General features: G+C 59.1%; 51 protein-coding genes and 5 tRNA genes (2 of these 56 only partly in view). 40 read left to right on the top strand and 16 right to left on the bottom strand.

The window, feature by feature from the left end; genetic code table 11:
- The 15 genes from B5F35_RS06055 to B5F35_RS05990 form a co-directional block, all read right to left on the bottom strand.
- A protein-coding gene (locus tag B5F35_RS06055) for a LysM peptidoglycan-binding domain-containing protein (RefSeq protein ID WP_087239040.1) crosses the window boundary here: on the bottom strand, window positions 1-301 show its 5' portion. Its footprint begins 347 nt before the window's first position; the window shows 301 of its 648 coding nt (coding positions 1-301); it begins with the start codon at window positions 299-301; the stop codon falls past the left edge of the window.
- Entirely contained in the window at window positions 302-1,576 is a 1,275-nt protein-coding gene (locus B5F35_RS06050) for a hypothetical protein (protein ID WP_087239038.1), read from the bottom strand.
- Window positions 1,577-1,746: 170 nt separating this feature from the next.
- The gene (locus tag B5F35_RS06045) at window positions 1,747-2,172 is read right to left on the bottom strand and encodes a phage tail assembly chaperone (protein WP_442856432.1); all 426 of its coding nucleotides are present in this window, start codon (window positions 2,170-2,172) and stop codon (window positions 1,747-1,749) included.
- A gap of 12 nt (window positions 2,173-2,184) precedes the next feature.
- Entirely contained in the window at window positions 2,185-2,652 is a 468-nt protein-coding gene (locus B5F35_RS06040; RefSeq protein WP_087239034.1) for a phage tail tube protein, read from the bottom strand.
- Window positions 2,653-2,668: 16 nt separating this feature from the next.
- Window positions 2,669-3,961, bottom strand: coding sequence for a phage tail sheath family protein (locus B5F35_RS06035; RefSeq protein ID WP_087239032.1), 1,293 nt, complete (start codon window positions 3,959-3,961; stop codon window positions 2,669-2,671).
- Between the two features lie 4 nt (window positions 3,962-3,965).
- Window positions 3,966-4,427 carry a phage tail terminator family protein gene (locus B5F35_RS06030; RefSeq protein ID WP_087239030.1) on the bottom strand — a complete coding sequence of 154 codons (462 nt, stop codon included), beginning with the start codon at window positions 4,425-4,427 and terminating at the stop codon, window positions 3,966-3,968.
- Window positions 4,428-4,439: 12 nt separating this feature from the next.
- Entirely contained in the window at window positions 4,440-4,814 is a 375-nt protein-coding gene (locus B5F35_RS06025; protein ID WP_087239029.1) for a hypothetical protein, read from the bottom strand.
- Window positions 4,811-5,176 carry a hypothetical protein gene (locus B5F35_RS06020; protein WP_087239027.1) on the bottom strand — a complete coding sequence of 122 codons (366 nt, stop codon included), beginning with the start codon at window positions 5,174-5,176 and terminating at the stop codon, window positions 4,811-4,813. The genes B5F35_RS06025 and B5F35_RS06020 overlap by 4 nt, the downstream gene beginning before the upstream one ends.
- Complete coding sequence (locus B5F35_RS06015; RefSeq protein ID WP_087239025.1) at window positions 5,173-6,138, bottom strand: major capsid protein; 966 nt, start codon at window positions 6,136-6,138, stop codon at window positions 5,173-5,175. Before B5F35_RS06015 ends, B5F35_RS06020 begins: the two co-directional genes overlap by 4 nt.
- Before the next feature lie 17 nt (window positions 6,139-6,155).
- A complete protein-coding gene (locus tag B5F35_RS06010) occupies window positions 6,156-6,593 on the bottom strand; it encodes a phage scaffolding protein (RefSeq protein WP_087239023.1) in 438 nt (145 codons plus the stop codon).
- Window positions 6,590-8,029: a phage portal protein gene (locus tag B5F35_RS06005; protein ID WP_162611344.1), complete on the bottom strand. Its 1,440-nt coding sequence runs from the start codon at window positions 8,027-8,029 to the stop codon at window positions 6,590-6,592. Before B5F35_RS06005 ends, B5F35_RS06010 begins: the two co-directional genes overlap by 4 nt.
- 150 nt (window positions 8,030-8,179) lie before the next feature.
- Complete coding sequence (locus B5F35_RS06000; RefSeq protein ID WP_087239019.1) at window positions 8,180-9,403, bottom strand: PBSX family phage terminase large subunit; 1,224 nt, start codon at window positions 9,401-9,403, stop codon at window positions 8,180-8,182.
- Window positions 9,393-9,878, bottom strand: a complete 486-nt coding sequence (locus B5F35_RS18670; RefSeq protein WP_087239017.1) for a transposase — start codon at window positions 9,876-9,878, stop codon at window positions 9,393-9,395. The genes B5F35_RS06000 and B5F35_RS18670 overlap by 11 nt, the downstream gene beginning before the upstream one ends.
- Window positions 9,875-10,009: a hypothetical protein gene (locus B5F35_RS19425; RefSeq protein ID WP_275532250.1), complete on the bottom strand. Its 135-nt coding sequence runs from the start codon at window positions 10,007-10,009 to the stop codon at window positions 9,875-9,877. The genes B5F35_RS18670 and B5F35_RS19425 overlap by 4 nt, the downstream gene beginning before the upstream one ends.
- Before the next feature lie 120 nt (window positions 10,010-10,129).
- Window positions 10,130-10,588: a hypothetical protein gene (locus B5F35_RS05990; RefSeq protein WP_087239015.1), complete on the bottom strand. Its 459-nt coding sequence runs from the start codon at window positions 10,586-10,588 to the stop codon at window positions 10,130-10,132.
- Window positions 10,589-10,917: 329 nt separating this feature from the next.
- Here B5F35_RS05990 and B5F35_RS05985 point away from each other — a divergent pair, with 329 nt between their 5' ends.
- The 14 genes from B5F35_RS05985 to B5F35_RS05920 all read left to right on the top strand — a co-directional run bounded on the left by B5F35_RS05985 (window position 10,918) and on the right by B5F35_RS05920 (window position 29,184).
- A complete protein-coding gene (locus B5F35_RS05985; protein WP_087239013.1) occupies window positions 10,918-12,612 on the top strand; it encodes a DEAD/DEAH box helicase in 1,695 nt (564 codons plus the stop codon).
- Window positions 12,613-12,710: 98 nt separating this feature from the next.
- Window positions 12,711-13,793: an A/G-specific adenine glycosylase gene (gene mutY / locus B5F35_RS05980; protein WP_087239011.1), complete on the top strand. Its 1,083-nt coding sequence runs from the start codon at window positions 12,711-12,713 to the stop codon at window positions 13,791-13,793.
- A gap of 81 nt (window positions 13,794-13,874) precedes the next feature.
- Window positions 13,875-15,239 carry an FG-GAP repeat domain-containing protein gene (locus B5F35_RS05975; protein WP_087239009.1) on the top strand — a complete coding sequence of 455 codons (1,365 nt, stop codon included), beginning with the start codon at window positions 13,875-13,877 and terminating at the stop codon, window positions 15,237-15,239.
- Between the two features lie 55 nt (window positions 15,240-15,294).
- Entirely contained in the window at window positions 15,295-15,999 is a 705-nt protein-coding gene (locus B5F35_RS05970; RefSeq protein WP_087239007.1) for a response regulator transcription factor, read from the top strand.
- 38 nt (window positions 16,000-16,037) lie between these two features.
- On the top strand, window positions 16,038-17,498 hold the full coding sequence (locus B5F35_RS05965) for a sensor histidine kinase (protein ID WP_242969417.1): 1,461 nt from the start codon (window positions 16,038-16,040) through the stop codon (window positions 17,496-17,498).
- Window positions 17,491-18,456 (top strand): DUF1385 domain-containing protein, encoded by a 966-nt coding sequence (locus tag B5F35_RS05960; protein WP_087239005.1) that lies wholly within the window; start codon window positions 17,491-17,493, stop codon window positions 18,454-18,456. Before B5F35_RS05965 ends, B5F35_RS05960 begins: the two co-directional genes overlap by 8 nt.
- On the top strand, window positions 18,453-19,319 hold the full coding sequence (gene prmC, locus B5F35_RS05955; RefSeq protein WP_087239003.1) for a peptide chain release factor N(5)-glutamine methyltransferase: 867 nt from the start codon (window positions 18,453-18,455) through the stop codon (window positions 19,317-19,319). Before B5F35_RS05960 ends, prmC begins: the two co-directional genes overlap by 4 nt.
- Before the next feature lie 239 nt (window positions 19,320-19,558).
- Window positions 19,559-20,737, top strand: a complete 1,179-nt coding sequence (recA, locus tag B5F35_RS05950) for a recombinase RecA (protein WP_087239001.1) — start codon at window positions 19,559-19,561, stop codon at window positions 20,735-20,737.
- A complete protein-coding gene (locus tag B5F35_RS05945) occupies window positions 20,737-21,357 on the top strand; it encodes a regulatory protein RecX (RefSeq protein ID WP_087238999.1) in 621 nt (206 codons plus the stop codon). Before recA ends, B5F35_RS05945 begins: the two co-directional genes overlap by 1 nt.
- A gap of 157 nt (window positions 21,358-21,514) precedes the next feature.
- On the top strand, window positions 21,515-22,846 hold the full coding sequence (gene rimO, locus B5F35_RS05940) for a 30S ribosomal protein S12 methylthiotransferase RimO (protein WP_087238997.1): 1,332 nt from the start codon (window positions 21,515-21,517) through the stop codon (window positions 22,844-22,846).
- A 16-nt stretch (window positions 22,847-22,862) separates the two neighbouring features.
- Window positions 22,863-23,465: a CDP-diacylglycerol--glycerol-3-phosphate 3-phosphatidyltransferase gene (gene pgsA, locus B5F35_RS05935; protein WP_087238995.1), complete on the top strand. Its 603-nt coding sequence runs from the start codon at window positions 22,863-22,865 to the stop codon at window positions 23,463-23,465.
- 355 nt (window positions 23,466-23,820) lie between these two features.
- On the top strand, window positions 23,821-24,492 hold the full coding sequence (gene epsC, locus B5F35_RS05930) for a serine O-acetyltransferase EpsC (protein ID WP_087239069.1): 672 nt from the start codon (window positions 23,821-23,823) through the stop codon (window positions 24,490-24,492).
- A 64-nt stretch (window positions 24,493-24,556) separates the two neighbouring features.
- A complete protein-coding gene (gene cysS / locus B5F35_RS05925) occupies window positions 24,557-25,963 on the top strand; it encodes a cysteine--tRNA ligase (RefSeq protein ID WP_087238993.1) in 1,407 nt (468 codons plus the stop codon).
- A gap of 332 nt (window positions 25,964-26,295) precedes the next feature.
- Window positions 26,296-29,184, top strand: a complete 2,889-nt coding sequence (locus B5F35_RS05920; RefSeq protein ID WP_087238991.1) for an autotransporter outer membrane beta-barrel domain-containing protein — start codon at window positions 26,296-26,298, stop codon at window positions 29,182-29,184.
- Window positions 29,185-29,394: 210 nt separating this feature from the next.
- Here B5F35_RS05920 and glpK read toward each other — a convergent pair whose 3' ends face one another.
- Window positions 29,395-30,897 carry a glycerol kinase GlpK gene (glpK, locus tag B5F35_RS05915; protein WP_087239067.1) on the bottom strand — a complete coding sequence of 501 codons (1,503 nt, stop codon included), beginning with the start codon at window positions 30,895-30,897 and terminating at the stop codon, window positions 29,395-29,397.
- A 325-nt stretch (window positions 30,898-31,222) separates the two neighbouring features.
- Here glpK and ybaK point away from each other — a divergent pair, with 325 nt between their 5' ends.
- From ybaK to B5F35_RS05780, 26 genes are all read left to right on the top strand, one after another.
- Window positions 31,223-31,720, top strand: a complete 498-nt coding sequence (gene ybaK / locus B5F35_RS05910) for a Cys-tRNA(Pro) deacylase (protein WP_087238989.1) — start codon at window positions 31,223-31,225, stop codon at window positions 31,718-31,720.
- A 1-nt stretch (window position 31,721) separates the two neighbouring features.
- Window positions 31,722-32,366 carry an HAD family hydrolase gene (locus tag B5F35_RS05905; RefSeq protein ID WP_162611343.1) on the top strand — a complete coding sequence of 215 codons (645 nt, stop codon included), beginning with the start codon at window positions 31,722-31,724 and terminating at the stop codon, window positions 32,364-32,366.
- A gap of 541 nt (window positions 32,367-32,907) precedes the next feature.
- Window positions 32,908-33,441: a crossover junction endodeoxyribonuclease RuvC gene (gene ruvC, locus B5F35_RS05900; protein WP_087238985.1), complete on the top strand. Its 534-nt coding sequence runs from the start codon at window positions 32,908-32,910 to the stop codon at window positions 33,439-33,441.
- A complete protein-coding gene (ruvA, locus tag B5F35_RS05895; RefSeq protein WP_087238983.1) occupies window positions 33,438-34,046 on the top strand; it encodes a Holliday junction branch migration protein RuvA in 609 nt (202 codons plus the stop codon). Before ruvC ends, ruvA begins: the two co-directional genes overlap by 4 nt.
- Window positions 34,047-34,123: 77 nt before the next feature.
- Complete coding sequence (ruvB, locus tag B5F35_RS05890; protein WP_087239066.1) at window positions 34,124-35,146, top strand: Holliday junction branch migration DNA helicase RuvB; 1,023 nt, start codon at window positions 34,124-34,126, stop codon at window positions 35,144-35,146.
- A 53-nt stretch (window positions 35,147-35,199) separates the two neighbouring features.
- Window positions 35,200-36,549 carry a phosphoglucosamine mutase gene (gene glmM, locus B5F35_RS05885; protein ID WP_087238981.1) on the top strand — a complete coding sequence of 450 codons (1,350 nt, stop codon included), beginning with the start codon at window positions 35,200-35,202 and terminating at the stop codon, window positions 36,547-36,549.
- Between the two features lie 106 nt (window positions 36,550-36,655).
- A complete protein-coding gene (locus B5F35_RS05880; protein WP_087238980.1) occupies window positions 36,656-37,516 on the top strand; it encodes a class I SAM-dependent methyltransferase in 861 nt (286 codons plus the stop codon).
- A 17-nt stretch (window positions 37,517-37,533) separates the two neighbouring features.
- Complete coding sequence (locus B5F35_RS05875) at window positions 37,534-38,400, top strand: energy-coupling factor transporter ATPase (protein ID WP_087238978.1); 867 nt, start codon at window positions 37,534-37,536, stop codon at window positions 38,398-38,400.
- Between the two features lie 66 nt (window positions 38,401-38,466).
- Window positions 38,467-39,330 (top strand): energy-coupling factor transporter ATPase, encoded by an 864-nt coding sequence (locus B5F35_RS05870; RefSeq protein WP_087238976.1) that lies wholly within the window; start codon window positions 38,467-38,469, stop codon window positions 39,328-39,330.
- Window positions 39,327-40,142, top strand: a complete 816-nt coding sequence (locus tag B5F35_RS05865; protein WP_087238974.1) for an energy-coupling factor transporter transmembrane component T family protein — start codon at window positions 39,327-39,329, stop codon at window positions 40,140-40,142. The genes B5F35_RS05870 and B5F35_RS05865 overlap by 4 nt, the downstream gene beginning before the upstream one ends.
- Before the next feature lie 109 nt (window positions 40,143-40,251).
- Complete coding sequence (truA, locus tag B5F35_RS05860; protein WP_087238972.1) at window positions 40,252-41,037, top strand: tRNA pseudouridine(38-40) synthase TruA; 786 nt, start codon at window positions 40,252-40,254, stop codon at window positions 41,035-41,037.
- Complete coding sequence (locus tag B5F35_RS05855; RefSeq protein ID WP_087238970.1) at window positions 41,030-42,256, top strand: DUF5711 family protein; 1,227 nt, start codon at window positions 41,030-41,032, stop codon at window positions 42,254-42,256. The genes truA and B5F35_RS05855 overlap by 8 nt, the downstream gene beginning before the upstream one ends.
- A 57-nt stretch (window positions 42,257-42,313) precedes the next feature.
- On the top strand, window positions 42,314-42,826 hold the full coding sequence (locus B5F35_RS05850) for a CvpA family protein (RefSeq protein ID WP_087238969.1): 513 nt from the start codon (window positions 42,314-42,316) through the stop codon (window positions 42,824-42,826).
- 81 nt (window positions 42,827-42,907) lie between these two features.
- Window positions 42,908-43,534 (top strand): CDP-alcohol phosphatidyltransferase family protein, encoded by a 627-nt coding sequence (locus B5F35_RS05845; protein ID WP_087238967.1) that lies wholly within the window; start codon window positions 42,908-42,910, stop codon window positions 43,532-43,534.
- Between the two features lie 31 nt (window positions 43,535-43,565).
- The gene (locus tag B5F35_RS05840; RefSeq protein ID WP_087239064.1) at window positions 43,566-45,863 is read left to right on the top strand and encodes an ATP-dependent Clp protease ATP-binding subunit; all 2,298 of its coding nucleotides are present in this window, start codon (window positions 43,566-43,568) and stop codon (window positions 45,861-45,863) included.
- A 120-nt stretch (window positions 45,864-45,983) separates the two neighbouring features.
- A tRNA-Gly gene (locus tag B5F35_RS05835) sits at window positions 45,984-46,057 on the top strand.
- Window positions 46,058-46,091: 34 nt separating this feature from the next.
- Window positions 46,092-46,168: transfer RNA gene (locus B5F35_RS05830), tRNA-Arg, on the top strand.
- An 89-nt stretch (window positions 46,169-46,257) separates the two neighbouring features.
- A tRNA-His gene (locus B5F35_RS05825) sits at window positions 46,258-46,334 on the top strand.
- A 53-nt stretch (window positions 46,335-46,387) separates the two neighbouring features.
- Window positions 46,388-46,463: transfer RNA gene (locus tag B5F35_RS05820), tRNA-Gln, on the top strand.
- A gap of 79 nt (window positions 46,464-46,542) precedes the next feature.
- Window positions 46,543-46,618 (top strand) — tRNA-Lys (locus B5F35_RS05815).
- Window positions 46,619-46,881: 263 nt separating this feature from the next.
- Window positions 46,882-47,520 (top strand): DJ-1/PfpI family protein, encoded by a 639-nt coding sequence (locus tag B5F35_RS05805; protein ID WP_087238964.1) that lies wholly within the window; start codon window positions 46,882-46,884, stop codon window positions 47,518-47,520.
- 151 nt (window positions 47,521-47,671) lie between these two features.
- Window positions 47,672-48,790 carry an ATP-binding protein gene (locus B5F35_RS05800; protein WP_087238962.1) on the top strand — a complete coding sequence of 373 codons (1,119 nt, stop codon included), beginning with the start codon at window positions 47,672-47,674 and terminating at the stop codon, window positions 48,788-48,790.
- Window positions 48,751-51,171 (top strand): DUF5682 family protein, encoded by a 2,421-nt coding sequence (locus B5F35_RS05795; RefSeq protein ID WP_140401155.1) that lies wholly within the window; start codon window positions 48,751-48,753, stop codon window positions 51,169-51,171. The genes B5F35_RS05800 and B5F35_RS05795 overlap by 40 nt, the downstream gene beginning before the upstream one ends.
- On the top strand, window positions 51,168-52,274 hold the full coding sequence (locus B5F35_RS05790) for a VWA domain-containing protein (RefSeq protein ID WP_087238958.1): 1,107 nt from the start codon (window positions 51,168-51,170) through the stop codon (window positions 52,272-52,274). Before B5F35_RS05795 ends, B5F35_RS05790 begins: the two co-directional genes overlap by 4 nt.
- A gap of 17 nt (window positions 52,275-52,291) precedes the next feature.
- Window positions 52,292-54,451 (top strand): hypothetical protein, encoded by a 2,160-nt coding sequence (locus B5F35_RS05785; protein ID WP_087238956.1) that lies wholly within the window; start codon window positions 52,292-52,294, stop codon window positions 54,449-54,451.
- Window positions 54,448-57,671: the 5' portion of a DUF4132 domain-containing protein gene (locus B5F35_RS05780; RefSeq protein WP_162611342.1), read on the top strand. The gene runs 301 nt beyond the window's last position; only the first 3,224 of its 3,525 coding nucleotides appear in the window; the start codon lies at window positions 54,448-54,450; the stop codon falls past the right edge of the window. The genes B5F35_RS05785 and B5F35_RS05780 overlap by 4 nt, the downstream gene beginning before the upstream one ends.

Raw genomic sequence — 57,671 nt, 5'->3', positions numbered from 1 at the left:
GCAGGGAGTTGTCCATCCCCTTGCGGTACACGATGAACTGGACGTGCTTCTGCTCCGTCTTGAGCCGGTCAAGGAAATTGAGATACCAGGCGGGAGATTTCCAGTCCCGGTTGACGAACGGATAATACCGGTGCGGCAGCAGTACTTCCAGGTCGACCTCGCGGAGCGCCGGGACTTCGGGGAGGTTGATTTCCTCCCCGCTGAGCAGCCGCGCGGTGCCGTTGCGGCTTTTGATGGTCTGCGTCATGCGTCCCGGCGTCACCGGAAGCAGGACACCGTCAAGATAAAACTGATAACCCATTTATCCATGCACCCCCTCGGGGGAGCTGTGGAGCTCCCCAGCAAATCGCCGCGCCCATTGATTCCAGAATTCCTCCGGGGACGGTGCGGTTTCCTTTCGGCGCACGGTGGGGGAGGCGCGCGCCGTTTGTTCCGATGTGCTTGAAGTGCTGGCGTTTTCCCGCACCGGGTGCGGCAGAAAGGACAGGCTTTCCTCCCCCGCGGATTGCAGCGCCGCAGAGAAACGGCTGCCTGATGTTTCCTCTCTGTCCGAAACGGCAGTCGCGAGAGCGGGACTGTTTTCCACAAAGCGGAGCGTGCCGGTGGAAAGTGCGGAAGAAGGTTCCGTGTGTTCCACCATTTGGGTGACTCTTGCCCGGGTTGGCTGCCGCCATGCCGCCGAGTGTTCCGCTGTTGCGATTGCGGTTGTTTGCCGTGCTGTAGCATCTTCCGCCGGTTCCGCCCAGGCGGGCTGCCGCCATGATGCCGTGCGTTCCGCTGTTGCGCTTGCGGTCGTTTGCCGCGCCGCCGCATCTTCCGCCGGTTCTGCCCAGGCGGGCTGGTGCCATGCCGCCGTGCGTTCCGCCGTTAAGCTCCCGGCTGTCTGCCGCGCCGCCGCATTTTCCGCCGTTTCCGCCCGGGCGGGTTGCCGCCATGCCGCCGCGCGCTGCACCGCCTCGCTCGCGGCTGTCTGCCGTGTTGCCGTGTTTTCCACCGGTTCCGCCCGGACGGGCTGATGCCATGCCTGTGTGCGTTCCGCCGCTGCGCTCGCGGCCGTCTGCCGTATTGCCACATGGTCCATTATTCCCGCCAGGGAAAGGACTGAAGGATCCGCTTGCAGCACCGAAAGCACAGGACTGCGCTTCCATACAGGGGCGGCAGTGATATTCTCCTGCCCCATTATCAAGGAGGGGAATGTACGCCCGATCTCTGCGTTGGTATCCCTTGTATTCCCGTTTTCCACCGCACGGGGAATCTTGGTGGAAAACGGGGTGACCTGCACTTCGTCGCGCCCAACAACGGTTTTTGCAGCCATGTGTTCTTCCGTCCCGGCGGTGACAAAGGGCGTCCCCCCACGCGCCGCGCTTTCCGTTGTCCGTTGCCGTGCGCCGGGTAAAAGTGCTGCGGACGTCCGGACGGCGGGGAAGAGGGAGGTACGCTCTTGTGCTGGAGGGAGGACACTATCCAGCTGAAAAAACGCTTCTCCGGAAGAGGGAGCTGCCCGCTCCAGCGCAGGCGCGCGGAACAGGCGGCGTGCGGCGAGCCGCACCGCGTTCAGAACCGTTTTTCTTGCCATGGTTTCCCTCCTTTCTCATCGTTTTGCTTCCTCCCGCTCCGCATGTACCTGCAAAGCCGCGAGCAGAAAGGCGCGCTCCTGGCGGCTGAGCGCGAAATACTGCGACGGCATCAGCGAAAACGAGAACAGGCAGGCGTAGGCGGCGGCAGCCTCCCCGTCGCCGCCGCGGATCAGTTTTTTGCTTCATTCACCTCGTCCTGCATGGTGCGGGCAAAGCCGCATACCTCCTGCACTTTGTCGAGATACACGGCGTATTCGCCCGCTGTCAGCATGGCGCGCAGCAGCTCCTCCGCGCCCATTACGCCATAGCTGTCCTGCAAGGATCGATCGTTCAGATCGGGATAGACGGTGCAGGCGGCGGCGAGACGGCCGAGGTATAGCCCCGCGTCCGTCTCGCTCATATACTGCCCGCGCCGTCCCGGCACCGGAACGCAGCGGGCGCAGGAACGGCGAAGGGATTCGTCCTCCGCCGCCGTCAGGCAGCGGATTTCCCACTGCTCCGCCTCGCCGTCCTCGTCCACAAAACGGGGCGAGACAGCGAACAGGACATGCTCCGTCCGCACGGCGTTCTGTGCAAGAAACGCGCTCAAGCTCATGATCGTTCCTCCTTATTCCATGCCGTCGAGAGCAGTGAAGCTTTCCGGCATCTCGAAGTCCTCAAAGGTAAAGCTCATTTCCTCGTCGAGGTAGTCCGCGTCCGCGTCAAAGCGGGCCAGTACACCGCCGTCAATGTTGCAGTCCTTGAGGATGACGGTCTGCCGCCCTGCCGAGGAGGTCGGGTCGTCGTTCGTCACCTGAATGTCAAAATACACGTCCTCGCCGGTGGATTTGTAGCGGTACATCAGCTCGCGGAAGATGGATGTATTGTAATGAAAAGCCGCTTTTCCGGTGCCCTTCCAGCCTGAGGTCTTGTTGCCGCGCCCCGTCCTGCCGAGGATCGGCACACGGGATTTTTCGCGTTCAAACTTCGCCTCAAGATTGATTGCCTGCATGAAGTTGTAGCGCTTGTCTCCGATGGTTACATAGCATTCCGCCAGCGCGGCGGAGACGGTATCTTTTGCATTCATGGTCAGCATGAAATTTCCCCCTTCCTTACGCCGCGCCCGCGACGGTCACAGTCATGTAAAGCTGTTCCATGGCGCACACCGGCGTTACGCGGCCGCTCACCACAACGCTGCGCTTTGTCTGTCCCGCCGAAACCTGCACGTCCTCCGCGGAGAAGTTCTCGATCGCCCGCTGGCGTTCCAGCTCCTGGTGGTGCTTTACAATGTCGTTCCACAGGCTGATCCGTCCGGCTTCGTCGTTCGGGATCTGCCCGAGATAACGGGTGCAGAAAAGAACGGCCACATCGTTGGCGATCTGGTCGAGCACACGGACGGTCTGGTTCAGGGCGAAATCCTCGCCGCGCTCGTTGGTGAACGTGGTGAGCGTGTTCACGTCGGAGAGCACGCGCACCTGCCCGCCCGCGCGGTGGAACAGAAGCTTTCCGGCTTTCAGCCCTTCCTCCAGCTGGGTCTGCGTGTAATCGGCCAGGACGGTGTATTCGCCGTCGTAGATCTTGTTCGAGCAGCTTGCGTTCACGGCGCAGCCTGCCGCCGCACCCGTCATCCAGTAGACAAGAGCGGGAGCGTCCTCCTCCGCCTCATTTTCCACGCTGATCACGCCCTCATAGTCGGCGGCGGTGTGGTAGAGCACCGTCTGGAATTTCACGCCGGCCTCCTCACGCATGCGCCGTGTGAACGAGACAAAGAGCTTGTTGATTTCCGAATCCTCCGAGGCGCAGCCCAGGGTCTGGAAGGTGTACGGCTCCACTGCCCGCAGGAAGGCTTCGTAGTCGGATTTCTCCGGATCCTTGTCGGTGCCGCCCGTCAGCGGTTCGCCCGCTGTGGCAGAGAGCGCTTCCTCCGTGAAGGTGACAAAGTCGTTTTCCACCAGCTCTTCCGCGGCGGAGACGGTCTGGGTATCCATCTCCACGCCGTCTACCACCGTCACCACGTCAAATTTTTCCGCATTCTCACGGATTACAATCTGAATGTTGTTGCCGCCGGTTCCCGCGTATTTCGCCGAGGCGTGTGTGCTGTGTGCCTTCTCGCCGCCCTCCGGACGGTAAAAGAGCAGCGTTTCCGCCCCGCAGAACAACTCCCGCACGGGAAGCAGCGCGTTGCTGTCTGCGCTGCACCCGAACAGACGCGGCGCCTCCTCTGCGAAATAATCCGCTTTCAGGCTGGTCACCACGCCCTGCGGCCCGAAGGGCAGGGGCAGCAGCATGGCTGCCGTTCCGCGCGCCGACAGCTCGGCTGTCGCCCGTGCCGCGCTCACAAAGTTAATGTAAGCGCCCGGCAGAATCTTGTTCTGGGTGGTAAAGGTTCCTCCGCCGTATGCCATCTGATCATTCCTCCGTTTCTGTGTCGGCCGTCTCCCCGTCCGGCGCATGCAGCGTCATGGAAAGGGAAACGGTGTCCATGGTTTCGTGCGTTTGCTCTTTTTGAGAAAGGACGAGGCGGTAGCGGGCGGACGCTTGTGCCCGCCCGGATTTTACCTCGCCCGCCGTACCGGTTCCCCGCAAGGCCGGGCCGCCCTTCACCCGCACCACGGCAAGCGCCTGCGTCAGCTGCTCCGCCGCCGTGCGCGGTGCGTCGTCGTTTTTGCGGGGAAGATAATCCGCCGTCACCGTGCAGAGGAGTTCTTCCCGCCTGCACGGGAGGGGGCGGCGCTCCCCCTCCTCCGCTTCCAGAAAGATGCAGGGTCGCTTTACGCCCTGCTCCGCACGTCCAAGATAGATTTCCACGTCCTGACCAAAAACTTCGCGCACTGACTGTGCCGCGCCCTCGAGAAGCTCCTGAAGCGCCATCGTCCTCCCTCCTTATGCGTCGTCCTGCCACAGCGCCAGCGCGATTTCCTGATGCGAGTCGTACACAGCGGGCTGGCCGCTGCGCCCGTAGACGCGCTGGATGCCGCGCCCCTCCACCGTGATCCGCGAACCGGCGGGGATGTCCCACTCCGGCGCGAGGAACAGCTTGACGCTCTGTCCGGCCTGCGCCCAGGGCTGAGCTTCCCCGGCGGTTTCCAGGCCGGAGAGTGTCTGGCCGCTTGCGCCGGAAAACGACAGACGGCACGGGGCGCGGGTGATGGTTTCCTCCTCCCGGAAGCGTGTCACAGCTCCGTCGCGGTACGGTACGTTCACCGTCACCGTGGCAAAGCAGTCATACAGGCTTTCCAAAGCCTCCCGCACACTCACCAGATCAGCCTCCTCCACCGCGCGCAGTCCCGCCGCGCCCCGTCGATCAGATCCCGGGCCAGAGCGCGGCGCAGTGTGCCGGGTGAATTTTCCTCGGAAAACTGCACCTGCGTGTCGCCCTCCTTCACGGAGACGGCCTGCCCCGCGCTTTCTCCCTCCGCGCCGGGAAAAAGCAGATACAGTCCGGCGGCCAGCGCGCCCGTTTCCTCCAAGAGGGAGTCGGGCGCCTCTTCGGCATTGCACAGGGCGGCTGCCTCGCACAAGGCACGGCGGGAGGCTGTGAGCAGATCGTCCTCCCGTGCTTCGGTTCCGGCTGCCGTCACATAGGGGCGCGCGCGATCCGCGACCTCCTGCTCCGTCATGCCTTCACCTTGATCTTGCGCATCACGCCCGCGGCCTTGGTGGCCTTGAGCGCCACAGCGGCGACCATCTCGACCTCACCGGTCTTGACGGCTCCCGCCGTGCGGTAGTCCGGCAGCCACTGGCGTACCGGAACGACGCCGGAGGGGCTGACGGCGTGGAAGCCGTCCAGGCCGAAGCGCACCGCGTAAAGCGACGTGCAGCCTGTGTCCCCGGAGTCAAGGATCGGCACGATGGGATCGTTGGTGCCGGGTTTCGCACCGAGATCGACCAGCGGAATCGAGCCGTACTGCTCCACCTGCTGGCCGAAGTCATTGCGCGTGGTCTGGTACATCCCGGCGCGGCGGGCGCAGGCGCGCAGCTTGGCGATCAGCTTGGTGTTGCCGCCGATGAAATCCGGCGCGCCGTCCAGTCCCATGAGAAACTCGTCGAGCGCGTCAAGGAAATACATGTAGTTCGTGTCCACCGCCTGCGAGGTGGAGAGATCGATCGCCGCCTCGGGGATGAACTCCGTCGAGGAGCCGGTGAGAGCCTTTTCCAGACCGTCAAAGGCCTTGCTGTCGTCCTCGCTGTCGCCGTTGATCACCGTGTCGGTGAAGAGGGCGGAGGCCGCTTTGATTTTCTGCGCCATCTGAAAGCTTACTTCATTGGCCGCGCCGCCGAGATCCGCAATCACGCGGTCGATCTGGAAGGAGCCGCCGAAGATCTTGAGATCCACCGAGTGGCGTTCCTTCGCGGCCTCCTGCGGGGTGTATTCCTTGTTGATCTCGCGGAATTCCGCCGTCGGCTGGGTGATGACGCGCGTGTAGCTGTACGTCATGGTCGAGCCGCCGCCGGGGTGGGAAACACAGTCGTCAAACGGGATCCGGTCAAGCAGAAAGCTTGATTTGCGGAATTCATCGATGACCAGGGGAGAGAGCTTGTCCTGTACGCTCAATTTTGCCTGTTCGAGTGTTACTGCCATGTGTCATCCGTCCTTTCTCATTCGTCGTCGTCCGTTGATTGCATGCTCTGCTCGATCGCCTGCGCCAGCGTCAGCGCTTCGTGGGAGCCGTCCTCTCCGGGGGAAAGCCCCTCGGCGGGACGGAAGCCCGTCAGCTGGGGAGCCTGTGTCCCGGCAAAGAGGAAAGCGGTGGATTCCTGGCTTTTGAGCGCTTCGATCTGCTCCGCCAGTCCCGGCAGCGTGCCGTCCGGGGAAAGGGCGGCGTCGGGATCGAGCGTGACGAGCGCGCGGGCGGCTTTCAGATTTTTCGCCCCGGCCTGCGCTAGGGCAATCTGTACGGCCCCCTCCTTTCTCTCGTTTGCCAGCGCCGTTTCCCACTCGCCGCGCGCCTGATCCAGCTCGCGTGCAAACTCCGCCGCGATCTGTCCGGCCGTCTCAGGGGACAGGCCGAGCTCCTGCAAATACTCCTGCTTCATACGGATTCTCCTTCCTGTTTTTTGGAAACCGCCTGCTCCTGCCGCAGCCGTTTCAGTTCACGCTGCACGTCCTCCACCCATGGATGCTGCTCCAGCAGCGTCTCGCGGGAAAGGAGTGAGGCCGAACCGGCCACATCGGCAATCACCTGCGATTCATTCACAATGGTGTCGCGGTTGAAAATCAGCGATGCTTCCGCACCGCCAGCCGCCATGCCCTTCGCCCGCAGGCATGCGTCCGCGAACGGCAGAAGCTCCCGGAATAGTGACTGGAACTCGGCCTCGAGCATGTCCGCGTCGAGATCCGCATCGCTGAACACAGAGCGCAGATTCATCTCGTTCGGTGTTCCGGCGGCGCGCAGATCCTTCGCGTCGTAGCCGCGCGCGTTCTCCACCAGAGCGCGCTTGAGAAGATCGAGCACCGCCTTGTAGTTTTCGCCGTTCACGGAGAGGGAGAGTGTTTTCACGTCGCCGCCCGGCGCGCCCGCGTCGCTGCGCACCTTGACGGCCCCGTAAGCCGCCAGATTGCGCCGGAATTCCCCGAGATTCTGTCCGTCGTAGTTGACGAGGACTAAAATGGTGTTGCGCGGGTCCTCCTGCATCCCGTTGACAAAGTTGGAGAGAATCAGGTTTACCGCGTCCTGTAAGGATTTCACCCGGTCGAGCAGCGAAACCTCCGCCGGGCCGTTCTTCACGGCGAACAGCGGAAGGGCGTCCCAGTTGAAGGGGAACGCGCGCCCTTCGAGAGACGCTGTGACGTACGGCAGATGAAACGGCTTTTCCGGCAGAAGCGCGCGTCCCTCCCGTCGGAAACGGAACACACCGTCGCGGGTGTACAGTTCGGCGTAGCCCGCGCGGGTTCTGCCATGCTCCCCGTGTTCCTCACGCTCCCAGACGCGCAGCGCGCCGTCGAGCTCCGTGTGGTCGGCGTCCGCCCAGAAGGGCAGCACCTCCCAGGGGCGGAAGCGGCGCAGCCGCAGGCCGCCCGCGCCGTCCGGGCAGGCAAACAGCCATGCGCACCCACCGGCGAGCGCGTCATGCGCCGCCCCGCGCAGAGCGCGGAAAAAGCCGGGCCCCAGCATACCGCGAAGGGCTTCGGCGTAGTCCCTGTCCGCGCTGACAATCACCGGCGGCCTGCCCAGCAGGTAATTGACCTTCTGATCCAGCAAGCGGGCGTACTGGTTGTCCGTCAGGCGCGCGTTCGGGAGGTTTGTCACCTCCACGGGCGCACCCTCCGGGCCGATCACCGTACGTTTGTGCCGCAGAATCTGCTGTTCGCCCCGGTAGTACAGCTCTCCGAGAAGCTGCCTGCGCCGCGTGCGGGAAGTCTCCCAGTCCCGCACTTCCCGTGCCAGAAAGCCCGCTTCCCCCAGTCCGCGCGGCAAAGGTGGCGGGGCGGGCAGGGAGGAGAACACTCCCAGCTTCAGAGGCTTTGCCATCCGATTCCCCCCTTTCCGATCGTTTGCTTGTCCTGTGTCATGTTGTATGTCCTCCTGTTTCCCCATGATGCGGCGTTCCCGCCCCATATTGACCCGTTTTTCGGATCCGAAGCGGCCGCGGCGCATCCGTTTTGCTCCGGCCCGCCGTCATCATGCAAAGCTGAACGTGTCGCCGCGCAGGATCGTCCGTACAAAGTAGCGGATTTCATCCATCGCGTGGTCGTGCTCCTTAACGGGCCGGTCCTCACCGCTTGCTTCGTCCCAGCGGTACAGCGAAAACTCCCGCAGAGCGCCCTCGCAGCAGTCGCACACGGCGATTTTTCCCTCGTGCAGCGCGGCGGCGGTGTCGCGGATACCGGCCAGAACGGCATTGTCCGCGGGGCGCACCGGCCATTTGCCGCGCCTGCGCAGTGCTTCCAGGAAGCTGGCGGCGGAGGGATCCACCACGACGGCCTCAAGCGGCCTGCCGCCCGCCAGCTTTTCGAGCCGGTCGCAGTATTCCTCGTCGGTGAGCTGTGTCCGGCTTTCGCGCCCGCTGTGGTAGTATTCGGCAAAGCGGTACCATACGCCGCCGCAGTAGCCCCAGAGTCCCATGGAGCAGGGGTTGAGCGTGCCGTAATCCACGGAGACGGCAAACCGCGTGTAGTTGCGTGGGATGCTTTCCGCGATTCCCTCGCCCTCTGCGGCGCGCGGGTAAATCAGACCCTCTGCCGCCACCCATTTGCCGAGGATATACCGATCGTAAAAGACGCCGGAAAAGCTGGCCTTTGCCCGCTCGATCGCCTTCTGGCTCAGGCCGGGATTGTCCTCCAGAAGAAAGTGCAGCCGTTTGGCGCCACGTTCCTCCGCCCGGCAGACCCATTCGCGGTAGAACCAGTGGGAGGGGGAAACGGGGTTGCAGTTGAACCACAGCTTTGCTCCGTCCACGCTCAGTGTGCGGGTGACGGTCTGCTCCACAAAGGATCGCGGCATCAGCGCTGTCTCGTCGAGCAGCACGCCCGCGAGCGTCATGCCTTGAATGAGCATGTAGCTCGATTCATCGTGTCCGCCAAAGAGATAAAAGCTGTTTTGCTTTCCCCGAAATTCCGCTGTAAGCAGGGAGAGGGAGCGCGAATAGCACAGGTTGTATTTCCTGGCGACGCTTTGCAGGGCGAGCAGCGGTTCGATGATGTTGCGTTCCACGGAGGCTTTCGTTTTTCCGCACAGCGCGAAGCTCATTCCGGAAAAGGCGTGCATGGCCCATTCCAGAAAAGCCGCCGTCATCAGGATGGTTTTGCCCGTTCGCACAGCCCCGTCACAGATCAGGGCGGAATACGGCTCGTGGATGAAGCGGAAGATTTCAAGCTGCTTTTTCGAGATCCGCTCAAACCTCATGCTCCATCGCCTCCGCGAGCGCCGCAAAGAAATTGTCGTCCTCCTCCGGCTGGCTGTCCGGCACGCCGGGCTTGTCGCGCCAGCGATCGGGCCGCCTGTTCTTGAGCCAGAACACCTGTGCCGTGGTGTTGCCCGGCACATGCACCTTTTCCTCGCTTGTTTGCAGCTCCTCCTTTTCCTGCACCTTTTTCCCCGTGGTGGGATCGTATTCGACGCATTTAACCTTATACGTCTTGGTCACAGGCTTGTTGTAGCCGGTTGCCGTGCGAAGAAGGGCGCTCTCCACCTCCCAGGCCGCGCCGCGCCCGCGCCGGATCGCTTCATCCAGCTTTGGAGAAGCGCGCCGCCAGCGCCGCAGGGTGGATTCCGGCACTCCCATGCGGCGGGCAATGGCCGCGTCATCCTCCCCTTCCCGTGCCCACGATTCCGCGAGATGCAGCCCTTCCTCTTTGCTCCAGAATTCCTTTTTCCTCATTTCCCGCGCTTTTCTTCCTCCTTTCGGCGTTTTCCCTTGCCCGCGAAGGGGCATAAGGGCAGCACGCAGAAATTTACCCCGGTCATCCATTTGGGGTTGTACACGCATTTGCCGTTCCGGCAGCAGCTCACAAAGATTCCTCCTTTCTTCTGAAACTCGGGAAACGCGGCGGGGGACCGCCTCCGTTTCCGGCTGCGATCCCCCGCTGTGTTTTCCTGATTGTAACGATATCACAGGTGCGGTGTGACATGCTATGACGCGAGGTGACATTCCCTGTCATCCTGCAAAATTTTCTGCACGCGTTCAAGCGCAAGGCGGTGCAGGCGCATGATCTGACGCTCGGAGTAGCCCATATGATCGGCTGTTTCCGCCCAGGTGAAGCTGCACTGGTAGTAAAGCCGCAGGAGCTCGGAAAGCCGCGCGTCCCCCACGCGCGACAGCACGGATTCCTGTCTGCGGCGCAGCGTATGGATCCTTTCCCGCGTGCGCTCGATCTCCTCCTCCAGTTCGGCGGCTTCACAGGCGCACGATTCCACGCGGTTCCCCTGCGGCTGTCCTTGTACGCGTACTGTCCCCAAAACGGACGTGACACGGTCGGAGAGCTCCCGCCAGCGGCGAAGCTGCTCCATACGGATCGCCAGCTCCCGCACAGCCTCCTGCGGCTCCCGCAGAAAGCGCCTGGCCTCTTCATACATTCCGGTTCCCGCCATAGCTGTCTCCCCTTTCTTTTCTGCAAAGTTGAATTTGGTCAACATCATGAGAATAATTTAGAACATATGTTCTGTTTCTGCGTTGTCCATTATAGCCGCAATGTCAGGAAATGTCAACCATCTTTTTCCGTTTTTACAAACGGAAACCGGTGCGGGGAGTTGAAAAAAGAGGGAAGTTGTGCGATAATAGAGAAAATTCAGCGTCCGGCGGTTTTTTTACTTTTTCCGCCGGTCCACTTTTTTGTGCGTGAATTTTTGATGATAATAAAACAGAAGGCCATTGTGCCTATCGCAATAGAGAAGAAATATGTGAAGTTAGGATGTATAGTATGACGTTTGAAGAGCTTCATCTGATCCCTCCGATCCTGAATGCGCTGCGGCAGGCAGGCTACCAGGAGCCGACGCCGATCCAGCAGGCCGCGATTCCGCCTGTGCTCGAGGGCCGGGATCTGCTTGGCTGCGCCCAGACGGGGACTGGCAAAACAGCAGCGTTTGCCGTGCCGATCCTGCAAATTTTGGCAAAACGCCCCGCGCCAAAGGGAAAGCGCCCGATCCGCTCTCTGGTGCTCACACCGACGCGGGAACTGGCGCTGCAAATTTATGAGAACTTTGAGCTGTACGGAAAGCATCTGGGCCTGCGCTCCGCCGTGGTGTTCGGCGGGGTGGGACAGGCTCCGCAGGTGGAGGCGCTCGAAAAGGGCGTGGATGTGCTGGTCGCGACGCCGGGAAGGCTCAACGATCTCATCGGCCAGGGCCATGTGAGCCTTGCCGATCTGGAGATTTTTGTGCTGGACGAGGCCGATCGCATGCTCGATATGGGCTTTATCCACGACGTCCGCCGCGTGATCGACAAAACGCCGGAGAAGAAGCAGACGCTGCTCTTTTCCGCCACCATGCCGCCGGAAATCCAGGAGATCGCCGATCGGCTGCTGCACGACATGGCGGTGGTACAGGTCGCGCCGCCCGCGACGACGGTGGAAAAGATCCGCCAGTACGTCTATTTTGTCGACCGGGAGAACAAGCGCAAACTGCTGGCTCACCTGCTCGCGAACCCGGAACTGGTTTCCGTGCTGGTCTTTACCCGCACCAAGCACGGAGCGGATCGCGTCGCAAGGGATCTGAGCCGGGCGGGCTTTTCCGCGCGCTCCATCCATGGCGACAAGTCGCAGAATGCCCGTCAGGAAGCGCTGGCCGCATTCAAGGAGGGGCGCTGCCGCGTCCTTGTGGCCACCGATATCGCGGCGCGCGGTATCGATATTTATGAGCTCTCCCATGTCATCAATTTTGATATTCCCGAGGTGCCTGAGACGTATGTGCACCGCATCGGCCGCACGGGCCGCGCGGGCCTTGACGGTACGGCCATTTCGTTCTGCACAGCCGACGAGCATGCGGATTTTGATCAGATCCTGCGCCTGACGAAGGGCAACATTGAGACGGTGGAGGATCACCCGTTCCCGCAGCAGCAAACGGAGCCGACGCCGAAGGAGGAGCTGGCGCGCATCCGTGAGCAGCGGCGCCAGGAAGCGAGGGAACGCCGCGCCCGCCGGAACAGCCAGAAGAATCCCGCGCCCACCGGGCAGGCGGAAAAGAATCCCCCCGCCGCGCAGGAGAAAAGCGCGCAGCAGGGACAAGCTTCGAAGAACCGGGACGCCAAACAGGAGATCGCGCGCAAAGACGCTTCCCAGGGCGGGCGGAACACAGCTTCCCAGCAGGCCGGAGAAAAGAACGCGCAGGACAAAAACGCGCCGAAGAAAAGCAGCCGCAGACGCGGCAGGGGAAAGAAAAACCGGCAGGAGAGTACGGAGCCGCCGCAGCGCCAGTATTCGGAGCAGATGAACGTCAAGCCCTCCAACCGCCACCCCAAAAAGTATGAGTACAAGGATAACACTCGTCTGAAGGACGATATCATCACCTATACCCCGGATTGGGGAAGCCCGCCGTCAGCGCCGCGCTTCCAGCCTTCCTCCTCCGCCAGGAAGAAGCCGCAGGATCAGCCGCTTTCCGACAAGCCGTTCCGGCGCTGAGCGAGCCTACTGGACACAGACAAGCCGGGATCGCCGTGTGAAGCTGCGCGGCGGTCCCCGCTTTTTTCATTTTGCGTTGACTGAAAAAGGAGAAAAGCATGGAGAATCTGGAGCTGTTGGCGCGCGTTCCCGCGCCGCTGCTTGCTTGGTATGACAAAGAAGCCCGCGACCTTCCGTGGCGCCAAAATACGGATCCCTACCGCGTGTGGGTATCGGAGATTATGCTGCAGCAGACGCGCGTGGAGGCGGTGATTCCGTATTATGAGCGGTTCCTCTCCGCCTTTCCGGATCTGAAGGCGCTGGCCGAAGCGCCGGAGGAGCAGCTGCTGAAGCTGTGGGAGGGTCTTGGTTATTACAGCCGCGCCCGCAATCTGCAAAAGGCCGCGCGGGAGGCGCTTTCTCGTTTCGGCGGTCTGCCGGGGGAGGTGCAGGAGCTTTCCTCCCTGCCGGGAATCGGCGCGTATACGGCGGGAGCAATCGCGTCGATCGCCTTTTCCCGCCCTGTTCCCGCTGTGGACGGCAATGTTCTGCGCGTCGTCGCGCGCCTGACCGACAGCCATGACGACGTGCTGGCCCCCGCGGTGAAGCGGGAAGTGGAAAAGGCTGTCACCGCTGTGATCCCGCACGATCGGCCGGGGGACTTTAACCAGGCCGTTATGGATCTGGGCGCGACAGTCTGCCTGCCGAACGGCGCACCGCGCTGTGAAGTTTGCCCACTCGCAAAGCTTTGCCTGGGGCTGGCGCGTTCCACCGCGCCGGAGCTTCCCGTCAAAGCCAAAAAGAAGGAGCGGCGGATCGAGGAAAAAACGGTTTTGGTGCTGATAGACAGTGAGGGGCGTGCCGCACTGGAACGCCGTCCCGCGCGCGGCCTGCTGGCCGGGCTGTGGCAGCTGCCCCTGCTTTCCGGCCATGCGGCGGAAAAGGAGCTGCATCAGGCGCTGGAGGGTTGGGGGATGCAGGCGCAGTCGCTTCGTCCGCTGGGAAATGCCGCGCACATTTTTTCCCATGTTGAATGGCGCATGACGGGCTGGCTGGTGCGGGTACGGGGAGAAGGCCCCTTCACCTGGGCCGCGCCGGAGGAGCTGGAGGAGCGGTACGCGCTGCCCTCGGCTTTCCGCGCTTACCGCCCCGCCTGTCTGGAGGGAGGCGCGTTTGCCGCGGCGGACACCTCCCCGCACTGATATTTTACAGTTTTGAAACTGTTTTTTTATGTTCCGGGATGCTATAATAGATCAGATGTTTACGGAAAGGAGGAGGATACGGTGAAGGGGATCCGGAAGAAGGCGGCCGCTGTGCTGCTGGCTCTGCTGTGCATGCTGCCCTCAGGCGGCTGCGGCGTGCTGTTTTCCGACGACACCGAAGCGCTCATGCGCCCGCCGCGCCCCACAGGGGAGAAGGCCGGGATTCATGAGCTGATTGAAAAGACGGCGGGGGATGGCTTTACCTTCAAGTATCCCACCTCCGGCGAAAACCGCTCCGCTATTTTGATGCAGGATCTGACCAACGACGGAGTGAAGGAGGCAATCGCGCTCTATCAGAAAGCGGACGCGTCCTCCGCGGGCGTCAATATCATGTTCATCCGGAAAAAGGACGGTGTGTGGACCAGCATGGGCTCCTTTGCCACCTCCGCTTCCCAGGTGGACAAGGTGATGTTTGGGGACGTCAACGAGGACGGCGTGCCGGAAACGGTGGTCGGCTGGGGCAGCGGCCAGAGCGGCGTGAGCAATATCAGTGTGTATTCGCTCGACGGCACGGGTGAAAAGATGGAGGAGACGGAGCTGGACCAAAGCTACAGCCAGCTTCTGGTGATGGACTTTGACGGTGACGGCTTCGAGGAAATCTTTACCGCCAGCGTGACGGTCGGCGACCAGCCCGCCCAGGCCAGATTGTTCCGCCTGCGCAGCGGGGCGATTGAGATTTTGGGTTCCTGCCCGATTGACAGCGCGGTGACAAGCATTGTCAGCGCGGCGGGCGGCCTTCTGAGCGCGAACCAGACCGGTGTTCTGCTCGACGGTGCCAAAACCGCCAACACCTTTGTGACCGAGGTGGTGTACTGGGATCGGGTGAAGCGGGAGCTTGTCTCGCCTTTGTGGGATCCGGTGACACAGACGGTCAGCGCCACCGCGCGCAGCCTCAATATGGTGAGCCGGGACATCAACGGCGACAAGATTCTGGAGCTGCCCATGGTGAATCTTCTTCCCGGTACTCCCGCGCAGAACGCGCCGGATTCCGCGTATCTGACCGACTGGCACCAATATGACGCCGAAACGAACACGATTGTGCGTGTCATGAGCATGGTAACGAACAGCACGGACGGCTATTGGTTCCTGATCCCGGATATGTGGAAAAACCAGATCACAACGGAGCAGGATACCTCAATCCGCACCCTGACCTTCCGCCGCTGGGATGCCCCGCAGGAAAATTTGTCCGAGGGACAGGCGGGGGAGAAGCTGCTGGAAATCCGCGTTTTTACCACCAAGCAGTGGGATGTGGGACAGGAGGGTTATTTCAAGCTCGTGGACAGCAACAATCTGGTTTACGCGGCCCGGCTTCCCTCGCCGGACAGCAGCCTTTCCATGAGTGAAAACGACGTCAGGAACAGCTTTAAGCTCCTGACACAGGAATAAAACGGACACAGCGATGACAGACGCCGCCGCACGGGCGGCGCGGAGGAGAAGAGCGATGAAGAAAATTCTGGTAGCGGAGGACGAGCAGGCGATCCGCGAATTTGTGGTGATCAACCTCAAGCGCGCCGGGTACGATACGCTGGAAGCCGGCACAGGCGAGGAAGCGCTTCAAATCTATGAGCGTGAAAACGGCAGCATTGATGTGGCCCTTTTGGATATCATGATGCCCGGCAAGCTCGACGGTCTGGCCGTGTGCCGCCAGCTGCGGGAAAAGAGCGGATCGATCGGGATCATTCTGCTCACGGCCCGCACACAGGAAATGGACAAGGTCAGCGGCCTGATGATGGGCGCGGATGATTATGTGACAAAGCCGTTCAGCCCGAGCGAGCTGGTGGCGCGTGTGGACGCTGTTTACCGCCGCGTCGCGCTGGAGCAGATGCGCAACGAGAACAATTTCCGCGAGGAGATTCGCTCCGGCGAATTTGTCCTGAACCTGCGCAACCGTTCGCTGATGAAGGCGGGCAAGCCGATTGAGCTGACACAGGTGGAATTCCAGCTGATGGAATACTTTTTCTGCAATCCCACGACAGCCCTCGACCGCGGCGCGATCTTAAAGCATGTCTGGGGCGATGCATACTACGGCGAGGAAAAGATCGTCGATGTGAACATCCGGCGCCTGCGCATGAAGGTGGAGGACGAGCCGAGCAATCCGAAGCATATCATCACCGTCTGGGGACTGGGATATAAGTGGGAAGCCTGAGAAGCGCGCCCCGAAGGGGCGGGAAGGAGGCCACCGGCATGGCGGCGGGGAAAATCAGCAATATGAAGGGCATTGCGCGGCGCTGGCTTTTGAACAGCGTCGGTATGATCATGCTGCTTCTCATCATTCTGGTCGCCATCCTTTCGCTCGTGATCCGGGGATCGATTTACAGCGGTATCCAGGCTTCGCTGGACGGCCGTTCCGGGGAGCTGACGAATGTGTTCGCGGATTACGGACGCCGTTCTCCGGCGGAATTCAACGCTGTTGCCCGCGCCTATGTGGAGAATTTTCCCGAAAAAGAGAGCATGGAACTGATGGTGTTCAACTCCTCCGGAAAAATCCTCATTACTTCGATCGGCTTTGCGCCGGACCAGACGCAGCCCATGCCGGATTACCAGCTTGCCCTGAGCGATGTGGAGGGCTACGGCACCTGGACGGGCAGCCTTACCAGCGGGGAAAAGGTGATGGCCGTCACCCGCGTGATCCGCAACAACAACGGCAGCCTGGTCGGAGCGATCCGCTATGTCGTCTCGCTCGAGGAGGCGGACAAGCGCGTGCTGTCTGTTATCGGCATGCTCGCGGGCGGGGGGATGCTGGTGATCCTCCTGATATTTACCTCCAGCTATTTCTTCCTCAAGAGCATCCTCAACCCGATCCGTCAGATCGGGGCGACGGCGCGCCGGATCGCGCAGGGCGATTTTGAAGCCCGCATCCAGAAGAGCAACGACGACGAGCTGGGCGCGCTGTGCGATACCATCAATGATATGGCTGTCGAGCTTGGCACGGCGGAGCGCATGAAAAACGACTTTATTTCCTCTGTGTCCCATGAGCTGCGCACACCGCTGACGGCGATCAAGGGCTGGGCGGAGACGATCGTGGAGGTCGGCGGCACGGATCAGGCCACCTTCTCCCGCGGCATGGGGATCATCATTCGGGAAAGCGAGCGGCTGTCGGGCATCGTGGAGGAGCTGCTGGACTTCTCGCGCATGCAGAGCGGCCGGATGTCGCTCACCATGGAAAAAATTGATATTCTCGCGGAGCTGGGGGAAGCGGTTTACATGTTCAGCGATCGTGCCCGCTCCGAAAACAAGTTCCTTCTCTATGACGAGCCCGCCATGCTTTCGCCTGTTCTGGGCGATATCAACCGTCTGCGGCAGGTGTTCGTCAATATCATTGACAACGCCCTCAAGTATACGGAGGAGGGCGGCACCATCAGCGTGGCGGCGCAGGAGGAGGACGGCCTGATCCGCGTCACCATCACGGACAACGGCTGCGGCATCCCCGCCGAGCATTTGCCCAACGTGAAAAAGAAGTTTTATAAAGCCAATCAGACGATCCGTGGTTCCGGCATCGGCCTCGCTCTTGCGGACGAGATCATGCGCCTGCACAACGGATCACTGGAAATTGAAAGCCATGAGAACATCGGCACAGCCGTAACCATTACCATCCCCGTTCTTTCCGAGACGGGAGACGAAAGGAAACAGGAAATTCATGCCTAAAGAAACAGTCAAACGCATCACCACAATCGGCGGACAGGCGCTTATTGAAGGGGTCATGATGCGGGGCCCGAAAAAGACGAGCATGGCCGTCCGCCTGCCGGACGGATCCATCGACCTGTCGGTGCTGTCCACCCCGTCCCTGCGGGAAAAATACGCTTTCTGGAAACTGCCGCTCCTGCGCGGTATTGCCACTTTTATCGACTCCCTGCGGGTCGGCTTTTCGGCGCTCGGCGCCTCGGCGGAGAAATCCGGGCTTGAGGACGATGAGGAGCCGAGCAAATTTGACCGCTGGATGCAGGAGAAATTTGGCGATAAGATCATGAACGTCATCATGGCGGCGGGTACGGTTCTCGGCGTCGTGCTGGCCATTTTGCTGTTTTTCTTCCTCCCCACGCTGGTGTTCAACGGCATTGAATTGCTTGCGGGCAGCGGGATCGAAGGCTGGCGTTCGGTCGTGGAGGGCGTCATGCGTATTCTCATTTTTGTCGCATACATTCTCTTTTGCGCTCACATGCCGTACATCCGCCGCGTCTTTGAATATCACGGCGCGGAGCATAAGACGATTTTCTGCTACGAGAGCCAGGAGGAGCTGACGGTGGAAAATGTCCGCCGCCACAGCCGCTTCCATCCGCGCTGCGGCACCAGCTTTATGGTGATCATGCTCCTGCTCGGTATTATCATCGGCTTTTTTATCCCGTTTACGAACCCGCTTCTGCGCACAGTGGTGAAGCTGTTGTGCATCCCGATCGTGGTTGGGATCGGCTATGAGCTGATCCGCATCTGCGGCCGGTACGACAACTGGTTGACGCGCATCATCGCCGCGCCGGGGCTGTGGATGCAGCGGATTACCACGCAGGAGCCGGATGACTCCATGATCGAGGTCGCTATCGCGGCCATGAAGGACGTGATCCCCGAAAACGGCGAGGATATCGTCGGCGGCTGCGGGTGTGCGAAATGACGCTGGAGCAGACGTATCGGGAAGGACGCCGCCGTCTGGAAAAGGCCGGGATTGACAGCCCGGCCTTTGACGCGGTTTGCCTGTTTGAGCGCCATTTTGGCATGGATCGGCAGGGCCTGATTCTGCATAGGAACGAACCGGCGGAGGAGGAACTGTCCCGCCGTTTTTTCGCGGACATTGATGAGCGGGCGCAGGGCCGTCCTCTGCAATATCTGCTCGGCGTGTGGCCCTTTCTTGACATGGAGCTTGCCGTAGGCGAGGGCGTTCTGGCCCCCCGCGAGGAAACGGAGCTGCTCGTGCGCGAGGGGGCGGCGCGGCTGCGTCGGGAACAACCGCAGGCAGGGGACGGCGCAGGGCTGTGCATTGCGGATTTGTGCTCGGGCAGCGGAGCGGTGGCGCTGGGGCTGGCGGGGGAATTTCCCGCCGCTTTTGTGCGTGCCGTGGAATGGTTCCCCGCCGCCTTCGGATTTCTCACGGAAAACATCCGCCGCACCGGGCGGGCGGTGGAGCCGGTACGCCTTGATGTGCTGCGTCCGGAGAGCGCGCAGGGGTTTGAAGGGCTTCATCTGCTGGCCGCCAATCCGCCGTATGTAGCCTGCGGGGATATCCCTTCCCTGCAAAGGGAGATTCAGTATGAGCCGCGCGCCGCTCTCGACGGAGGCGGAGACGGATTGGTCTTTTACCGGGCCATTGCCGCGCATTGGGTTCCCTGTCTGGCGCTGGGCGGTGTCTGTGCCGTCGAGATAGGGGAGGATCAGGCGCAGGCCGTCTCCGAGCTATTCCGGCAGGCTGGGCTGTCCCGTGTGGAGGTTACGAAGGATTTTAACGGCTTTGATCGTGTGGTGACGGCAGTTAAGTCCTGATTATAGGACAATCCTTCTGGTATTCTATTAACAACGGATTTCCGAAGAATGAAAAATGGGAAGGAAATCTTTGTGGCAGGAACAGAAAAGCAACAAATGTTCGAGAAAACAGGAAAAAGTATTGCTTTTAGCTTGCCGTCCCGGTATAATAGAAACAGAAACGCGCGGAGAAGCCGGCTCCGCGCCGCCGTCCGCTGGACGGGGGAGAACGGAACCGGCAAGAAGAAGGAGAGGTTTTCATGGCGGATAAGGCAGGAGCGAGAGACAGAAGCGCGGATAAGGCGGCAGCGCTGGAAACGGCGCTGGCACAGATTGAAAAGCAGTTCGGCAAAGGGGCCGTCATGCGCCTGGGACAAAATCAGGCGATGAATGTTGAGGCTGTCTCAACTGGCTCGCTCTCTTTGGATCTGGCACTTGGTATCGGCGGCCTGCCGCGCGGCAGAATCGTTGAAATCTATGGACCGGAAAGCTCCGGTAAAACGACGCTGGCCCTGCACTGCATCGCGGAGGGACAGAAGGACGGCGGCAACGCGGCGTTCATCGACGTGGAGCATGCGCTGGATCCGGTGTATGCCCGCGCGCTGGGTGTGGACGTGGATTCCCTTCTGGTTTCGCAGCCGGACACCGGCGAGCAGGCGCTGGAAATCGCGGAGGCCCTGATCCGTTCGGGCGCGATCGATGTCATCGTCATTGACTCCGTGGCGGCTCTCGTGCCGCGCGCCGAGATCGAGGGTGAGATGGGCGACAGCCACGTGGGTCTGCAGGCCCGTCTGATGAGCCAGGCGCTCCGCAAGCTGGCGGGCGCGATCTCGAAATCGAGCTGTGTGGCCATCTTCATCAACCAGCTGCGTGAGAAGGTGGGCGTGGTGTACGGCAACCCGGAGGTCACACCTGGCGGCCGTGCGCTGAAATTCTATTCCTCCGTGCGTCTTGAGATCCGCAAGATCGAAGTGCTCAAATCCGGCACGGAGCAGATCGGCACACGCACTCGCGCGAAGGTCGTGAAAAATAAAATTGCCCCTCCGTTCCGTGAGGCGGAGTTTGACGTGATGTACGGGCGCGGCATTTCGCGCACCGGAGAGCTGATCGACCTCGCGGTGAAGCTGGACGTGATCCAGAAGAGCGGCGCATGGTTCTCCTATAACCAGACGCGCCTTGGACAGGGCCGCGACAATGTGAAGATTTTCCTCGAAAACCCGGAGAACGCGGCGATCGCCTCGGAGATTGAAACGGCGGTGAAGGCAAACGCGGGCCGCCTCTACAATAAGAACGCTCCCGCACAGGCCGCGCCCGCCCGTCCGATGGAGGTCCTGCCGGTGCAGACGCCTCCTTCGGCCTCCGCTGCCGCTCCGGCCCCGGCTCCCGCCGCGCCGAAGAACAAGCCCAAGGCCGCGATTGATATTGAGGCGGACGACTGATGGAGCTGACCGCGATCGAGCCGCGCCGCCACCGGATGGTGCAGCTCTTTCTGGACGGCGAACCCGCAGTGAAGCTGGATGCTGTCACAGCGCAGGAGGAACGGCTGCGGGTCGGGATGGAACTGGATGATGAGGAGCTGCACGCTCTTTTGCAGAAGAGCGACGCCGCACGCGCAAAGGAAAAGGCCCTCTATCTGCTGGAACACCGCCCGCACGCCAAACGGGAGCTGGAGCGCAAGCTTTCCCGCACCGTGAGCGAGGACGCGGCGCGTGCCGCCGCTGACCGGATGGAGGAGCTGGGCCTTGTGGACGACGAGGACTACGCCCGCCGCCTGGCACAGGAGCTGGCCCGCAAGGGATACGCCGCTCCCCGCACGGCGCAGGAGCTGGCCCGGCGGGGGATAGACCGCGATCTGGCGCGCGCCGCGGCACAGGAGGCGGTCTCCGATCCGGGGGAGTCCCTGCGCGCCCTGATTGCCCGCAAGTATGCCCGCCGTCTGGGAGACGAGAAGGGCCGCCGGCAAACGGTGGCGGCCCTGCAGCGGCTTGGCTACCGCTGGGATGAGATCCGTTCCGCCCTGCGCGAGTTCGACGCGCTTCCCGAAGGAGACACAGACTGATTCACACGAAATTCACAGACAGGCAATTGCGCCTGGCCCTTTCTTATGGTATGATAAACCGAAGAGGGGTCGGGCTTTTTCCGATCGCGCCGCGTCATAACGGCGCGCTGTTTCTCTTATATATAAGGTATATGGATGGAAAAGTAAGGAGATCACAATGCCGTATTCAGTTGGAATGGTCAGCCTTGGCTGCGAAAAGAACCGCGTGGACGCGGAAATCATGATGGCGTCGCTTGAGAAAGCGGGATATGTGTTGAAGGACGATGCCGCAATGGCGGACGTCGCGATCGTGAATACCTGCGGCTTCATTGAGTCAGCGAAGCAGGAGTCGATTGAGGAAATTCTGGAGCTGGCGAAGCTCAAGAAGGAGGGCCGCATCCGTGCGCTGATCGTCACGGGCTGCATGGCCGAGCGCTACCGTGACGAGATCCGCCGGGAGCTGCCGGAGGCAGACGCCGTCTGCGGCATCGGCGCGAACGGGGAGATTGCGGATATTGTCCGCCAGACGCTTGAGGGCGAGCACCCGGAAATCTTTCTGGAAAAGGAGCGGCTTCCGCTGGAGGGCGATCGCGTGCGCAGCACCCCCAGCTATTTCGCCTACATAAAAATTGCGGAGGGCTGTGACAACCGCTGCTCCTACTGTGCCATCCCGCTGATCCGGGGCGGTTACCGCAGCCGCACCATGGAGAGCATTGTGGCTGAGGCGGAACGCCTGGCCGCGGAGGGAGCGAAGGAGCTGATCCTCATTGCGCAGGATACCACGCGCTACGGCAAGGATCTCTATGGCCGCTACGCGCTGCCGGAGCTTCTGACAAAGCTCTGCGCCATTGATGGCCCGCGCTGGATCCGCCTGCTCTACTGCTACCCGGATGCCGTGACCGACGAACTGCTGGACGTGATGGCACGGGAGAAGAAGATCGTCAAATATATGGATCTGCCCCTGCAGCATTGCTCGAAGCGTGTCCTGCGCGCCATGCGCCGTGCGGGCGATCGGGAGCAGCTCATAGCGCTCATTCATAAGATGCGCGAGCGTGTGCCTGGCCTTGTCCTGCGCACTACCATGATCGCGGGCTTCCCTGGCGAGACACAGGAGGATTTCGACGAGCTTTGTGAGTTTGCCAAGGAGATCCGCTTTGAACGGCTCGGCTGTTTTGCCTATTCGCAGGAGGAGGGCACGCCCGCCGGCGAGATGGACGGCCAGCTTCCGAAGGAGGAAAAGGAGCGCCGCCGCGATATCCTTATGGAGCAGCAGATGACCGTCATGCAGCGCTGGGGCGAGAGCCGCGTGGGGCAGACGGTGGAGGTGCTGGTGGAGGGCTTCGACCGTTACGCAGAATGCTGGTTTGGCCGCAGCGCGGCGGACGCGCCGGACGTGGACGGCAAAATCTTTTTCATGGCGGGCGGCAAGAAACCGCGCCTGGGAGAATTCCGCAAAGTCAAAATCACAGATTGCATCGATTGCGACCTGATGGGAGAAATTGTAGGCTGACAAAGGAGGCGCGCTTGTGAATACACCGAATAAGCTGACGGTTCTGCGCATGATTCTGGTTCCCTTTTTCGTCGCCGCGCTGCTGGCGGGAAACAGTCTGCCGCATCACAATTTGGTTGCCCTTGTCCTGTTCGCGGCCGCGTCCTACACCGATCATCTCGACGGCAAACTGGCCCGCAGCCGCAATCTGATCACGACCTTTGGAAAATTCATGGATCCGCTTGCCGATAAGATTATGGTGATCTCGGCGCTGGTTTGCTTTGTCTCTCTGGATGTGGCGAATGTGTGGCTGGTTCTCCTGATCATTTTCCGTGAATTCATGGTCACGTCGGTGCGCCTTGTTGCGGCGGACAGCGGCGTGGTTGTGGCGGCCAACAACTGGGGAAAGGCCAAGACGGTCAGCCAGATTATTGCAATCCTGTTTATTCTGCTGTTCCAGTATCTGCTGGAGCTTGTCTCGCTCGGCGTCCTTCCCGTCTTTACGGTGTTCGGTGGGAGCGCGGTGCAGTGGTTTGGGTTCTTCGGCAATCTTCTTCTTCTGGTGGCCACCGTGATGGCCGTGATCTCCGGGGTGATTTACCTCAAGCAGAACTGGAAGATCGTCGCGCGCGAAATGTAAATCCGTCAGGATCCCCCTTTACAACGCGGGGCGCGTGCGCTATACTAAAGAAAATGATACAAACGCGAGGGCGGAAGAAGTACCCCCCAGACGCGCGGCAGAGAGGGAGCGCCCGGGTTTCCGGGCTGTGAGCGTTCCCGGCGCATCTTCGGGCGAAATGCAGCCGCCGGCTCACAAGGCACGCGGGCGGCAGGAAATGGCCGCACGGCCCGGCCCCGTTACAGGCTGAAAGGCTCCGCGCTCCGGCGCGCGGCCGGAGTAACAAAGCGGAGTGGAACCGCGGTGACGATACCGCCTCCGTCCTTTCGGCAGTCGAAGGGACGGAGGCGTTTTTTTGCGAAAGGGAGGGCTGTCCGTGTTTGATCGTTTGAAGGAGGAACTGGATTCCATCATGGAGCGCGATCCGGCCGCGCGCTCGCGGCTGGAGGTGTATTTTCTGTATTCCGGCTTTAAGGCTGTGCGCTCTTACCGCCGCGCGAATTGGTTTTACCGGCACAATCATAAATTCATTGCGCGCTGGATCAGCCAGCGGGCACGCCGCCGCACCGGGATTGAGATTCACCCCGGCGCAACGATCGGCAAGGGCCTGTTCATTGACCATGGTATGGGCGTTGTGATTGGGGAAACCGCTGAGATTGGAGACAACTGCACGATCTATCAGTGTGTCACGCTGGGCGGTACGGGAAAGGATCACGGCAAACGCCATCCCACGCTGGGGAACAACGTCATGGTGGGTTCCGGCGCGAAGATTCTCGGCCCCTTCACTGTGGGCGACAATGCCCGTGTTGCGGCGGGCGCGGTTGTTCTGGATGAAGTCCCGCCAAACTCCACCGCTGTCGGCGTTCCCGCCCGTGTTGTCCGCGTCAACGGCCAGAAGCCGTCCAGCCTCGATCAGATCCACGTTGGGGATCCTGTTGCGCTTGAGCTGTGCCGTCTCAATGCCGAATATGACAAGCTGGTCAAAAGGATGTGTGATCTGCATCCGGAGCTGCGTCTGTGCAGCGGCGGGGAATCTGCAAACAAGTAATCTCTTTCTATACTATATATAATGTAAGCAATGTAAGAACAAACACTTCGAAAGGAGCTTTCCCATGAAAATCTACAATACCCTGACCCGTCAGAAGGAGGACTTCATCCCCATCACTCCGGGCGAGGCGAAGATCTATGCCTGCGGCCCCACCGTGTACAACTTTATTCACATCGGCAACGCGCGCCCGATCTGCGTGTTCGACGTGCTGCGCCGTTATATGGAGTACCGTGGGATGAAGGTGACGTTCGTGCAGAACTTCACGGATATCGATGATAAAATCATCCGCCGGGCAAACGAGGAGGGCAGCGACTATCTCACCGTTTCCCGCAAATACATCGACGAGTACCGCACGGACGCACAGGGCCTGAACGTGCGCCCAGCCAGCGTACATCCGCTTGCCACAGAAAACATCGATGAAATCCTCTCCATCGTGGAGGATTTGGTGGAGAAGGGCTTTGCCTATCCCACAGAAAATGGCGACGTTTACTTCCGCACGCTCAAGGATACGGAGTACGGCAAGCTTTCGCATCAGCCCCTGGAGGATCTCGAAGCGGGCGCACGCATTGCAACGGGGGAGATCAAAGAGGATCCCATGGATTTCGCTCTTTGGAAATCCGCGAAGCCCGGCGAGCCGAGCTGGCCGTCCCCGTGGGGGCAGGGCCGTCCCGGCTGGCATATCGAGTGCTCCGCCATGGCACGGCGGTATCTTGGCAAAACCATTGACATCCACTGCGGCGGACAGGATCTCATTTTCCCGCACCATGAGAACGAGATCGCCCAGAGTGAATGCTGCAACGGCGTTCCCTTTGCGCACTACTGGATGCACAACGGCTATATTAATGTAGACAACAAGAAAATGAGCAAAAGTCTCGGCAACTTCTTCACCGTGCGTGATGTGGCGAATGAGTATGGCTACGAGCCGATCCGCTATCTGATGGTGGCCTCACACTACCGCAGCCCCATCAACTACAGCGTCGATGTGATTGAGCAGTGCCGCGCTTCCCTGGAACGTCTCTATCATTGCCGCGATAACCTTACACTCCTCATGGAGCACAGTGCTTCCGGGGAAAAGGAAGGGGAAGCGGAAATCCGCACCCGTTTTGAGACGTACCGCGCCCGCTTCATCGAAGCCATGGACGACGATCTGAATACCGCTGACGCGCTGGCCGCCCTCTTTGAGCTGGCCCGTGAGATCAACACCGTCCTGACAGCCGCGAACGAGCCGAGCCGGGAGCTGTGCGAATTTGCCCTGTCCCTGTTCGGGGAGCTGGCGGACGTGCTTGGCCTTCTCTACCAGAAAAAGGAAGCGTCGCTTGACGAAGAGATCGAAGCGCTGATCGCGCAGCGCGCCGAGGCCCGCAAAAACCGCGATTGGGCAACCGCCGACCGCATCCGCGACGAGCTCAAGGCCCGGCATATCGTGTTGGAGGATACCCCCCAGGGCGTTAAATGGAGCGTGGAGAAGTAAGAAGGAACAATCCGCCTGAAAAGGTATCTGCTTCCGCAGAAGGAAGCGTCTGTCTTGAAGTGTCCCAAATCGTTCCATTTCACAGGCTCCTTTCGTCATCTTTGTGCAAATTTTCTGTGAAACACCTTCGGGAATGTACTTGACAGAACCAGTAAAATGTCATATAATCCAAGTAAACATATAGGTGGTGCTACGGCGCTGCGCGGAAACGCGGGTCAGCTGCCGCCGCAGCACATGACTTCCCCCTCTCCGGGGGCGGTTCCCATGTATGTTCCATCTCTCATAGCACACGCAAATACGAACAACGAACTATTTTAAGGAGGACAAAAAGGATGAGAAAAGCCACAGGAAAAGTGGTATCTCTGGTGCTGGCTTTGGCACTGGTTGTTACCAGCTTTTCGTCAACTTTCGCCTTTGCAGCGACGAAGTCGGAATCTGCCGCCAGCGTCTCTGCTAAAGACGGAACCGTTTACCTGGCCAACCTCAGCAATGTTGCGGATAACGCTACTGCTTTGGAGAAGGCCAAAAAGAACGGCCAGAACCTGTTCAACATTACTGACTATGTGACGGGCGCTGAGCTTGAAACCTATGATCACATTGCGGTCCAAGACGTGGAGATTTCTTCTGTCTCCGTGTCCGGCGACAACATCATTCGTGTTACCAAGGTCACTGAGAGCAATAAGGATAAGGATTCCTATGTCAATGCTGATGTGGGCGATTATGTTGCTACCGTCCGTGACGTGAAGGGCACCGGTACTGCAACGGTTAACGTTCTGTACACCGGCAAGACCACCGATCGCGGCGAGGACGAGGTTACCGTTCGCGGCAGCAAGAGCTTCAAGGTTGTTCTGCTTGACGCCATGACCCCGGTCATGATGCCTGGCGAGACAGCTTGGGGCGACAGCATCAACGGTCTGCAGAAGAATCCGCAGTACCTTGACAGCAGCTACAAGTATGATGAGGTAAATGATCCGGACAAGGAGAAACCGATCACCTATGATTTCGCTAACGTTGTTCTGCCCCGTACGGGAAACGGCACTGCTGAGGTGAGCAAGGACAACTCTGCGAATACAGTGACGGGTCTCAAGCTGATCCAGGCTAATGATGAGAAGCAGTATGGTCCGGTGGCTGACAATCAGCTGAAGACCACCTTCATCGTTTCCGCAACCGGAACGAACAACTATCTGAAGGTTCTGGACAGCGGCTTTACCTATGGTATTGCGAAGCCTTCCGTGGGCAACTCTATCCGCCTGAACATTTACTCCGTCAAGTCTGTGGACGATGGCAAGAACATCGCAACCAATAAGATCGTGACCCAGAGCACCGCGAAGGTTGAGAACCGCGTTTCTGGCACCATCACCAATGTGGAGCTCGGCGACGGTTCCCAGGCCATGGTCGGCATCAATGGCATTGCTGGAAAGGAAAGCGTCCTTTCCAAGAGCAAGGCTTACGCAGAGATCGATGACATCGTTTGGGATGTCACCGGCGCTAACATTGAGTCTGACACTGCTATCGACATTTCCGGCGGTAAGCTCGGCAATGTGAAAGCAGCTGACGATGTTACGGTAAGCGGCGGCACCATTGGCAACGTTGAGGGTGCTAACGTGAACCTCTATGGCGGTTCTGTCAACGAGGTTAAGACTGCTGGTCATGTTGATATCAGCAACGCTACGGCTTCTTCCATTAAAGAGGCTCGTACTGTTACCATTCAGGAAGGCAAAGTGACCGGCGATGTGACGGCTACTGACTATGTGGAGCTGGCTCCTCTGAACGAGGAAGTTGAGGTTTCCGTGGGCGGCACCGTTACCACCCAGAAGCTGACTGTTGACGGCACTGTTGGCAAGGCTTCTGTCGGCGCTTATTTTGCTGACGAGTCCGATGGCTACACTGAGAGTGCTCTGACTCTGGAGGGCTCCAACGCTGTGGTCAACAAGATCGACGTGGACTATCGCAACACCACTGTTTCCCTTAACAACTTCCAGGGCACCATTCCGGCTATCGTGAACGGCAACTACACCGGCTACAGCGAGACCGGCGCTGTCCTGAAGTCCGAGAACACCGATGATTCCTATGACGCCACCAGAGCTACCGTCAATGGCAACATGAACATCTACACCATTGAGCTGAACTCCGGCGCTGTTACCTTCAATGGCAATGTTTCCGTTAACAACGTCTACGGCAGCGATGCTGATTTCATCATCAACGCTGGCGGCCTGCGTGTTGTTGACTCCGTTGCTACTTCCAACATCCTGAAGATCGCGAACGCTGCTGATGTCATTCCGGGCACCGTTGTTTACAGCGCTACCTCCGACATCGCGGACGAGAATTCCTTTGTTGGCTATGGCTTCACCCTGAAGACCGTTGCTGGCACGAGCAGCGATTCCTTCGTGATTGATGGTGTTTCCTTCGCTGGCCTGGCCATGGATAAGACGAACGTTGACCTCCTGGTTGGCGAGTCTGTCACCCTGACGGCTTCCGCTTACCCGAACGGCACGGCTCTGCCCGAGAACACCAAGATCCGTTTCTTCCTTGACGGCGACGAGAACTATATCTCCGGCACCGACAATGGCAACGGCACGGCTGTTGTGACGGCTAACAAGTACAATGCTGACTTCTCCGTTCTGAACAAGGCTACTGTTACAGCTGTTGTTTATGACGAGTTCGACATTGAGCTCGAGGAGTATGGCAATGCTGTTTGCCAGATCAATGTGATTGAGAAGCCGAAGACCACCTACACCTCCGACACCACTGGTGACGTGTATGTGCAGGCTGGCAACACCTATCAGTTCAAGATCACCTCTCTCGATGGCAAGGTTCCGAACTTTGGCATCGGCAGCCCGTCCTTCAAGCTGGTTGCTTCCTCCAACGAGGGTAACGACTACTTCTTCAAGGTTCAGGCTGTTGGCAACATTGGCGATGCCTGCGGCATCTACATCAACAGCGATCCGAACAAGGTTGCTGTGATGCATGTTGTGGCTGACTACACCTGCGACACCACCACCGTGAATGTTCCGGTTGGCGGCTCCTATCAGGTGAAGATCACCGCTAATGCTCGCCCGACTGTCGCTGCCGGCAACTCCATCTACACGGTTGAGTATGTCTCCAACAGCGGCAACGACTACTTCTTCAAGATTACTGCTACCCAGAACGCTAAGGCTGGCGATGTTGTTGGCTTCTATGTCAACGGCGGCCCCCGTGCTTTTGTGGCTACCACTGTCTGATTGAGTAGTTCGAACTACGGTTACTTGATTACTACTACTATCTCAACAAAATAAGTGTAGTTGTATTTGCGTCGCGGCTGCCTGGTTCGCCAGGCAGCCGCTTGTGCGTTTGAGAGCAGATGAGCATAAAGAAAAGGCCGTACACACAGCCCATTTTGTGGGGCCAACGTGTACGGCCTTTTTCTGTATTTTTGATTAGGATTTTGTTATTTAGTCGTTCTCCGGAGTCCCCCAAAGACGAGCACATTTTACAGCTTGATTCCATCCGCGCAGAACGAGGCGTCGTTTCTCTTCCTCCATCTCTGGTTCATAAACGCGGTCAATCGTCCAGTGGTCACGCACATCGTCAAGATCCTTCCAGAAGCCGGTGGCAAGTCCAGCCAGATAGGCGGCTCCGAGAGCGGTTGTCTCGCGCACAATGGGCCGCCGCAAGCGTTTGCCCGTGATATCCGCCTGGAACTGCATGATGATATCGCTCACACTCGCGCCGCCGTCGACTTTAATTTCATTGATTTCCAGCCCGGTGTCGGCCATCATGGCATCTATCACATCCTTAGACTGGAACGCGATGGATTCCAGCGCCGCCCGGATAATGTGGTTCCGGCTTGTGCCGCGTGTCAGACCGAAAATGGTGCCGCGCGCATGCATATCCCAATAAGGAGCTCCCATACCGGTAAAGGCAGGGACGAAATACACACCCTGAGAATCCTTGACACGCCCTCCAAAGTAATCCGCGTCAGGAGCATCTTTATAAAAACGCATTTCATCGCGAAGCCATTGCAGAACAGCTCCGCCGACAAAGACGCTGCCTTCCAGCGCGTAAGTAATTTTTCCGTTCAAGCCATAGCCAATTGTGGTGAGCAGGCCGTTTTTGCTTTGAACCGGTTCGTTTCCAGTATTCATCAAAATGAAGTTTCCGGTACCGTAGGTGTTTTTTACATCGCCTTTTTCAAAACAGGTTTGCCCAAACAAAGCGGCTTGCTGGTCACCCGCAATGCCACAGATCGGCACTTCGGCTCCTGCGATATTCATTTTCCCATAGATTTCGGAGCAGCTTTTCACTTCCGGCAGCACATTTGCGGGGATTCCCAGCTCCTTGAGAATCCGCTCATCCCATTGCAGCGTGTGGATGTTAAAGAGCATGGTGCGAGAGGCGTTGGTGTAGTCCGTGACATAGGCTTTGCCGTCCGTAAGCTTCCAGATCAGCCAGGTGTCGATGGTGCCGAACAGCAGGCGCCCCTGCTCCGCTTTTTCCCGTGCACCCTCCACATGGTCCAGAATCCATTTGATTTTGGTTCCGGAAAAATATGCATCCACCAACAGACCGGTGCTTTTCTTGATATAATCCGTCAGCTCCTGATTCTGCATAATTGCTTCACAGATCTCCGCTGTGCGGCGGCATTGCCAAACAATGGCGTTGCAGACAGGCAGGCCGGTTTCCCTGTCCCAGGCCACAACGGTTTCTCTCTGATTTGTTACACCGATTCCGGCAATTTCCTCGCCGTGAATATTCAGACGTGTAAGCGCCTCCATAAGAACGCCATACTGTGTCACATAAATATCCGTCGCATTGTGCTCGACCCATCCGGCTTGCGGGTAGATCTGAGGGAATTCCTTCTGCGCGACGGAAACAATATTTTGTTCGCGGTCAAATACGATGCACCGGCAGCTTGTGGTTCCTTCATCCAGTGCGACAATGTATTTTTTCTCCATGCCCCTTTTCAATCCTTTCCCTCCGCCCGGAAAACAAAAAAGCAGCACAACAAAGCGAACCCGCTTGTCATGCTGCTCTCCATCTCCACAGACAGTTTCTAATATCACTATAGCATGGAGTCTTTCTGTCTGTCAAGTTTTCTTTTCACATTTAAAACAATCTATTTTTACAAGATTCATACTTTTTATTCAATGCGACCACAAGCAAAAATTTCCTTCTTTCGTCTCCGCAAAGAAGAGCCGGACGGAATTCCTCGTACCTTTACAGCCAGCCCTTTCTTGAGTATAATGAGGAAAGGCAAAAATCGGAACGGAGGCAGGCCCAATGGCAAGGGAAAAGGAAGCCAAAACAAATGTGATGCGGATATTGGATAAGGAGAAGATCCCATACCGTCATTATACTTACGCACACGACGGTGAGGCGGTGGATGGGGAGTCGGTGGCCGCGATGCTGGGTCAAAACCCGGCGCAGGTGTTCAAAACTCTCGTCACACGCGGTGGAAACGGATTTTTTGTCTTTGTGATTCCCGTGAAAGAGGAACTGGATCTGAAAGCGGCGGCTCGCGCTGTGGGTGAAAAGTCGGTGTCCATGCTTCATGTCAATGAACTGCTTCCCACAACTGGCTATGTGCGCGGAGGCTGCTCTCCGATCGGGATGAAAAAACAGTTTCCCACCGTGGTAGACGAATCCTGCCTTTCTTTTGAAACGATCATTTTCAGCGCGGGAAAGATTGGTGCACAGGTGGAAATTGCTCCCTCTGCTTTGCTTGCCTTGACAGAAGGCTCCACAGCGTCCATTACGGTGCACCATGAGGAGGCGTGACATGGATAAGATTTATACAGATGGAATTCTTTTCGATCTGGATGGGACTCTCTGGGATTCCGGAGAGGGCGTCACAGAGGGCTATAACCTTGCCGCGCGCCGCATGGGCCTTTCCCGTGTGTTTACGCAGGACGATCTGCACGGGATCATGGGCTTGCAGGCACAGCAGGTGCTGGATAAACTTGTTCCTGAGCTTTCCCCGGCGGATCAGAAGCGATTTCAGGAGGAAGCTTGCCGCGGTGAATGTGAGATCCTGTGCACGGGGCGCGGCAGCTTTCTGCTTCCGGGTGTTCGGGAATTGCTTGACACCCTGCGTCCGCTTTGCCCCCTGTTTTTAGTCAGCAATTGTATGGACGGCTATATCGAGTCTTTTTTTGAGGCCCACGGATTGGCATCGTATTTTGCGGATTTTGAGCATCCCGGCCACACAGGTCTGAGCAAAGGGGAAAACAACCGCCTTGTCATCCAGCGCAACGGCCTGAAAAATGCTGTCTACGTTGGAGATGCGCAAGTGGATCTGGAAGGCGCGCGCACAGCAGGAATTCCGTTTATCTGGGCGCGGTATGGGTTCGGTTCCGTCACGGAATATGACGCGGCGCTGGACGATCCGCGCGATCTGCTGTATTTGCTTAACTTTATCAGCTGATCTCCCGCGTGCTAAAAAACTCCCGCAGATCCCTTTTTTCCGTTCTCTCTACTATGGTTTTATGGTATAATAACCGCAGAGTGGCCGGACGCGGGCTGTTTCATGCACGAAAGACATACAGCCGGGACGGCGGAGCCGTCTTGCGCGAAGTGCTCACCGCAGGTGTGGTATAATAATACATCAGCCTGTTCCCGCCTGTGGGGCTGTTCCCCGGCGCATGGCAGAATTTGCGGCCCGGAGCATCGCTGCAAGCCTTCGTGGTGCCGTACCCCAACCCACGGAAACATCTGAAATTATTTCCCACGCTAATTTCAGATGCTTCCCCTGCCAGCCGGTCAGTCTTGCGCGCCAGCGCAAATTTGGCCGGCCGCTCCCAGGGAAAGGGGGCTCAAACCTGACGTAGAAAACAAAGCGTGGGGTTCGAAGGGGCAAAGCCCCTCGCGGTTCTTTCCCCCATTTCTTGGCGGCAAGAAATGGGGGGCCTCCGCGGCCTGAGCGGATCGTACCCAAAACAGAAACCCGATTTGGAGAAAAATCCAATATGATTATTTTAGGCATTGACCCAGGATACGCCATTGTTGGCTATGGCATCGTGCGCGCGGAATGCGGACGGTACCAGCCTGTGCATTATGGCGCCATCACTACCCCCGCGGGGATGGAATTTGGGCGCAGACTCGAATTGATTTATGAGGAAACCCGGCTGCTGTTCAGCCGCTTCCAGCCGCAGGCGCTCAGCCTGGAGCGCCTGTATTTTCAGACCAATAAAACAACGGCGATCGGCGTGGCGGAAGCCAGAGGAGTGATCCTTCTGACGGCGCAGCAGGCCGGTGTGCCGGTTTTTGAATATACCCCGCTGCAAATCAAACAGGCTGTTACGGGGTACGGACAGGCGAAAAAGCCGCAGGTGATGGAGATGACAAGAAGACTCCTGTGCCTGCGGGAGGTGCCCAAGCCGGATGATACCGCCGACGCACTCGCCATGGCTATCTGCCACGGGCGGGCATCCGGCAGTGATCTGCGCCGCAGATTGCTTTCCGGCTCCATTCGCACAACAACAGGGAGGAATCCGCAGTGATTTATAGTGTATCGGGTACATTGGTACATCTGGAGCCGGGCGTGGCCGTGGTGGAATGCGGCGGCGTAGGCTTCAAGTGTCTTACCTCCATGAACACACAGCGCAAGCTGCCGAACATCGGCGGGCAGGTGAAGCTGTACACAAAGCTGAACGTCCGCGAGGACGCCATGGACCTCTTCGGCTTTGCCACACTGGCGGAGCTGAGCTGCTTTACGATGCTTACCGCCGTTTCAGGTGTTGGCCCGCGCGTGGGGCTTGCGATTCTCAGCGAGCTGGCTCCGGAGCAGGTGGCGCTGGCGGTGGCGTCCGGCGACAGCAAGGCTCTCACCCGTGCGAGCGGTGTCGGGGCGAAGCTTGCGCAGCGAATCGCGCTCGAATTGAAGGATAAGGTGAAAAAGATGGGCGTCGCCGCGGATGGAGGTTCACCGGTTTCTCCGGCAGGCGTTATGAGCGCCGCGGGAAATGCCGCGAACGCTGTCAGTGCGCTGGCCGTGCTGGGCTACACGCCGAGCGAGGCCGCATCCGTTGTGGCGAAATTCGACAGCTCGCTTCCCACAGAGGAGCTGATCCGGCTGTCTTTGCGGGAGATGGGCTCGAAGCTGTGAAAGGGGGCGGCTGACGCTTGCATACAGAATTCGAATACCCCGACAACGGGGGAAGTGAATACGATCTGGAAAATCGAATGGTTGCCCCGGAATATGTTCCGGAGGACGCGGAGGTCGAAAATCCCCTTCGTCCCAAAACGTTGTCCGAGTACATCGGACAGGAAAAGGTAAAGGAAAACCTCGCCGTGTTCATTGAGGCGGCGCGGCAGAGAAAGGAAAGCCTCGATCATGTCCTGCTTTACGGCCCTCCCGGCCTCGGCAAAACGACGCTGGCTGGCATCATCGCCAATGAGCTGGGCGTGGGCTTCCGCGTCACATCCGGCCCAGCGATTGAAAAGCCCGGCGACCTTGCCGCCCTTCTCACAAACCTGAATCCCGGCGACGTGCTGTTCATCGACGAGATCCACCGCCTTTCGCGCAGCGTGGAGGAGATTCTCTACCCCGCGATGGAGGACTTCGCGATCGACATTATCACCGGAAAGGGACAGATGGCCGCTTCGTATCACCTGCCGCTGCCGCGCTTCACGCTGGTGGGCGCGACGACGCGCGCGGGTCAGATCTCGGCCCCTCTGCGCGATCGCTTTGGCGTGGTTCTGCGGTTGGAGCTGTATTCCCCGGAGGAGTTGGCGCGCATCGTTACCAGAAGCGCACAGATCCTTGGAATCCCCGTGGAAGCAGACGGCGCGCTGGAAATCGCCTCCCGGTCGCGCGGTACGCCCCGTATTGCGAACCGCATGCTCAAGCGTGTGCGCGATTTTGCCCAGCTGATGAGCGGCGGGGTGATCACCTACGAAAGCGCGAAACTGGGACTTGACCGTCTGGAGATCGACGAGATCGGCCTGGACGCCAACGACCGCCGCATGCTCTCCACAATGATCCGCTTTTACAACGGCGGCCCTGTTGGCCTCGAAACGCTGGCTGCCGCCATTGGCGAGGAAGCTGTCACACTGGAGGACGTCTATGAGCCGTATTTGATGCAGATTGGTTTTCTTAGCCGTACTCCGCGCGGCCGCTGTGTCACGCGGGCCGCTTACCTGCATTTGGGCATGACCCCTCCCGGCGCGGAGCAAAGCGCCCAGCAAACCCTGTTTCATGATTGAAAACCGTTCGCGCCGGTTCGGCGGCGCAGATTGCATGAGGAGTGAAAGCTATTATGGGAAGACTTTTTGGAACCGACGGCGTGCGCGGCGTCGCGAACAGTGAACTGACCTGCGAGATGGCGATGAACATCGGCCGGGCTGCCGCCATGGTGCTGACGGACGATGACCGCCGCCATCCGCGCATTCTGATCGGCAAGGATACACGCAAATCCTCCGATATGCTGGAAGCCGCCATCACGGCAGGCCTGTGCAGTGTGGGCGCGAACGTGATTCAGCTCGGCGTTGTGCCGACTCCGGCGGTGGCGTTCCTCGTCGGAAAGTACAAGGCGGACGCTGGCATCGTCCTGACCGCCTCGCACAATCCCTGCGAGTTCAACGGCATCAAAATTTTCAGCGGCGACGGTTACAAACTTCCCGATGCGCTCGAGGAGCAGATCGAGGCGATCGTGCTGGACCATGTGGACACCCCTCCCACGCCCGTCGGCGGCGATCTGGGTACCGTAACCACCGCGCCGAACGTCGTGCGCGACTATGTGGATCACGTCAAATGCACCGTTCCCTTCTCGCTGGACGGCCTGCGCATTGCCATCGACTGCGCGAACGGCGCGTCGAGCCGCACGGCGGAGACGCTGTTCACGGAGCTGGGCGCAGAGTGCCATATGCTTGCCAATGAGCCGAATGGTGTGAACGTCAACGATAACTGCGGCTCCACCCATATGGAGGGCCTGATGGCCTATGTGAAGGAGCACGGCCTTGACGCGGGCGTGGCATTCGACGGCGACGCCGACCGCTGCCTTGCCGTCGATGAAAACGGCAACCTGGTCGACGGCGATTTCGTCATGGCGATTTGCGCCGCCGATATGAAATCGCGCGGCAAGCTGGCGAAATCCACGGTTGTCGGCACCATTATGACGAACATGGGCTTCAACCGCTTCTGTGACGAGAACGACATGAAATTTTCCTCCACCAAGGTTGGCGATCGCTACGTTCTGGAGGAAATGCTGCTTGAGGGCTACAATTTCGGCGGTGAGCAGAGCGGCCACGTCATTTTCCTGGACTTCGCCACCACTGGCGACGGTCAGATGACAGCGGCTCAGCTTCTGAGCATCATGCGCCGCCGCCAGGCGAAGCTGTCGAGCCTTGCCACCATCATGCAGCGCTATCCCCAGGTCATGGTCAATGTGACCACCAGTCCGGAGGGCAAGCTGCGCTTCTACACCGATACCGAGGTGAAGGAGAGCATCGAGAAGGCAAAGGCCGCTCTCGGCAGCACGGGACGCATCATCGTGCGCCCGTCCGGCACGGAGCCGCTGCTGCGCGTGATGGTCGAGGGAGAGAACGAGGAGCAGATTTCCGAGCTGGCCAATCAGGTCGCGGACGTTCTGCGTACCCGTCTCGCCTGACGCAAAAAGCCGGGGAATCCCCCGGCCCTGCGGAGAAGCCCGCGAGCCGGGCCTGTCCGCAGGGCCGGCGGCAGAACGAAGAAGAAGCTGGAAAGGCGGGAATAACGTGAGAGCCGCACAATGGAAAGACTATGAGTTGATCGATACCTCCGGCGGGGAACGGCTGGAGCGGTGGGGGGACGTTCTCCTTATCCGCCCCGATCCGCAGATCATCTGGGAAACGCCCCGAAGCGATCCGCGCTGGAAACAAGCGCACGCGCGCTATCAGCGCTCCTCCACAGGGGGAGGCGCGTGGCAGGAGTGGCGGCGTGTCCCGCCCATGTGGAAAATCCATTACCGTGAACTGACGCTGCAAATCAAGACCATGGGCTTCAAGCATACGGGTGTGTTCCCGGAGCAGGCTGTGAACTGGGATTTCGCCATGGAGAAGATTCGGAACGCGGGAAGGCCTGTGAAGGTGCTGAACCTGTTCGGCTACACAGGAGCCGCCACGCTGGCGTGCGCTGCCGCCGGAGCTTCCGTCTGCCATGTGGATGCAAGCCGGGGAATGGTCGCGTGGGCACGCGAGAACGCCGCCGCGTCGGGGCTTGCGGACAAGCCGGTGCGCTGGCTGGTGGATGACTGTATGAAATTTGTCCAACGGGAGCAGCGCCGCGGCAACACCTACGACGCGATCATCATGGATCCCCCGTCCTATGGCCGCGGGCCGGGCGGTGAGGTCTGGAAGCTGGAGGAGCAGCTGTATTCGCTTGTGACCCAGTGCGTGCCGATTCTCTCGGAGCGTCCGCTGTTTTTCCTGCTGAACTCCTACACCACGGGCCTCTCCCCGGCGGTGATGGAATATCTGCTCGGCGTGCTGCTCGGCAAAAAATTTGGCGGTTCCGTCTCCTCGGGGGAGATCGGCCTGCCGGTGACAGATACGGGATTGGTCCTGCCGTGCGGCAGCACAGCTATCTGGCAGGAATAGGAAGAGGGGAATCGAGGATGACGGAAAACGGATTTATCAACGCGCAGGACGTGATGTTTGCCTATGAGCCGGAGGAGGGCCGCGAGCCGCGCAATGTTCTCGACGGCGTGACGATTTCCATCCAGCGCGGCGAGTTTGTCGCTTTGCTCGGCCATAATGGGTCGGGCAAGTCCACCATGGCGAAAATGTTCAATGCCATGCTGCTTCCTACAGAAGGCAAGGTGTTTGTCGACGGCATGGATACGGTTGACGAGGCCGTTCTGTACGAGATCCGCCGCCGTGTGGGACTGGTGCTTCAAAACCCGGATAACCAGCTTGTGGCGAGCGTGGTGGAGGAGGACGTGGCCTTCGGGCCGGAAAACCTTGGTATCCCTCCGGAGGAAATCCGTGTGCGTGTGGACGAGGCACTCAAGGCCGTGGGAATGTACGATTTCCGTCTGAACGCACCATATAAGCTGTCCGGCGGACAAAAGCAGCGCATTGCCATTGCGGGCATTATCGCCATGCAGCCTGACTGCATTGTGCTCGATGAGCCGACGGCCATGCTGGATCCGCGCGGCCGCAGCGAGGTGCTGGAGACAATCCATCGCCTGAACGAGGAAAAGGGCATCACAATTGTCCTCATTACCCATTATATGGATGAAGCGGTGCAGGCCGGCCGCGTCATCGTCATGGACGGCGGGCATGTACTGCTGGAGGGCGGGCCGCGCGAGGTGTTTTCGCAGGTGGAGCTGCTCAAAAAGCATCAGCTTGACGTTCCTCAGGCCACGGAGCTGACCTACCGTTTGCAGGGGATGGGTTTCCCCATGCCCTGCACGCTGACGACCGAGGAGTGCGTGGAGGCGCTGGCTGCTTATCTGCCGCCGGTGCAGGCAGTCCCATAAGAAAAGGAGCCGGACGAAAGCCGGCATCGGGAAAATGACGGAACAAGACAGAGAGGGCAAGGGAACATGGCAGTTATCGAGTTAAAGAATCTGACCTATACCTATGGTGAAGGGACCCCCTTCTGCAAAACGGCGGTGGACAACGTCAGCCTGTCGATCGAGCAGGGGGAGTTTATCGGCGTGATCGGACATACGGGATCGGGCAAATCCACCCTGATCCAGACGCTCAACGGATTGCTGCGCCCCACCGGGGGCCAGGTGCTTCTCAATGGGAAGGACATCTGGGCAGAACCAAAGAAGATTCGGGAGGTGCGGTTCCGCGTCGGCATGGTGTTTCAGTATCCGGAGCACCAGCTTTTCGAGGAAACCGTGCTCAAAGACATCGCGTTCGGTCCGGGCAATATGGGGCTTTCCCCGCAGGAGGCGGAGGAGCGTGCCAGAAAAGCGGCAGCCTTTGTGGGCCTTTCGGAGGATTTTCTCAGCAAAAGCCCCTTTGAGCTTTCCGGCGGTGAGAAACGGCGTGTGGCGATCGCGGGCGTAATTGCTATGGACCCGGACGTTCTCGTCCTCGATGAGCCGACGGCAGGTCTTGACCCCATGGGGCGCGATGTGCTGCTCGCCCAGATCACCAGCTACCATAAGACGCGCGGCAACACCGTCCTGCTCGTTTCGCACAGCATGGAGGACATTGCCCGCACCGCCGACCGGATTTTGGTGATGAACTCCTCTCATATGGCCATGTTCGGCCCGACAAAGGACGTGTTTGCGCGCGGTGCGGAGCTGGAGGAGATGGGCCTGCGTGTGCCGCAGATCACCAAGATCCTCGCATGCCTGCGGGAGCGCGGCTGGCCGGTCGGCACCGCCCTGACGATGGAGGAAGCCGTGCGGGAGCTGCTCCCGCTGCTGGAGAAAGGGGGCGTGAAGGCATGATCCGTGATATCGCGTTGGGACAGTACATCCCCGGGGATTCCCTGGTGCACCGCATGGATCCGCGTGTCAAGATTGTGCTGGTGTTCCTGTTTATCGTGTTCCTGTTTGTAGCGCAGAATTTTGTCTCGCTGCTGCTTTTGGTGGTTTCGGTGGCGGCGTGCATTTTGCTTTCGGGTGTGCCGATGCGCCATTACCTCAAGAGCGTGAAAGCAATCCTTTTCATTGTCCTGTTCACTTCCGTGCTGAACCTGTTCTACGGCGGCGGGGAGACGCTGCTGAAAATCGGCTTTATGGAAATCAAATCGGGCGGCGTGAGCAACGCGATCTTTATCGCGGTGCGCATTATCAGCCTGATTCTGCTGAGCGCCGTTTTGACCTTCACCACCTCGCCCACCTCGCTGACGGACGCAATCGAACGTCTGATGAAGCCGCTGAAGGTGTTTCATATTCAGGTGCATGAAATCGCGATGATGATGACGATCGCGCTGCGCTTTGTGCCGACCCTGCTGGAGGAGACGGATAAGATCATGAGTGCGCAGAAGGCGCGCGGCGCGGATCTGGAAAGCGGGGGTCTGGTCCAGCGGGCCAAAGCGCTGCTGCCGATTCTGATTCCGCTGTTTGTCTCGTCGTTCCGCCGGGCCTACGATCTCGCGATGGCGATGGAATGCCGCTGCTATCACGGCGGAGAGGGCCGCACGAAGATGAAGGTACTGCATGCGGGAAAACGGGATGCCGTTGCCTGTGTGGTTGTGGTGGTAATTTGCGCCGCCGTTGTGGTGAGCAATATCGTTTTGCCCACCGTGTTGAGCTGAAAGGGCGATCGTTCAGAAAATCTTCGCATTTTTTTGATACTTTATTGAAATTCTCCGGATATACTGGACGATGGGAAACAGTACGCCGTCCGGAGGGAAAGGGAGCGCCATGAGAACGTTGTTGCTTGCCCTGGCCTACGATGGGGCCTGTTTCCACGGCTGGCAGGTACAGAAAAATGCCTCCAGCGTGCAGGAGACGTTTCAGGACGCTGTGGAGCGTGTGCTGGGAGAACGCCCGGACTGCAAGGGATGCAGCCGGACCGATTCCGGCGTCCATGCGAAATGCTTTTGTGTGAGCATGCGCACGGAGCATCCCATTCCCTGCGAACGTCTCATGGCGGCGCTGAATCATTTTCTCCCGGAGAGCGCCGCCGTTCTCGATGTCCGGGAAGTGCCGGAATCGTTTCACGCGCGCTATTCCTGTCTGGGAAAGGAATACGAATACCGGATCTGGAACGCGCGGGCGCGCAGTCCGTTTTTGCGCGGCCGCGCGCTTCACTATTATTATCCCCTGGATCTGGATCTTCTGAACCGTGCGGCATCTTGTTTTGTGGGTGCGCATGATTTTTCCTCGTTCTGCACGCTGGACGGGAGGGATAAGGGAGATCTTACGCGCACCATCACCCGTTCCGGGTGGAGGCGGGAAGGAGAAAGTGTGATCTATACCGTGGCGGCGGACGGCTTCCTGTATAACATGGTGCGGATCCTGGTGGGAACGCAGCTTTATGTGGCACAGGGAAAGCTTGCGCCGGAGGATCTGCCGCGTATTCTGGAAGCGCGTGACCGTACGAAAGCCGGCCCGACCGCTCCGCCGCAGGGCCTGTATCTGAACCGGGTTTTTTACCGCGGCCTGACATGTACGGAGGAAGGCTTTCAGGGGGAATACCATGAGTAGAAAGGCAAAGTATTATGCCGAGAGCACCGGTCCTTCCACGCGCCGGCGCAGGCGGAAACGGCGCCGGGAAGAGGAAAAGGAGCGGAAAATCCCCTCCTGGGTCTATCGTGTGGCGGTGGTCCTGATTGCGGCTGTGGCAGGGCTTGTCCTCTGGGTCAACCGTGACAATCTGACACCGGAAAATATAGTAAGCTGGGTGCAGGAGCGCGTGGTGGGACTGGGAATCGGAGACGGCTACCCTGTTCCCATCACCGGGAGCCAGGTAATGTCCCGCAATTTTATCAGTGAGAATGGTGAAATCGCCATAGTAAGCGACACGCATCTGACGGCGCTCAATTCCACGGGGAAAGAGCTGTGCAGCCGTCAGCACAGCTTCAACTTTCCCGTGCTTCGCCTGGCGGGCGGAAGGGCGCTGGTATATAATCTTGGCGGGAAAGGCTATCAGGTGGAGATGCGCACCAGGACCATCCTGCGGGGAGATGCCGAAGGGAATATTCTTGGCGGCGCTATCGCGCCCAACGGCCATTATGCTCTTCTGACCGAAAGCACAAACTATCTTGGATGTCTCACCGTTTACACCAAAAACAATGAAAAGCAGTATGAATACAACTTTTCAAGCTGTTATCCCGCTGCAGCAGCCTTGAGCACGGACAGTTCGCAGGCTCTTGTCTGCGGCGTGTATGCCGAGGGCGGCGCTTTTGCTTCCTCGCTCTATCTGATCGATCTCAACAGTTCGAAAACAGTGGAGCCTGTGGCCAGTTTTCCTGAGACCACACCGGTAGATGCGTTTTGGTACAGCGATGGCAGTGCGGCGGCTGTGGGCGATAAGCTGACAGCGGTGGTCACTTCCTCGGGATCTGTTGTGCAGTACGGGTATGGCGGATGGCTGCTCAATTCCTATGCAGGCGCAGACGGAATCACAGCGATCGGGCTTTCCCCGTATGCGAATGCGGCCAGCGGCAAGCTGGTGCTTTTGGATTCCTCCGGCAGCGAGAAGCGCTCCATTCCATTGTCCGGTGAGCCGGATGCCGTTTCCCTTTCCGGGAACACGGTGGCGGTGCTGGTGGATGGAACGGTCTATGCCTACTCGATCGCGGACGGCGTTTTGTTTGCTCAGGCTGAGGCCGGGGAGGACGCTGTGTCCATTGCGCTCGCTAATGAAAGCTCTGTATATATTCTCGGGGTTTCGGAGATCCGTATGGCTTCCCTGAATGGGTAAGCCCGGCGGATTCACCTGTTGATTCTGCGGCCTGCGGCCGGGAAAAGGAGAAGAAGAATGGGATTTTTACTGGATGTCGTGCTTGCCGCGGTGATGGTTGTTTCCCTCCTGCTTGGAATCAAGAGCGGCGTGGTGCGCACCCTGGTGGGGTTTGCAGGAGGAATTTTCGCCATGGCGGCTTCCGCTGTGCTCTCCGGCTTTGCCGCGGACGTGTTTTGCGGGATGGTGGGAGAAAGTCATGCCGCCACCCCGATCGAGTACAACATGATCCGGATTGTTGCGTCGGTCATTTTGTATGTGGCGCTGCAATTTTTGGTGTACCTCGCGGCCCGTGCGCTGGATCAGATGTTCCGGCTGCCAGGGCTGAATTTGATTAACCGTGTATGCGGCGCTGTGTTTGGTGCTTTGCGCGGGGCGGTGATTGCCGCTCTCCTGTGCGTGATCCTTACGCTGGCGCTGCCATACATGAAGGTGGATGAGGGGAAGCCTCTGCCGCAGGAAACGCTGCACAGCTCCTTCCTGTACCGCCAGCTTTATGAGGAAAACCCCGTGGCGCTGCTCTTTGCCTGAGCTTTGCCGCAAGGCTCCGGCCCGAATGGCGGGTTTGCGGCCGTGTCCGTCCAAGGAAGGATTTGAGAGGAAGATGGATCGATGAAGACCAGGAACAAAAATATCAATGTGCCGAACGCGCTTTCTCTGCTTCGGATCTTGCTAATTGCGCCGTTTGTGTATTATTATATACACAGGGATATCATTCCCGCGATCGCATGTCTCGTGCTGTCCGGCCTTTCGGATATGTTTGACGGGATGATCGCACGCCGCTTCGATCAGTTTACCGAGCTGGGGCAGATGCTCGATCCCATCGCGGATAAACTGACGCAGGGGACCGTGGCCATTTGTCTGGCTGTTGATTATCCGATCCTTCTGCCGCTTCTGGCTATCTTTGTTTTGAAGGAGCTGGCTATGCTTATCGGCGGCGCGTATCTTGTTCTGAAAGCAAAAAAACGTCCCAGCGGGGCCATGTGGTACGGCAAGGTTGGAACCATTCTGTTCTATGTGTCGTTCCTTGTGATTGTGGCGCTCAAGGGGATTTGGAAAGTGGAAATTCTTCCGCTGAATATCGCCCTGCTCTCCGTGACGGCGATATTCATGCTGTTTGCCTTATATAAGTATTTTCGAGTATTTCTGTCTCTGCTTCGTTCGGTGGATCCGAAGGATTCCATTGATCTGAAGGCGGACATCAAAGCAAAGCGCGAGCCGCAGGAGCACAAGGGCTAACCGGCACGCGCGGAAAAGAGGACGATTCATGATGCTATGTTCCAGATGCCATAAAAGGCCGGCGGTTGTTTTTATTTCTCCCAGCACCGGTTCCGGGGATCCGCAGGGGCTTTGCCTGACCTGCGCCAAGGAGTTGGGAATCAAGCCTGTCAACGATCTGTTGGATAAAATGGGCCTGAACGAAGAACAGCTCGACTCCATGGAGTCGGAGCTTGGCCAGCTGATGAACCCCGACGGCACGGATGACGAGGGGGAAGAGACCAGCGCTTTCACCCCCGGCGGCGCCGCCACCTTCCCGACCTTCCTGCAGAGCATTTTCCCCGGCATGGGAAAACAGCCTTCTCAGGAGAACGGTAAGACTGAGGCAGGCCAGCAGGAAAACGGTCAGAAGGGGAAAAAGGAGAAGCAGCGCACCAAGCGCCGCCATCTCAATGCTTACTGCACAAACCTAACGGCCAAGGCTGCCGCGGGGGAAATTGACGCGATCATCGGGCGCGACCGGGAAATCAGCCGTGTGGTGCAGATCCTCAGCCGCCGCACGAAGAATAACCCCTGCCTGATCGGTGAGCCGGGCGTCGGCAAGACAGCCATCGCGGAAGGTCTTGCGCTGCGCATTGCCGCCGGAGAGGTGCCTGCCCGCCTGCGGAAAAAGGAAATCCATCTGCTGGATTTGACGGCGCTTGTGGCCGGTACGCAGTTCAGAGGCCAGTTTGAAAGCCGTATCAAAGGGCTGGTCGACGAGGTGAAGGCCGAGGGCAATATCATCCTGTTCATTGACGAGGTGCATAATCTCGTCGGCACAGGCGATGCAGAGGGTTCCATGAACGCCGCCAACATTCTCAAGCCCGCCCTGTCGCGCGGCGAGATCCAGGTGATTGGCGCGACTACCTTTGTGGAGTACCGCAAGTATATTGAAAAGGACGCTGCTTTGGAGCGCCGTTTCCAGCCCGTCACCGTGGCGGAGCCGACGCTTGGGGAGACGACCGATATTCTGATGGGGATTCGTTCCTATTACGAAAACTTCCACCGCGTGCGTGTGCCGGACGCCATTGTCCGCAGCGCGGTCTCTCTCTCGGAGCGGTATATCACGGACCGTTTCCTGCCGGATAAGGCCATTGACCTTCTGGATGAAAGCTGCGCCCATGCTGCTCTGCGCAACAAGCAGATGGCCGATTATGATGCCGCTGCAGCGGAGCTGGAATCCCTGCGCTCCCAGGAAGAGGAGCTGACAGCGGAGGGGACAGAGCCGGATTATGAGCACCTGGCGGAGCTTCGCACCAAAATGGTGCAGCTGGAGCAGAAGGAGAAGGAGCTCGCCCCTGCCGCGCTCGGCGCACAGGTGGAGACAGAGGATCTGGCCAAGGTCATCGAGCTTTGGACGGGTATTCCGGCTTCCCGGATTCAGGAAAACGAGCTGAAAAAGCTGAGCCATTTTGAGGACGAGCTGAACCGTCATATCATCGGGCAGGAGGAGGCAGTGGCCGCTGTGGCGGCTGCCGTCCGGCGCAGCCGTGTGCAGATCAGCCCGCGCCGCCGTCCGGCCTCGTTTATTTTTGTCGGCCCCACCGGCGTCGGGAAAACGGAGCTGGTGAAGGTGCTCAGTCAGGAGCTGTTTGACACACCGGAAACGCTGATCCGTCTGGATATGTCGGAGTTTATGGAGAAACATTCGGTTTCGCGCATCATCGGTTCGCCTCCGGGCTATGTCGGCTATGATGAGGCCGGGCAGGTGACGGAAAAAGTGCGCCGCCGCCCGTATTCCGTTTTGCTGTTTGACGAGATCGAGAAGGCGCATCCGGATGTGCTTAATATCCTGCTGCAAATTCTGGATGAGGGTCATGTGACAGACGCACACGGCCGCAATGTGAATTTTGAAAACACCATCGTCGTCATGACCTCCAACGCGGGAAGCGAGCGCCGCGAGAGTGCGCTGGGCTTTGCGAAGGCGGAAGCCGATGTTTCCCGTGACCGGGCCATGAAGGCGCTCTCGGATTTCCTGCGGCCTGAATTCCTCGCTCGTGTGGATGAGATCGTGATTTTCCGCTCGCTTGACGCGCAGGATTTCCGCAAGATTGCCGCGCTGATGCTGGATGAATATGCCACAGCGCTCAAGGAGAAGTCCATCAACCTGATCTATGACGACAAAGCTACCGGCTGGCTTGCGGATCATGCGGTTGGCGGACGAAGCGGCGCCCGCGATCTGCGCAATCTGATCCGCCGGAAGGTGGAAGATCGGCTGGCAGAGCTTTTGATCGAGCAGTGCGACGCCCCGCCTGCCGGGATTCTGATCACAGCGGAAGAAGAAATTGTACTGCGTGTCCTGCCGTAAGGATGCGGTGTTTGCTCAAAAATTCTTTTTGTTTGGAAAAGGACGATTTTGTAGAAAAAATCGTCCTTTTTTTATTGACAGGATAAAAGTGATATGATATAATAATAGCCGTCGCAAAATGCGGGTGTAGTTCAATGGTAGAATCCCAGCCTTCCAAGCTGGTCGTGTGGGTTCGATTCCCATCACCCGCTCCATATCCCCTTTTTCATCTGAAAAAGGGTCAAGCATGCGCCAATAGCTCAGCTGGATAGAGCAACTGCCTTCTAAGCAGTAGGCCAGGGGTTCGAGTCCCTTTTGGCGCGCCACAGACTGGGTCAACGCATGCCGGAGAATACGCTGTAAGGGCGTTTCTCCGCAGCGTCCGGCTTTCGTACCGGACTCAGTTTTCTCCATGGTGGATGTAGCTTAGTTGGTTAAAGCGCCAGATTGTGGCTCTGGAGATCGTGGGTTCGAGTCCCATCTTCCACCCCATATAAAAATATGTGGCGCAAGACAGCAACGCTGTCTTGCGGCCCTTTTATCATTGGGCTGTAGCCAAGGGGTAAGGCAACGGACTTTGACTCCGTCATTCCGCGCGTTCAAATCGCGCCAGCCCAGCCATTGCCGCCCCTTATCGGGCGGAGCCGTCTGCAAAAAGCCGCATAATGCGATGCTTTTTGGATATAGATTAATATGGTATGAATCATTAGCTCAGTCGGTAGAGCACCTGACTTTTAATCAGGGTGTCCGGGGTTCGAATCCCCGATGGTTCACCAGACTGAGTCTGGACGCATTTTGCGCCCGGACTCTTTCTATTTTTGTTCCCTGTTGCCCGCGTTCGCGCTGGCAGTAAATGATACTATGAAAGAACGGGAGAAAGCCAAAAGGCTTTCTCCCGTTCTTTGCATATTTTCTATCGGGGATTTGAACCCGGAGGATCTGATTTTCTGTTTATCTCCATTGAAGGATAGGAAAGAATCTGTTAAACTGGGCTTATCAAAGCAGATAACATATTCTGAATTGGCCGGGAGGGAATGACGTGAGAAAATTTGCTGTGATGCTGTATCCTGATTTTTCGCTGCAAGAGATTACCTGTCTGACATCTGCTTTGACGGTTTGGTTTGGTGAAACAATTGATTTTATCGCCAGTGAGCACAAAGAATACCGAAGTGAGGAAGGTTTGCGGGTTTTGCCGGCGAAAACCGTTTCCGAAGTAAATATAATGGATTATGATTGTGTTATTTTGCCAGGGACCGTCAATCCGCTCCCCGCTTTGTTTGATGAAAAATTGATTGATTTTTTGAGGAATGGAGCCAATACAGCTGTTGTGTTTGCGGCGATTTCCTCCGCACCGGCTCTCTTGTCGAAAGCAGGTGTTTTGGACGGAAAGAAGTTCACGGCAGGGTATTTTATGCAGCTGGCCGATGTGTTTCCTTTTATTCAGACAGAAAACTTTGTGCATAAGCCAGTCGTGGAGGACGGTACTGTCATTACGGGAATCGGAATGTTCTTCCGGGAATTTGCAGAAGTGGTTCTGAAAAGATTTGGTTACGATGTTGGACATGCGTTTATGCGGGATAACCCGGCGGAATATACAGAAGAAGATTTGACGTTTTATTGGTCCGAGGAGGACTATCAGGAATTTTTGGAGGAACTGAAAGAATACCCGCTGCAATAGCTAAAAACGGCAGCGAAAGTCTGAAAGATACTGACCCGTGAGGGTTTGTGCGGCTTGCACGGCCTTCACGGGTTTTGTTTTGCAAGAAACTGGATTTGCCCCTTATTTTATATTATAATGAGAGAAATTGCAGGAAAATGGGGTGGCAGGAATGCAGGAAAATACAAAAATCCGCCCGCAGGCGGAGGAGCGTTACCGGGAGGAGCTGGCAGCGCTGGCGGCGGCCGACACGGAAAATAAAAAGCCGCAGGGCTGGAAGCTGAGCCCCCGGGCGGTGCGCGATTTCATTTTAGGCAGGCGGGAACCGCTGGAATGGGAAGGCCGGGAGGTTCGCGTGAACAAAAAATACCTCGGCAACGATGCGCTTGTGGAACGGTGCATCATTACCCTGGCGGGAAACCGCGGCCTGATGCTGGTGGGAGATCCCGGCACAGCCAAAACGATGCTCTCGGAGCTTCTGTCTGCCGCCATCAGCGGGGTGAGCACCAACACGGTGCAGGGGACCGCCGGCACGACGGAAGATATGATCAAATACAGCTGGAATTACGCGCTGCTGCTGGCCAACGGCCCCACACGGCAGGCGCTTGTGCCCGCACCTTTGTATACCGGCATGGAAAAGGGGATCCTGACGCGGTTTGAGGAGATCACGCGTACCCCGGCGGAGATCCAGGACAGCCTGATCAGCGTGATGAGCGATAAGGTGATGAACGTTCCCGAGCTGGGGGACGAGGGGCTGCTGTTCGCCCGGCCTGGCTTCAATGTCATCGGAACGGCGAATACAAGGGATAAGGGCGTGAACGAGATGAGCAGCGCGCTCAAGCGGCGGTTTAATTTCGAGACGGTCCAGCCTGTGCGCGATGTGAAGCTGGAAAAGGAGATTATTCTAAACGAGGTGCGCGGTTTGGCAAGCGAGGCGGGGCTCCGCATGGAGCCGGACGAGGAGGCAGCGGCGCTGCTTGCCGCTACCTTCCATGAGCTTCGGGAGGGCGTTTCCTCCACGGGGCAGCGCGTTGATTCCCCCGGCAGTGTGATGAGCACGGCGGAGGCGGTGTCCGTCTATTATCAAACGATGATGTCCGCCTGGTATTACGGGAACGGAAAAATGGACATGGGGTGCATGGTGCAGAATCTCACCGGCGCGGTGCTCAAGGAGTCCCGCGAGGATCTGGAAAAGCTCAAAAGCTATTTCTCCACCGTAGTGCGGGACAAATCGGAGCGGGAGGGCGGACTGTGGAAGAGCTACTACGAGGCGCGCAGGCAGCTGAGATAATCCCCTTTGACTATTCGGCGCCTTGCTTGTATGTCCCGGTGCGCCACCACAGCCCCGCCTGTGCGTACCATCTGCGCCTGGCTGTGGAGCGGTACCGCCCGGACTGTATTCTGGTGGAGGGGCCGGAGAACGCCAATCCGCTTCTCCCCGTGCTGGCGGATCCGGAAAGCCGTCCTCCCCTGGCGCTGTATTATGCTTTCCGCGACAAGGAAGGGGTGCTCAGCGAGGAAAAGGAGAGCTACAAATGCTACTATCCCTTTCTTGCCTGCTCTCCGGAATACATCGCTCTGCGGGAAGCCGCCGAGCGGGGAATCCCCTGCCGCTTCATCGACCTGCCTTATGGGGAGATTCTTCTCGCCACGGAGGAGGGACGCGGCCTGCGCAGCCGGGCGGAGCGCCATGCCTATAATGACGATTCCTTCATCAGCCGCAGCCGTTTTGTTTCCCTGCTGTGTGAAAAAACCGGTCTGCGGAGCTTTGAGGAGTTTTGGGAGAAGTATTTTGAGATCCGCGGGCTTTCTTTGAGCACGGAGGATTTTGTGGCCCAGCTGCATACTTATTGCCTGTCTGTCCGCAGGGAGACGCCCACGGAGCAGCTTGTACGGGAAGGGTGCCTGGCTCGGGAGGCTCATATGGCCCGCCGGATTGCCGAAGCCAGGGAAACGTATGGCAGGGTTTTGGTGGTGACAGGCGGCTTCCACACCTGGGGGCTGCTGCACCCGGAGTTTTGGGAATTTTCGCGTTCGCTGCCGCAGAAGGATCAGAGCGTGTACCCGATCCGCTATTCGATGGAAGCCGCCGACGCGCTCCGCGGCTATGAGAGCGGGATGCCGTGCCCCGGCTATTACGACGCGGTTTGGCGTGTGATCCAATCGAAGGAGCCGGAGCTTCCTTATGAAAAAGCCAACCTGGATGTCCTGGTGTCCGTGGGACGGGCTATGCGCCGGGAAGGCTTCTCCCTCGCGGCCTCGGATGAAATCTGTGCTGTGGAGATGGCTCGCGGGCTGGCCCAGCTGCGCGGCAAGGAGCAGCCGGGTCTGTATGAGCTTCAGGACGCGGTGCTCAGCTGCTTTGTCAAGGGAGAGGCCACGCGGGACGCAATGCCGCTGCGGGCGTTGCGCCGCTTCCTGACAGGGGATCAGCTGGGGAAACTGTGCCGTCAGGAGCTGGTTCCGCCGCTGGTGCAGGATTTTGACGCGCTGTGCCGGAAATTCCGGATCCGGCTCGAGGGAGCCGCGTCCCACCAGGTGGTGTGGAATCTCTTTTCCTCGCCGCGCCATCGGGAAGCCAGCCGCTTTTTCCATCAGACCGTTTTTCTGGACTGCGGCTTCGCGCAGCGCGTCAAGGGGCCGGATCTGCTGCATGGAAAGGACCGGAACCTGATCCGGGAAACCTGGGAATATAAGTGGAGCGGCCAGGTCGCGGCGGCGCTTGTGGATCATTCCGTTTCCGGCTCCACGATGGAGGAAGCCTGTCGCACGGAGCTTCGGCAGCGGATGGCGGCGGCTTCATCTGCGGGAGAGGGGGCCGCGCTGCTGGTGCAGCGCTTTCTGATGGGCATTGGCGAGGAGTCTGACGGTGGCAATTCCAGCGCGCCGCATGCGTCCGGGTTCAGCCCGGCGGAGAAAATGGAAACCTTGCTGGCGTCGGACGGGGACTTTTTCTCTCTGGCGAAGGCCTGCTCTCATTTGCACACGCTGTGGGAAATGCAGGAGCTGTACCGGCAGCGAGAGGGGGATTGGCTGCCCCGCCTGCTGGACGTCTGCTTCTGGAAATTGGCGCAGCTGCTTCCCTCCGTGGCTTCGGTAAAAGAGGACCGGCTGGACGACTGCATCCGAATCTGCGCTCTGCTGTACCGGCTCAGCGCAGGGGAGCCGTTTGCCGGGAGACGTCCGCTTCTATTGGAGGCTCTGCGCCTGCTGACGGAAGCGCCGGATATCAATCCCGGTCTGCATGGCGCAGCGCTGGGACTTCTGTACGGGGCGCAGCCGGAGTGGAAGGAGGAAATTCTGCGCGTCAGCGCTGGGTATCTGCGCGGCACGCGGGATAAAATGCTCTGTTCCGCCGTCTTTTTGCGCGGCCTGTTTTCCACATCGCGGGATCTGGTGCTTCTCGGCGGGGATTTTATCACGATGCTCGACGATCTCTTTGCCTGCCTGGAACAGGAGGATTTCAGCTCCTTGCTGCCGGAGCTGCGTCTGGCCTTCCGCTATTTCACACCGAATGAGACGCAGCGCATCGCCAAGCAGGCAGCCGCCCTTCACGGAAAGCAGCCTGCCGCGCTGCTCACCGGTTCGATGGTGACGGCGGCGCAGTATGCCCGGGGCGAACAGATCGACGAATGGGCCGCGGCCCGGCTGGGAAGGGAGGAGGAAGCATGAGCGAGGGATCGGTGCTCAACCGGTGGAGGTTGGTGCTCGGAAAGAACGCGGAAGACACGATTCCCCTTCTGCCGGAGGACGGCGAAAAGGATCAGGTGCTGGACTTCCTCTACCAGCGGGAGCGCAGCGAGGACGAAAGGCAGGAGCAGGGAGGTCTGGAGGAAAGCTGTCTGACGGTGCCGCTCTGGCTGAATAAGGTGCGCCGCCTTTTTCCGCGTCAGGCGGTGGAGGTGATGGAGCGCCACGCGCTGGATCGCTACCGTCTGGCCGGGCTTCTCACCGACCGGGAGGTGCTCGAAAAGCTGGAACCGAACCAGGCGCTGCTCGGCACCCTGCTGAGCCTGCGCCACATGATGAGCGATAACGTGCTGGACGCGGTACGCCGGATTGTGAAGAAGGTGGCTGATGATCTGACGAAAAAGATGGAGCGTGATTTTCGCCGTTCCGCTCTGGGAAAGATCGATCGGAACACCCCCTCGCCCCTTCGCTCCATGCGGAATCTCGATATGAAAAAGACCATCCGGCGCAATTTGCGCCATTACGACCGGGAAAACAGGCGGCTGATGCTGGAACGAGTCTATTTCAGCGGGCGGGTTCGCAAATACAACGAGTGGCGCGTGATCCTGGCCGTGGACGAGAGCGGCTCCATGGTCGATTCTGTGATTCACAGTGCCGTGATGGCAGGCATTTTCTCCCGCATGCCCATGCTTGACACCAAGCTGGTGATTTTCGATACCCAGGTGGTCGATCTGAGCGGGTATGCCGGGGATCCGGTGGAGGTGCTCATGAGTGTGCAGCTTGGGGGAGGAACCAACATCGCCGGAGCGCTGGGTTACTGTGAGAGCCTGATCGTCAATCCCCACCGCACCATGGTGATTCTGGTATCGGATCTGTGCGAGGGGGGCGCATTCTCCACGCTGTACAGCGTCTGTGCGTCGATTCTGGAAAGCGGTGCGAAGCTGATCGCCCTCACAGCGCTGGACAGTGGTGCGAATCCTGTCTGCAACCGGGTAGCCGCCCGAACGCTCGCGGAGATGGGAGCCTTTGTGGGCGCGCTCACGCCGGAGCAGCTGGGGGATTTTATGGGACACGTCATGCAGTGAGGAAGGAGGCTGTGTGTATGGAATCGCTTTCCGCGCCCCTGCGAAAAGCTCTTTTGGAAGCGGACGACGATTATCTGGTTGGGCTGAGCAACAAGGGGACGCTGAACCGGGGAAAGAAGGATTTGCAGACGCTTTCTCCCGTCCTGTCGGTGCAGGGGGAGGAGCTGCGGGTGGAACTTGGCGCGGAGACCTGTGTGCTGCGCGCCCCCTTAGGGAACAGCGAGTGCACCTGTCCCGCCCGCGGCATCTGCCGCCACCTCGTGAGCGCCATTCTCTGGGCCAAGGCTCAATTAGCGGAGACAGAATCACAGGATGATGCACGGAGCGGCGAAAAACAGGAAGCGGACGCCCCGGCCCGCGCTGCTGCTGCGGAGCAGGAGACGGATGCGCCGTCCCCGGATTTTACACCGCTGCTGGATTATCCGATCGAGACGCTCCGCCGTGCGATAGGAAGCAGCCGTTTCGTCCGTTTTGCCGCCCGGCTGGCGGAGGAAGGGACGCCTTCTGTGGAGGAAACCTCCGTTGTTACCGTGCAGCTGCCCTGGGAATCTGCCGTTGTCCGGCTGCTGATTCCCCCGGAGCACTCCTCCTGTACCTGCCACAGCCGTGAGCTGTGTCCTCATAAAGCGCAGGCGATCCTGATCTATCAGCTTGCCAAAGGAAAACGGACGCTCGCGGATATTTTGCCGCAGGGGGAAGGGGACGGCTGGGATCCGGAGGGGATGCGCAGCGTGGCGGAAGCCGTCGGCGCGGCGGTGGCCGCTCAGCTTCTGACAGGCGTTTCCCGCCTGCCATCCTCCGTTTGTGAGACGATGGAGCGGTTGGCGGCCTTGGCGCACAGTGTCCGCCTGCCGGAGATGGAGCGTGGTCTGCGCGCTGCCGCCGCGATGTATGGACGCTATTTTGCCCGCAGTGCCGCTTACCGGGACGAAGCTCTGCTCTCCCTGCTGGCGGACACTGTGAATCGTTCGGCATATCTGTGCCATGCGCCAAAGGAGGAGCTGGCCGCTCAGGCAGGAAGCTTTCGGGAAGACTATCTGTCTTGCCCTCCTTTGCGTCTGACGCTTCTGGGTGAGCGCGAATTTCACACCGGCAGCGGCTATATGGGGCGGGTGTACTATTTCTGGGAAACGCGGGAGCAGCGTTTTTATACCTGGTCGGCGGCACGCCCCACGATATACGACACGTCTCGCCGTGAAACTTCCAGTTCGTATCAGGCGGCCCCGTGGCAGCTGGAAGGACCGATTTCCCTTTTGTATGGGATGGAGATTGAGCTGCGCGGGGGACGTGCGACGCGCGGCAGACGGCTTTCCTCATCGGAGCAGAGCCGTGCCGTGGCGCTGGATTCCCTGAAGCCATGGAACGCCCTTCCCCGGGAACGGCAGTACATCGACTTTTCCCGGCTGTTTGGCGATCTGCGCCCGCACCTGCCGGACGGGCCGGAAGCGGACCGTGTGGCTCTGCTTCTGCCTCGCTCCTGCGGCGTGCCGGAATTTGACCGCGCGGGCCAGATTTTCCGCCTTCCTCTGCGCGATCGGCTGGGCCGCAGACTTCTGGTGGAGGTGCGGTACCGGAAGGAGGAAAAGGGCGTTGTGGACGCGCTGGAACGCTTTGCGGAGAAATGGAAGCGGAAACGGGGCCGTCCCGCGTTTCTGGGGATCTGCTATCTTGATGGGGAGGATTTGAAGCTCTACCCGATTGAGATTTACCAGGTGTGGGGAAAGAGGCCCACACGTCCTAAGCCCGAGAAAAGACTTTGCGCCGCCCGGCCCGATCCGGGGCATGCGCCCCTGCGTCTGTTCCGGCTGACGCGCGGCGGTTTTCCAAAAGGGGAGCAGGCAGCTGCTGCCCGGAATCTGCGGGGGCTTCTTGGGGAACTGCTTGCCGCCCTGTGTGATCTGCTGCAAAGCGGCGCAGCCAGCTTTCCGCCGGAGAATGCGGCGCGTTTGACAGAGATTGCAAAGCGGTGTGAAGCTACCGGCCTGCATACCGGATCAAAATTGTGTACACAGCTGTATGAGCTGCTGCAAAACCAGCGGCATCAATTCTGCACGGATCCGCTTCCGCTGGCGGAGACGTTGAGCCGCGCGGCACAATATGTGTTTCTGTGCCAAAAAAAAATGACCCTCGATGCGGCGGAGGAAAAATGGAACAAGGAAATGGAGGAAACGTCATGAGAATGGAAACTACATCCCCGAAGGAATACGTTCTGGCAGAGCGGGCGGCGGACGTCCTGAAGCTGGCAGATCGCGCGCGGGAATCCCTGATCGAGTATCTCGACCTGGAACAGCCGGAGCGCCCTGAGCTGCTGGAAAACATAAAGCCGCTGGCAAATCCCCTCTCCCTTCAAAGCGAGATGTACCCACTCGCCGCTGTGTGGGGGAAGGAGGATCCGAGGCTTTTCCAGAGGCTGCTGAAAGCGTTTTGGGCTCTGGCAGGCGATCAGATGGCGTATCTGCTTAGTTATCTGGTCGGCAGACAGTTTTACGGTGACGCTTCCTGGGAAACAAAGCTTTGCTGCGGCGTAACGTTGGATGAGCTGATCGCCCCGGCGGCCCGGGCGGCGGTTCTGGCACATTTCACCGGCCCGGAATACCACTGGGTTGCCCTGGACGAGCTGGAACGGATTGCGTGCGAGGAACCGGAACTCCTGATGGAAGCGCAAAGCCTGTGGCTTCGGAGAAACGTGAAGGGGAGCCCTGTTCTGGGGGCTTTGTATCTGCGCTATGCGCCGGAGGGGCCGCACGCCGGGCAGATGAGGTCTATTTTCATTGATATGCTGAACATGACGCTGCGCGAGGCGGGAAAAATTGCCTGCACGCCGGGCCAGCTCTCCGATCTGGAACGATATCTGCGGGGGGATGGTCCCCAAATTCTTTCGGAAAAGGTGATTTCCGCCTTTTCCCACGCAAACGGGGTGGCGCGCGCCCTGGATTACTCATCACAGGAGCTGCCCTGCTGCTTCCTTCTGCTGGGCCGTCTGCCGGCCGCGGAAATGTTTCTCACGCTGTGCCTGCAATGCAATCCCGCGCAGACGTTCCGCACCTGCCTGCAATCCGCCGCACCGGAGGAGGCAAAGGAGGCGCTGCCCTGGCTGGCCGGACGGATATCTGTGAAAAAGCTTTTTTCGCAAAGAGGAATGATGAACTTTCTGCACACGCGGTATCTTTCCCAGGAGGAGCAGCACGCCCTGTATGTTGATCTGCTCCGCAGGCTGAAAGCGCGCGATCCGAAAGGCGTACAGGATACCGTAACGCAGCAGCTGCTGGCGGGGGAGGTGCAGACTCTCAACCTGTTCCGCGAGGCTGTTCCCGGGCTGGTCAAAGTGGCGATGGAAGAGTCCGTGCAGTCGCTTCACAGCCGCGTGACGGACTCTTTGCTTAACGCTTTCGCGGACCCCTCGGAGAAAAGCCTGGTGAAACGCTTTCTGTCCGGGCAGCAGAGCATGGAGGATTTCCTGAAAACCCGTTCCTCGAGTGGAAATATCTGGTTTAACAGCCCGGTGCTGTGCTCCTATCTGTCCAGCTATGAGGACGAGTTTGCCGATCGCTGCCTGGCGGTCTGCCTGTTTGGACATTTTCATATCGCCATGAAAAGCTGGCTGAACGGAGGGGATATGGTGAAGAGCGCTGGCGAGTTCCTGACGCGGGCGCTGCACACCGGTCTTTCGATGCCTCAGGCGGTTGAAGCGCTGGAGATAGCTGTGGAGAGCCTGTATGATGAAATTAAACGGCTCGATTGCATGCAGGGGACGGAGAACTATCTGATTGCCCACCACGACACATTTGCCGCGGAGCTGCCCCGGATTGCGCGTGAGGGCTCCGTTTTTGGCCGGAGCGCGGCGGTGAATGCCATGGCCGCTTTCCCGCAGGAGTATCGGGAGGATCTGCTGGCCTGCGCGGGCGAAACCTCGAAGCAGGTGCGCAAGCTTTTGCGCGCGATATATGGGAAGCATCGCGACTGGGAGGACGGCGTGAAAGCCCTCTTGCTGTCCAAGAAGGCGGCAGAGCGCGAGATGGCGCTGGAGGTGATCGGCGAATGGGGAGCGGAGCCGTTTGCCAAGGAGCTTACCGCCATGCTGGCAAAGGAGAAGAGCCAGAAGCTCGCGATCCAGTGCCAGGGCCTTCTGGGCGTGGTGGAGGAGAAAGGCGCCGGCGCAGCTCCGGCCACTCCGGAGGAGCAGGCCGCCGCGATGCTCAAGGGCGGTAAGACCCGGAAAATACAGTGGCTCTTTTCCAGCCCCTTCCTTCCCGTGCGCCGCAAAGACGGCACGCAGGCGGAGGAAAGCCTGCTGCAAGCCCTTCTGATCTGCTGTTCAGAGAGCTGGGAGCACGATCCGGTGCAGGCCTGCGCCCTCTTGGTCAACGAGCTGCACCCAGGTGATCTGGCGGTGTTTGCCTGCGAGGTGCTGGACCGCTGGATTCAGCAGGGCGCGCAGTCCAAGCAGAAATGGGTGCTCACCTTCGCTTCGCTCTATGGCGGCGGTGAGGCTGTGGCGATGATCAAGCGGCAGGTGGCCGAGTGGCCGCAGAACGCCAGAGGGGCCATCGCCTGCGAGGCCGTTCATGCCCTTGTCATGAGCCCCGTGCCGGAGGCTCTGCTCACGGTGGACAGCATCTCCCGGAAATTCAAGTTCCGGCAGGTGAAGGCGGCGGCGGGCCAGGCCATGCAGGAGGCCGCGAAGAAACTGGGCATTTCCCAGGAGGAGCTGGCGGATCGTATTGTCCCCGATCTCGGCTTCGGATCGGATCTGAGCCGCACCTTCGACTATGGAACCCGCAGCTTTACCGTGTCTCTGTCCCCGTCTCTGGAGATGGAAGTGACCTGTGGTGATAAGCGGCTGAAAACGATGCCGTCTCCCGGCAAGAATGACGATCTGGCCAAAGCGGAGGAAGCGTTTGCCGCATTCAAAGCGCTCAAAAAGCAGCTGAAAACCACCGTGGACGCGCAGAAGCTTCGCTTGGAGCTGGCACTTTCCGTGAACCGCCAGTGGAGCGCGGACAACTGGGAGAAGCTGTTTGTCAAAAATCCCATCATGCACCAGTTTGCCATCAGCCTGATCTGGGGCGTGTATGAAGGGAATAAGCTGAAGGAAACCTTCCGGTATATGGAGGACGGCAGCTTCAATACCCGCGAGGAAGAGGAATATACGCTGCCCGGAGAAGGCCGCATCGGCCTTGTGCATCCGATTGAGCTTTCTCCGGAGGAGCTGGAGGGCTGGAAGCAGCAGCTGGAGGATTACGAGGTGGAGCAGTCCATCGAACAGCTGAGCCGTCCCATCTTCCGTGTGATGGAAGCGGAAATAGGGCATAAGTCGCTGGAACGCTTCGGCGGCCTGATGCTGTCCTGCCTTTCGCTCATGGGAAAACTCATGGGAATGGGATGGTATCGTGGGTC

It is taken from the genome of Anaeromassilibacillus sp. An200, from assembly GCF_002160025.1.
Taxonomy (GTDB): domain Bacteria; phylum Bacillota; class Clostridia; order Oscillospirales; family Acutalibacteraceae; genus Caccousia; species Caccousia stercoris.
This window is presented reverse-complemented; position numbering and strand designations above follow the sequence as displayed.

Bases quoted from the DNA above. Each gene is read 5' to 3' on its own strand.
- B5F35_RS05905 (WP_162611343.1), top strand. From the start codon at position 31,722: ATGGATAAGATTTATACAGATGGAATTCTTTTCGATCTGGATGGGACT.
- B5F35_RS05920 (WP_087238991.1), top strand. From the start codon at position 26,296: ATGAGAAAAGCCACAGGAAAAGTGGTATCTCTGGTGCTGGCTTTGGCA.
- B5F35_RS05855 (WP_087238970.1), top strand. From the start codon at position 41,030: ATGAGTAGAAAGGCAAAGTATTATGCCGAGAGCACCGGTCCTTCCACG.
- prmC (WP_087239003.1), top strand. From the start codon at position 18,453: ATGACGCTGGAGCAGACGTATCGGGAAGGACGCCGCCGTCTGGAAAAG.
- B5F35_RS06010 (WP_087239023.1), bottom strand. From the start codon at position 6,593: ATGAAGCAGGAGTATTTGCAGGAGCTCGGCCTGTCCCCTGAGACGGCC.
- cysS (WP_087238993.1), top strand. From the start codon at position 24,557: ATGAAAATCTACAATACCCTGACCCGTCAGAAGGAGGACTTCATCCCC.
- B5F35_RS05840 (WP_087239064.1), top strand. From the start codon at position 43,566: ATGCTATGTTCCAGATGCCATAAAAGGCCGGCGGTTGTTTTTATTTCT.
- B5F35_RS06030 (WP_087239030.1), bottom strand. From the start codon at position 4,427: ATGGCGCTTCAGGAGCTTCTCGAGGGCGCGGCACAGTCAGTGCGCGAA.
- B5F35_RS06005 (WP_162611344.1), bottom strand. From the start codon at position 8,029: ATGGCAAAGCCTCTGAAGCTGGGAGTGTTCTCCTCCCTGCCCGCCCCG.
- B5F35_RS05785 (WP_087238956.1), top strand. From the start codon at position 52,292: ATGGAATCGCTTTCCGCGCCCCTGCGAAAAGCTCTTTTGGAAGCGGAC.
- mutY (WP_087239011.1), top strand. From the start codon at position 12,711: ATGGAGAATCTGGAGCTGTTGGCGCGCGTTCCCGCGCCGCTGCTTGCT.
- glmM (WP_087238981.1), top strand. From the start codon at position 35,200: ATGGGAAGACTTTTTGGAACCGACGGCGTGCGCGGCGTCGCGAACAGT.
- B5F35_RS06045 (WP_442856432.1), bottom strand. From the start codon at position 2,172: ATGAGCTTGAGCGCGTTTCTTGCACAGAACGCCGTGCGGACGGAGCAT.
- B5F35_RS05945 (WP_087238999.1), top strand. From the start codon at position 20,737: ATGGAGCTGACCGCGATCGAGCCGCGCCGCCACCGGATGGTGCAGCTC.
- B5F35_RS05800 (WP_087238962.1), top strand. From the start codon at position 47,672: ATGCAGGAAAATACAAAAATCCGCCCGCAGGCGGAGGAGCGTTACCGG.
- B5F35_RS06035 (WP_087239032.1), bottom strand. From the start codon at position 3,961: ATGGCATACGGCGGAGGAACCTTTACCACCCAGAACAAGATTCTGCCG.
- B5F35_RS05790 (WP_087238958.1), top strand. From the start codon at position 51,168: ATGAGCGAGGGATCGGTGCTCAACCGGTGGAGGTTGGTGCTCGGAAAG.
- B5F35_RS06000 (WP_087239019.1), bottom strand. From the start codon at position 9,403: ATGAGGTTTGAGCGGATCTCGAAAAAGCAGCTTGAAATCTTCCGCTTC.
- rimO (WP_087238997.1), top strand. From the start codon at position 21,515: ATGCCGTATTCAGTTGGAATGGTCAGCCTTGGCTGCGAAAAGAACCGC.
- B5F35_RS05865 (WP_087238974.1), top strand. From the start codon at position 39,327: ATGATCCGTGATATCGCGTTGGGACAGTACATCCCCGGGGATTCCCTG.
- B5F35_RS06050 (WP_087239038.1), bottom strand. From the start codon at position 1,576: ATGGCAAGAAAAACGGTTCTGAACGCGGTGCGGCTCGCCGCACGCCGC.
- B5F35_RS05985 (WP_087239013.1), top strand. From the start codon at position 10,918: ATGACGTTTGAAGAGCTTCATCTGATCCCTCCGATCCTGAATGCGCTG.
- B5F35_RS05875 (WP_087238978.1), top strand. From the start codon at position 37,534: ATGACGGAAAACGGATTTATCAACGCGCAGGACGTGATGTTTGCCTAT.
- ruvB (WP_087239066.1), top strand. From the start codon at position 34,124: ATGGTTGCCCCGGAATATGTTCCGGAGGACGCGGAGGTCGAAAATCCC.
- B5F35_RS06020 (WP_087239027.1), bottom strand. From the start codon at position 5,176: ATGACGGAGCAGGAGGTCGCGGATCGCGCGCGCCCCTATGTGACGGCA.
- glpK (WP_087239067.1), bottom strand. From the start codon at position 30,897: ATGGAGAAAAAATACATTGTCGCACTGGATGAAGGAACCACAAGCTGC.
- B5F35_RS05970 (WP_087239007.1), top strand. From the start codon at position 15,295: ATGAAGAAAATTCTGGTAGCGGAGGACGAGCAGGCGATCCGCGAATTT.
- B5F35_RS05850 (WP_087238969.1), top strand. From the start codon at position 42,314: ATGGGATTTTTACTGGATGTCGTGCTTGCCGCGGTGATGGTTGTTTCC.
- B5F35_RS05960 (WP_087239005.1), top strand. From the start codon at position 17,491: ATGCCTAAAGAAACAGTCAAACGCATCACCACAATCGGCGGACAGGCG.
- B5F35_RS05870 (WP_087238976.1), top strand. From the start codon at position 38,467: ATGGCAGTTATCGAGTTAAAGAATCTGACCTATACCTATGGTGAAGGG.
- B5F35_RS05990 (WP_087239015.1), bottom strand. From the start codon at position 10,588: ATGGCGGGAACCGGAATGTATGAAGAGGCCAGGCGCTTTCTGCGGGAG.
- B5F35_RS06015 (WP_087239025.1), bottom strand. From the start codon at position 6,138: ATGGCAGTAACACTCGAACAGGCAAAATTGAGCGTACAGGACAAGCTC.
- B5F35_RS05965 (WP_242969417.1), top strand. From the start codon at position 16,038: ATGGCGGCGGGGAAAATCAGCAATATGAAGGGCATTGCGCGGCGCTGG.
- ruvC (WP_087238985.1), top strand. From the start codon at position 32,908: ATGATTATTTTAGGCATTGACCCAGGATACGCCATTGTTGGCTATGGC.
- B5F35_RS05845 (WP_087238967.1), top strand. From the start codon at position 42,908: ATGAAGACCAGGAACAAAAATATCAATGTGCCGAACGCGCTTTCTCTG.
- truA (WP_087238972.1), top strand. From the start codon at position 40,252: ATGAGAACGTTGTTGCTTGCCCTGGCCTACGATGGGGCCTGTTTCCAC.
- B5F35_RS18670 (WP_087239017.1), bottom strand. From the start codon at position 9,878: ATGAGGAAAAAGGAATTCTGGAGCAAAGAGGAAGGGCTGCATCTCGCG.
- recA (WP_087239001.1), top strand. From the start codon at position 19,559: ATGGCGGATAAGGCAGGAGCGAGAGACAGAAGCGCGGATAAGGCGGCA.
- ybaK (WP_087238989.1), top strand. From the start codon at position 31,223: ATGGCAAGGGAAAAGGAAGCCAAAACAAATGTGATGCGGATATTGGAT.
- B5F35_RS06040 (WP_087239034.1), bottom strand. From the start codon at position 2,652: ATGCTGACCATGAATGCAAAAGATACCGTCTCCGCCGCGCTGGCGGAA.